We start from the raw sequence: 51,814 nt of genomic DNA on the forward strand, positions 1-51,814 counted from the left end.
TGCTTTCGGTACACGGAAGCAGCTTTTTGTTTTATCTTTATAAGCGAATGACAAAAGTGCAGTCCGTTAATTTAGGCAAGACTTTTGGTAATCCTTTGGAATAGAAATTAAGACCCATGAGTTTTTTTAAAAAAATATTTTCTTCAGAAAAAAAAGAAACCCTAGACAAAGGTTTAGAAAAATCTAAATCATCGTTTTTAGGAAAATTAAGTAAAGCCGTCGCTGGAAAATCGAAAGTTGACGATGAAGTCCTCGATAATTTAGAGGAAATTCTAGTAAGTAGCGATGTTGGCGTAAATACAACCTTAAGAATAATCGAGCGGATTGAAGCACGTGTTGCTAAAGATAAATATTTAGGAACCGATGAATTAAATAAAATTCTACGTGAAGAAATTGCGGGACTTTTAAGCGAAACCAATTCTGGGGAAGAAACAGAATTCTCTGTTCCAATTAATAAAAAGCCCTATGTTTTAATGGTTGTTGGCGTTAATGGTGTTGGAAAAACAACCACCATTGGAAAGCTTGCTTATCAGTTTAAAAAGAAAGGACTCAAAGTTGTTCTAGGAGCAGCAGATACCTTTAGAGCAGCAGCTATAGATCAACTTCAGGTTTGGGCTGATCGCGTAGAAGTGCCAATGGTGCGTCAAGACATGGGTTCTGATCCGGCTTCTGTAGCGTTTGATGCGTTACAATCTGGCGTAAACCAAAATGCAGATGTTATTATTATTGATACAGCAGGACGCTTACATAATAAAGTGAATTTAATGAACGAGCTGACTAAAGTAAAACGCGTTATGCAAAAGGTTGTTGGCGATGCGCCACACGATGTGCTTTTAGTTTTAGATGGCTCTACAGGACAAAATGCTTTTGAACAAGCCAAGCAATTTACAGCTGCCACTGAAGTAACTTCGTTAGCCGTTACTAAATTAGATGGAACCGCTAAAGGTGGTGTGGTTATAGGAATATCAGATCAATTTAAAATTCCTGTTAAATATATAGGCGTAGGTGAAGGAATTGAGGATTTGCAAGTATTTAATAAGTATGAGTTTGTGGATAGTTTCTTTAAATAAGTCATTCAAGCTATAAAAAATTATTAAAAGACTTCAATTCAATTGAGGTCTTTTTGTTTATAAACATATTGTATCTTTGCAGCCTGAAATTTAGTTATGAGAACAAAGACACTTAAAAAAAATAGAATCAATGTAGTTACACTTGGCTGTAGTAAAAATGTCTACGATAGTGAGGTTTTAATGGGCCAACTTAAAGCCAGCGGTAAAGAGGTTGTACATGAAGAGGAAGGTAATGTTGTTGTAATTAATACCTGCGGTTTTATTAATAATGCCAAAGAAGAAAGTGTGAATACTATTTTAGAATTCATGCAGAAAAAAGAAGCTGGTGAAGTAGATAAAGTCTTTGTTACCGGTTGTTTAAGCGAGCGTTACAAACCGGACTTACAAAAGGAGATTCCGAATGTAGATCAGTATTTCGGAACAACCGAATTACCAGGATTACTAAAAGCATTGGGTGCCGATTATAAACATGAGTTAATTGGTGAGCGTTTAACAACCACACCTAAAAATTATGCCTATTTAAAAATTGCTGAAGGTTGCGACCGTCCGTGTAGTTTTTGTGCTATCCCTTTAATGCGTGGAAAACATAAGAGTACACCTATTGAAGATTTAGTAACCGAAGCTGAAAAATTAGCAGCCAATGGCGTTAAGGAATTAATTTTAATTGCTCAAGATTTAACATACTACGGACTGGATTTATATAAAAAACGAAATTTAGCCGAATTGCTGGAAGCCCTTGTTAAGGTTGAAGGTATTGAGTGGATTCGTTTGCATTACGCCTTTCCAACAGGTTTTCCAATGGATGTGTTGGATGTTATGAAACGGGAGCCTAAAGTGTGTAACTATCTAGATATTCCATTACAACATATTTCTGATGAAATTTTAAAGAGTATGCGTCGTGGAACTACTAATGAAAAAACCACAAAACTTCTTAAAGAATTCAGAAAAGCCGTTCCAGAAATGACAATCAGGACAACGTTAATTGTTGGTTATCCTGGTGAAACAGAAGCCCATTTTCAGGAATTGAAAGCTTGGGTTAAAGCTATGCGTTTTGAACGTTTGGGTTGTTTTACATATAGTCATGAAGAAAACACGCATGCCTTCAATTTAGTGGATGATGTCCCAGATGAAGTCAAGCAAGAACGTGCTAATGAGATTATGGAAATCCAATCGCAAATTTCATGGGAACTAAACCAGTCTAAAATTGGTGAAATTTTCAAGGTTGTTATTGATAGAAAAGAAGGCGAATACTTTGTTGGTCGGACCGAATTTGATTCGCCAGATGTTGATAATGAAGTTTTAATAGATGCATCAAAAACCTACTTAAAAACAGGAGAATTTACAATGGTAAAAATTACGGATGCAGCGGATTTTGATCTGTATGCTGAAGTTATACCAACTTAAGGCTATTAACGCTTAAAGGAGTATTTTACCCTTCAGATTTATCTAATTGCTTCTGAATTTTTTCAATGGCAGATTCTATGGATTTTTCGGGTTCTATTATGTTATACTGCCCCCAAAATTCTGAATCCAAAAATCCTGTAGCTTCATCAATTAAAATGCTTGATGGCCTTAAAATGCTAGCCTTATTTTTGGGTCTTGCGTATTTATCATTTGCAAAATTCCAGTTTGTTATAGCCATTTCACTATTTAAAGTGTATACATTATTAAATAAACGTCCTTTCCAGTTCACCTTAAAAGTCAGTAAAATATTACTGTAGCTGTAATACCATTTGCCATTAGTGTTTCTATAATTCACGCGATAATTTGCTTCAGTTGGATATACTTTTACACGATTAGGTTTCCGTTTGACAAATAATTCGCTAGCCATATCTCGATTTTCTACATTTAAACTATAAATGGCACTTGTAAGCGCTAAATTTTTAGATTCAATAAAAAGCTTACCATAGTAAAGCGGTATTTGTAGTTCAGGCTTTTGTTTAAAATTAATAACATAAACAAGTTGATCATCTATTACTGTAGATGCGTCAAAAGAAAAATTGTAATTTGCTATGTTGTCTCTGTTAAAGATATATTCAGGATATTTCATAATGTCTACATACAAATTGTTAAACGGGCCACCTTGAAGCTTCAAGGCTAGTGTATCTAATTTGGAGTAGTTAGTAGTTTTTCTAACCTTTATAATTTCAACGGCATCTTGTCTGATGGATGTGTTTGGCTGTTTATAAATAGAAACTACAGCTTCCGATAGAGAGGCGTTTTGGCGCCTCTTTTTTATTGTTTCACGATAGAAACCTGTCATTTCTAAACCAGATTCTATATAATTAGTTGCTTTTCGCTCCAGCATCAAACGCACTAAAATTTCTGCACTTTTAGGTCTCGATAGATTAATTTCATCCAAAGGTGTAAACGATGGGTCTAGAGCTATGGTACTATTTTCAATAATTGTAGAAATCGGTACTTCCTTTTCAGCATAGCCTAAATAAGAAATGGTAATCGAACGGTTTGTAAAATCTAATGGTAATTTTAAAATATAATTACCTTCTGTGTTGGAAATCGTGGCAATATTAGATCCGGAAACTAACAAGTCAGCAAATATTAAAGGGTCATTTGTTTTATTATCAATAACTTTTCCAGTTATCTCAATTAAAGAGTCTTTTTCTACCTGCGAAAATCCTGAATTAAAGGTTGTCAGTATGAGGAAAATTCCTAAATAATATTTTAAAAATAATTGCAGTTTCATAGCTTATTGAATATGTCATAAAAGTTACTGAAAAAACATGAATTCAACTATTATTTTAAATAGTTTGTAAATGATAAATTAAGGACTAACCAGAAAATGAATTTAATTTTTACAAATAAATTCAAATTTTAAGCTTTTCTAAAAAAAAGTCAGATGCTACGGATAAAGTTAGCCATGTATGGTTTCCGATTTTCCATAATTCTGAATTACTTCAGCTTCAAAATCAATAAGTTCTTTCCAGCGTTTATCAACATCCACTTCTTGGCCGTATTTTCTGGCAAGACCAATAAATAAGGTGTAATGTCCAGCTTCGCTTATCATTAATTCATGATAAAATTTTGCCAATTCCGGATCCTGAATGTTTTGCGAAAGAATCTTAAATCGTTCACAACTTCTGGCTTCTATCATCGCAGAAAAAAGGAGCCTATCTACCATGGATTGTATGCGACTTCCACCTTTATTCATAAATTTATAAAGTTCGTTTACGTAACTATCCTTACGTTCACGACCCAGTTTGTAACCCCGTTTTTTTATAATATTGTGTACCATTTCAAAATGCTCTAATTCCTCTTTGGCTAATGCCAATAAGTCAGTAACTAGGTCTGTGTATTCTGAATTCAGTGTAATAATTGTTATAGCGTTTGTGGCTGCTTTTTGTTCACACCAAGCGTGATCTGTTAATATTTCTTCTAAATTGGATTCGGCTATATTTACCCATCGTGGATCTGTTGCTAACTTTAAACCTAACATAATGACATTTTTGACAAAGATAAGCATTCTTTGTAGCGCTTGGCGGCATATATTTTAAGTTATTTTTAAGACTAGAAAACGTATCTTTGCTTTTTTAAAAATAGCAACACTTAACTATGCCATCCCACTGTATTCCGTTTAGAAACACCAACTATTTTTCGCCTTTAATTTGTGATTATTTAGATGAAAAACCCACGTTAAAGCCCTTTTATAATAGGTTTCCAAAACTGAATAGTTTTCAAGAACAAATGGTTGAAAAAAAGGCGTCTTTCAGTAAAAAGACGCGAGAAGTATTAGTTGCTAGTTTAATTGAACAATACAAATACACCAAGACATCTCAACTAACACAAAAAAATATTGATGCTTTACAGTCTGAAAACACTTTTACGGTTACAACCGGACATCAGTTAAACATTTTTACAGGGCCTCTTTATTTTTTCTATAAAATTATTTCAACTATAAACTTATGCGATGAATTAAAAGCAGCAAATCCAAATCATCAGTTTGTACCAATTTATTGGATGGCAACCGAAGATCATGATTTTGAAGAAATTAATTACTTTAATTTCGATGGAAAAAAAGTGTCCTGGGATAGGAAAGCTTCAGGGCCTGTTGGCGAATTGGATCTAGAGGGCTTTAAACACGTTTTTGAAGTGTTTTCCAAACAACTTCCAAAAAGTAAAAACGCTGATAAGTTAATTCAACTTTTTAAGGATAGTTATTTAGCAAACAATAGCCTAACTCAAGCTACACGTAATTTGGTGAATGCGCTATTTAAAGCTTACGGATTGGTTATCATAGATGGAAATGATAAAAACTTGAAGACCGAATTCATTCCATATATAAAAGAAGAGTTTCTTAATCAATCTTCATATAAAGAGGTGTCAAAAACCAATAAGGAATTAAATGCATTACCTGAAAATTATAAAATTCAGGTCAATCCGCGAGAAATAAATCTCTTCTATATTAAATCTGGGTTGCGTGAACGCATAGTAGAAATTGATGGTGTTTTTCAAGTATTGGAAACGGATATTTCATGGAACAAAAATCAGTTAATAGCAGAAGTAGAAAACTATCCCGAACGTTTTAGTCCTAATGTTATTTTAAGACCTTTGTTTCAAGAAGTGGTGTTGCCAAACCTTTGCTATATAGGTGGTGGTGGCGAATTAGCATATTGGTTTCAACTAAAATCTAATTTTGAAGCGCAAAATGTAACATTCCCTATATTGCTATTACGAAATTCAGTTTTGTTAATAACCACCAAACAACAAGAGAAATTAGAAAAACTGAATTTGGAAACTAAAGATTTGTTTTTAAAACAGTCTGATTTGTTAACGAAAGTCACGAAAGACATTTCGAAAATAGAAATCGATTTTTCGCAACAAAAGGAGCACCTTAAAAAGCAGTTTGAAGATTTATATAAACTAGCAGAGCAAACTGATAAATCCTTCAAAGGTGCCGTTTCTGCTCAAGAAACAAAACAAATAAACGGTTTGGAGCATTTGGAAAAGCGTTTGTTAAAAGCGCAAAAGCGGAAGCAATCAGATGTGTTACAGCGTGTTAAAATAATTCAAGACTGTTTATTTCCAAATCAAAGTTTGCAAGAGCGTCAAGCTAACTTTTCTACCTTTTATTTAGAGTTTGGAGACCAATTAATTCAGCAGTTAATGGTAAATTTGCAACCGTTGAAAAACGAGTTTATAATATTAAATTTAGAGTAACTCATGCATAAAATTGATATGGAGCTTATTGAAATGACACTAGATGTCATGAAATATGCTATTGGTAGAATATCCGCTACAGAACACCAAATAGGAAAACCCAAAAAAGCCGAAGAATTAAAAGCAATTGTAGGCGAAACTGTTACAGCAAAGGGTGTAGGAGGTGAGTATGCGTTTAATTTATGGAAAGAGCATTTGTCTAAAGCCAACGTACCTGTAGACCATCCAAGGAATTTAGCATTTGTACCAGCTTCTCCAACGCGAGCAGCTATTATGTTCGATTTGGTAACCTCTGCATCCAGTATACATGGAGCGTATTGGATGGAAGGTGCAGGTGGTATTTTCTGTGAAAATGAAGCCATGTCTTGGATTGTTTCCTTAACAGGTTTACCAGCAGGCGCATTTGGTGTATTTACAAGCGGAGGAACGGCAGCAAATTTATCAGCAATTGTCACGGCTCGTGAGTTTTGGCGACGTGATGATACCTATAAGCGTGAAAAAGGTTTAATTATTACCTCTATAGGAGCGCATTCATCAATAAAAGCCATGGCTAAAGTAGCAGATGTGGATATTTTATTGGTAGATACTGAAGAACGCTTAACAGGAAGTGATTTACGCAACACCATTGAAGGTTTAAACTTCCACCAACGCAAGCGTTTATTTGCTGTAGTTGCAACTGGCGGCACAACCAATGCAGGAATTATTGACGATTTAGAGGGTATAGCGGATATTTGTGAGCAAGAAAATCTGTGGTTTCATGTGGATGCTGCTTATGGTGGTGGTGCTCTTGCGGCCGATTCGGTTAGACATTTGTTTAATGGTATAGAACGTGCTGATAGTATCACGATTGACCCACATAAATGGATGTTTTCACCTTATGATTGTGGTGCCGTTATTTATAAAGAACCAGAATTAGCAAAAGAAGCCCATTCGCAACAAGGATCTTATTTAGATATTTTTAAAGATGAAGGTGCTCATGGATTTAATCCAACAGATTACCAAATACAATTAACCCGTCGTGTTCGTGGATTGCCATTGTGGTTTTCTTTAGCTACACACGGAACAGATCGTTATAAACAGTCCGTAGAACGTGGTTTAGAATTAGCGCAATTAGCAGGCAAAATGATTGAAGAAAATCCAAATGTGGAGTTGGTAAGAGAACCAAGTTTGTCTTGTGTATTATATAGACGCATTGGTTGGAAACCCGAAGATTACACCAATTGGACTTACGAAAATCACAAAAAAGGCTTTGCATTAGTAACACCAACCAAATGGAAAAATGGTGATACTTTTGAAACAGTTTCTCGCTTTTGTTTTATTAATCCAGACACAACAGAAAATGATATTCAAATGATTTTGGAATCCATGAATTAATTATCCAAAAAAGTTTACCTCATAAATAGCTATTCAAAAATCAATTGTTATTTTTACACATGCAACACAACAACGTATTAATATTAGATTTCGGTTCGCAATACACTCAGCTAATTGCGCGTCGCGTTAGGGAACTCAACATTTATTGTGAGATTCATCCGTATAACAAAATTCCAAATAATTTAGAAACCTATAAAGCGGTTATACTTTCGGGAAGTCCAAATTCTGTGAGAGGGGGAGCCGTTTTGCATCCCGAATTAAAACATATTCGCGGTGAAAAACCGTTATTAGCTGTTTGCTATGGTGCACAATATTTAGCACATTTTTCAGGAGGTGAAGTTGCTCCTTCTAATACACGTGAATACGGTCGTGCTAATTTATCGTTTATAAAAGAAAAGGAAGATTTCTTCCATAACATTTATACAGGTAGTCAAGTTTGGATGAGTCATAGTGACACAATTAAAACTCTTCCAGACAATGGTGTGCTATTGGCAAGTACGGAGGATGTTGAAAATGCCGCCTATAAAATTGAAGGCGAACAAACCTATGCTATTCAATTTCACCCAGAAGTGTATCATTCTAAAGACGGTAAACAATTACTAGAAAACTTTTTGGTACATATTGCTAAAGTAGAACAAGACTGGACACCACAGTCGTTTGTGGAAGAAACCGTAGAAGCACTTCAGAAGAAATTAGGAAATGATCGGGTTGTATTAGGACTTTCAGGTGGAGTGGATTCATCGGTAGCAGCTATGTTATTGCATAAAGCAATTGGAAAAAACCTCTATTGCATATTTGTAAATAATGGTCTTTTACGAAAAAATGAGTTTCAAGATGTATTAGATCAATACAAGGATATGGGACTTAATGTAAAAGGCGTAGATGCTTCGGCACGTTTTTTGGATGCACTAGCAGGATTGAGTGACCCAGAAGAAAAGCGTAAAGCTATTGGTCGAGTCTTTATTGAAGTTTTTGATGATGAAGCGCATGAAATTTCGGATGTGAAATGGTTAGCTCAAGGTACTATTTATCCAGATGTTATTGAGAGTGTTTCGGTATCGGGTGGGCCTAGTGCTACTATTAAAAGTCACCACAATGTAGGTGGTTTGCCAGATTTTATGAAACTTAAAATCGTAGAACCTTTAAAAGCGTTGTTTAAAGATGAAGTGCGTCGTGTAGGTGCTTCTATGGATATGGATAAAAATCTATTAGGACGTCATCCATTTCCAGGGCCAGGATTGGCCATTCGTATTTTAGGTGATATTACAGCTGAAAAAGTACGGATTTTGCAAGAAGTTGATGCTGTTTTTATAGGTAACTTAAAAAAATGGAATCTGTATGATAATGTTTGGCAAGCTGGTGCCATTTTACTGCCTGTAAATAGTGTTGGTGTTATGGGTGATGAGCGTACTTATGAAAAATGTGTTGCTTTAAGAGCTGTGGAAAGCACGGATGGTATGACAGCCGATTGGGTAAATTTACCGTATGAGTTTTTACAAAAAACATCCAACGAGATAATAAATAAAGTAAAAGGCGTTAATAGAGTAGTATATGACATTAGTTCTAAACCACCAGCAACCATTGAGTGGGAATAAATAAAAATTACTTCTAGTGATTTTTAAGGAACTAAAAAAATGTATCGATAAGTTGGGAGTTTGACACGTGTTAGGCAAACTTTACAGTTAAATCTTTTTAGACTATTAAGTATTTAAAAAGAATAAAACGGATAACGTTGCTTTTGCAAACGTGAACCAGAACGTATATAGATTATGAAGAAACTATTTTGCATTTTAAGCATCTTACTAGTGTTTGGCTGTGGATCCACATCGCAAGCACAAAATTATAAAACACACAAGGTAAAAGCTGGTGAAACAATAGAGGTTATTGCTAAACAATATCAATTAACACCTTTTGATATTTATGCTTTAAACCCAGACGCTAAAAAAGAGTTAAAAACAAATGCCGTTTTAATTATTCCTAATAAAAAAATTGATCAATCTGCTCCTCATGCTGCAATTGAAAAGGAGTTAACAGGTTTTAAAACACATAAAGTAAAACGTAAGGAAACATTGTATAGTCTATCCAAAGAATATAATGTTGAACAGGACGAAATAAAAAAACATAATACTTTCCTCTATGCCAATAATCTGCGTAAAGGTGATGAAATAAAGATACCCCTTTACAAAAAGGTTTTTACAGTTTCTCAACCTGAAGAATTACAAAAAACATATACCGTTTTACCTAAAGAAGGTAAATGGCGCATTGCCTATAAATTTGGGATAACTGTAGCTGAATTAGAAGCTTTAAATCCTGGAATGAATTCCGTTTTACAAGAAGGTGAAGTTATAAATGTACCCAACATAACGGATACAGAAGAAAAACCTGTAGACAACCAATACTCCTATTATGAGGTGTTACCTAAAGAGGGTTTTTACCGATTGAAAGTCAAACTAGGTTTGGAACAAAGTGAGTTAGAAGCTTTAAATCCGGAATTAATTGAAAGTGGATTAAAAGTAGGTATGATTTTAAAAGTACCTTATAATGCCAACGTTGAAGATGAAAACACCAAACTTGAAATTATAGATTTAACCAATTCCATATCCAGTTATAAAGAGAAACATATAGCATTTATGTTGCCTTTTAAATTAAATAGAGTAAACGTGGATTCAGTTGTGGATACCAAAGAACAAATAAAGAAAGATCCGTTTTTAGATATGTCACTTGATTTTTATTCAGGTGTGGTTGTGGCATTAGATTCGTTGAAAAAATTAGGCGTTAATTTAAAAGTAGATGTTTATGATACTAGAAATATGGCAAGTGAAGTTTCTTCAATTTTAAACACCAATAGTTTTAATGATGTCCAAGCGGTTATTGGCCCATTTATGCCAGATCATATTAAACGAGTGGCAGCAGATTTACAAAGTGAAAACATACCAGTTGTTTCACCATTGACAAAAAATTTAGAAATATCTGAAAATATTTTTCAATCACGACCTTCAGAGGATCTCTTGAAAGATAAAATCATTAATTATGTAAAAAATGATAGCACGATTAATCAAATTATCATAATAGCAGATCAAAGTCATATCAAGATTTCTAACGATTTAAAAACACATTTTCCAACCGCTTCTCAAATCTACTCTCAAAAAGATAAAAAGGAAAAAGATGCTTATTTTATTTATGATACCGATATCATATCTAAATTGAAGCCAGGAAAAAATATTGTGTTTTTAGAAACATCAAATCCAGGATTTGTATCTAATGTTTCTAGTAAATTGAATTCTTTAATATCAAAGGATCGCCAGATTATTTTAGCTACAACCGAAATGGGTGACGCTTTTGAAGATGATGAGGTTTCTAATTATCACCTTTCTAATTTGCAATTAACTTTTGCAGCCATTGCAAAAACTTACAATGAAGATGATAATAATAGTTTTGCCATTGATTATGAAAAGCGGTATGGTGTTACTCCAAATAAAATAGCTGTTCGTGGTTTTGATGTGACTATGGATGTTGTTCTACGATTGGTAAACTATGAGAACCTTTATGAGTCAGTAAACCAAGCGCCATTAACAGAATATGTTGAAAATAAATTTGCCTACAAAAAGAAGTTATTTGGCGGTTATTACAACGATACAGTTTATTTGGTGAAGTATGAAGATTTGAAAATTGTTGAGGTAAAACAGTAAAAATATGACAGCAACCGTAACCTATATAGGTGACTTACGCACAGAGAATACTCATGTGCAATCAGGAAATTCTTTTATAACCGATGCGCCTGTTGATAACAATGGAAAAGGTGCCGCATTCTCACCAACCGATACTGTTGCCACGGCATTAGCAAACTGTATGTTAACTGTTATGGGAATTAAAGCGCAAGATATGGGGTATAATATGGAAGGAACTACAGCCCAAGTCACCAAAACGATGGCTTCTAATCCACGACGTATTTCAAAAATTAATGTCGTTTTAAGTTTTCCACAATTAGCAAGTATCAAAACCCGTAAGATTCTAGAGCATACAGCAAATACCTGTCCTGTTCATTATAGTTTACACCCAGATATTGAAAAAGTAGTAACCTTTAACTGGAAATAAGCCATTTTAAACATTAGTGTATGGAACCAGATAAAGCATTTCTTATAAAACTCGCACATACTAAAATGCCTTATGGTAAATACAAGGACCGTTACTTAATTGATTTACCCGAATATTATGTGGTTTGGTATCATAATAAAGGATTCCCAAAAGGAAAATTAGGTGAGATGCTGCAATCCGTTTATGAGCTAAAATTAAATGGACTAGAAGAACTAATACATACTATAAAACGTAATTTTCCAAAGCGGTAGTGTTCACTGTTCAGTTGCAGCTGAAATATTCAGTTTCATAAACTTACTTACACTTTTTTATCTTTGCGTCTTTAGTTTTTCCGAGATTTATAAATATTTCAATCCTGGGTAAATCTTAATAGCAACCAACTTCCTAAATCCATGATTCTACGACAAATAGTACAACAAGGAATTCCCTTCAATTTCATTTCAAAATAAAAATAATAAACACCTAAACTATTAAACTTAATATTGTAAATTTGCAGGCGTTTAACAGCGCAACATGACAACGACAACAAAATACATATTTGTAACAGGAGGTGTTACATCTTCCCTAGGTAAAGGTATTATAGCTGCCTCTTTGGCAAAGCTCTTACAAGCACAAGGATACCGTACAACCATTCAGAAATTAGATCCCTATATTAACGTAGATCCAGGAACATTAAATCCCTATGAGCACGGTGAATGTTACGTAACCGATGATGGTGCAGAAACCGATTTAGATTTAGGCCACTACGAACGATTTTTAAATGTTCCTACCAGTCAAGCAAATAACGTAACTACGGGTCGTATTTATCAAAGTGTTATTGATAAAGAGCGTCGTGGCGAATTTTTAGGGAAAACGGTTCAAGTTATTCCACACATTACGGATGAAATTAAAGAGCGCGTTCAAAAACTTGGTAATTCAGGTGATTATGATATTGTTATAACCGAGATTGGTGGTACTGTAGGTGATATTGAGTCCTTGCCCTACATTGAAGCTGTTCGTCAATTGCGTTGGGATTTGGGTGATAATAATGGTTTAGTGATTCACTTAACACTGGTGCCTTATCTTTCTGCAGCTGGCGAATTAAAAACAAAACCAACTCAACATAGTGTTAAAACTCTTATGGAAAGTGGTGTAATGGCAGATATTCTTGTTTGCCGTACAGAGCATGAGCTGCCAATGGATTTGCGTAAAAAATTGGCGTTGTTTTGCAATGTTCGCGAAGAAGCTGTCATCCAATCTATAGATGCATCTACTATTTACGATGTTCCTAATTTAATGTTGAAGCAAGGTTTAGATACTGTGGTACTTAAAAAATTAGGACTGCAAAGTCATCAACCAAATTTAACCCGTTGGAATGAATTTTTAAAGCGACATAAAAATCCAAAAACAGAAGTCACCATCGGTTTAATTGGTAAATATGTAGAGTTACAAGATTCTTATAAGTCCATTTTGGAAGCCTTTATTCATGCTGGTGCCGAAAATGAAGTCAAAGTACATGTAGAACCTATACATTCAGAATATTTAAATGCCGATAATATTCATGCTAAATTATCACACCTCAATGGTATTTTAGTAGCGCCTGGTTTTGGCGAGCGTGGTATTGAAGGAAAGATTGATGCTGTAAAATATGTACGTGAAAACAAGATGCCATTTTTTGGAATTTGTTTAGGGATGCAAATGGCCGTTATTGAATTTGCTAGAAATGTACTGAATTTAAAAGATGCTAATTCTACGGAAATGGATGCAAAAACAGCCAATCCAGTCATTGGTCTAATGGAATCGCAAAAAGATATTACCGAAAAAGGCGGTACCATGCGTTTGGGTTCTTGGTCATGTAATTTGAAACCGAATAGCATTGCCCATAAGGTTTACAAATCTAATACTATTGAAGAGCGCCATAGACACCGTTTTGAATTTAACAATACCTATAAAGATCAAATTGAAGCGTCTGGCATGATTGCTACAGGTATCAACCCAGAAACAAACTTGGTTGAAATTGTAGAAGTTTCTGATCATCCTTGGTTTGTAGGTGTGCAATACCATCCAGAATATAAGAGTACGGTTGCTAATCCGCATCCACTTTTTGTGGCTTTTGTTAAAGCAGCACTAAAACATAAAAATAAAAATAAGCGTGCCACTATGGCATAAACATAATTTTGGATAGTTTTTTGTAATTAGCAAGAAACTATTTATTTGATAATTTTATAAGTGTCCTTTTTTTACAATTAATCAGTAAATCTTAATAAGAAGCTGTTGTTAGTTTAAAAGGGACAAGTAAGTAACATATGGAACAAAAGAAATTTGACCTAAATTCAGTAATAGGTTTCGTCCTAATTTTCGGAATACTTGTGTACATGATGTACACCAATCAGCCAACACCCGAGGAGTTAGCCGAACAAGAACGAGCAAAACAAGAACAAGTTGAAGCTGAAAAACAAGCCGAAAATCAAAAAGAAACGGCTATTACCACTGCAGAGGATTTTTCCGCATTAAATGCACAAGATTCAACACAATTAGTTGCTTTACAGAATAAATTAGGTGCTTTTGCCTATTCTGCCAGTTTACCATCGGCCACTACCAAGGAAACAGAAATTAAAACAGATGTTTTAGATTTAAAATTCAGTAATAAAGGTGGTTATTTATCTGAAGTGAAATTGAAAAAGTTTGTCGATTTTGATTCCATTCCAATTTACCTAATAAAAGATGGCAATACCGATTTTAATATCAATTTCGGTACGTCTGATAGTCGTATTCTGAACACAAAGGATTTATATTTTGAGCCTACAGTAACTAAAAATGGTGAAAACACGATCGTTTCTATGAAGCTTAAAGTGTCTGCAAACCAATTTTTAGAGTATCGCTATGAAATTCAACCTAATAATTATATGGTTGATTTTACAATTCGTTCTCAAGGTTTAAGTAATGTCATCAATAGCTCGCAACCTATTAATTTAAATTGGGCGTTAAAAACGTACCGTCATGATAAAAGCATTAGTTATGAAAACCGTTATACCCGATTAACATACCAATATGAAGGTGATAAAATAGACAAATTAAGTCCTACTGGTGAAGATGAAGAAACAGAAGCCGATGTTAATTGGTTGTCTTACAGACAGCATTTCTTTAGTAGTATTTTAACGTCTAAAATTCCATTAAAATCGGTTCAGCTTAATTCTACCGACTTGGTAGAAAATGAAGAAATTGATACTGTGTTTACAAAGACATTTCAATCTAAATTTACTTTAGAACCATCTGCTGGCGAATTAAATCAAGATTTAGGGTTTTATTTCGGTCCAACTGATAATAAAGTTTTACAGAAATACGACATTGGTTTAGAAGATAGTATTCCGTTTGGATGGGGGATTTTTGGTTGGATAAACCGTTATGTATTTGTTCCGTTATTTGCATTTTTAGCTGGATTTTTGCCATATGGTATTGCTATTATTGTCATGACTGTTTTAATTAAAATGTTATTGTCTTTTGTGCAATACAAACAGTTTTTATCACAGGCAAAATTAAAAGTTTTAAAGCCAGAATTGGACGCGATTCGTGAAAAGTATAAGGATAATAAAATGAAAGCCCAGCAGGAAACTATGGCTTTACAAAACAAAGCAGGCGCTAGCCCGTTGAGTGGTTGTTTACCAGCTTTAATACAGTTGCCAGTTTTCTATGCTTTATTCCAATTTTTTCCATCTGCTTTCGATTTAAGACAGAAAAGTTTCCTTTGGGCAGACGATTTATCGTCTTATGATATCATTGCCAATTTGCCGTTTACAATACCATTCTATGGCGATCATGTAAGTTTGTTTCCAATATTGGCTTCAATAGCTATTTTCTTTTATATGAAAATGACTACAGGACAGCAAATGGCATCACAGCCTACTCAAGAAGGCATGCCAGATATGGGTAAACTTATGAAATATATGATTTACTTATCGCCATTAATGATGTTATTCTTCTTTAATAATTACGCGTCTGGTTTAAGTTTGTATTACTTTATTTCAAACCTTATAAGTATCGGAATTATGTTAGTCATAAAAAACTATATTTTAGACGAAGACAAGATTCATGCTCAAATTCAGATAAATAAGAAGAAACCTAAAAAGCAAAATAAGTTTCAGAAAAAAATGGCTGATATGATGGAGCAAGCCGAACAACAGAAGCAAGCGCAAGAAAGGCGTAAGAAAAAATAGTTTATATAAGCTGCCTTAATAGGCAGCTTTTTTGATATAACAAATTCTATATTTTTTCGTTTAGACAATTAATAGATTATAATATTTATGAAGCAGACACTTTTAGTTTTAGCACTATTGGTTGGTTTTAGCAGTTTTGCACAAACATTAAATCAATTTGATGCCGATGGGAAACGCCACGGTAAGTGGAAAAAGAACTTTGATGGCACCGATGTTATCCGTTATGAAGGTACATTTGAGCATGGTAAAGAAATAGGTGTGTTTAAATTCTATAAAAACATAAAAGGAGAAGCAATATTAACTGCCACTCGCGAATTTAACTCTAATAATAATACTGCTAAAGTTACTTTCTATGGAAGCAATGGAATTGTTATTAGTGAAGGGATGATGCAGAACAAATTATATATTGGAGACTGGAAGTATTACCATAGTAACGGAACTCAACTCATGACTTTTGAGAACTATAGCTCTAAAGGTCTGCTAGAAGGTGAAAAGCTTGTTTATTATTTAAGTGGACAAATTGCAGAAAATGCACGTTATGAAAATGGAAAACGCCATGGTAAAACTATTAATTATGCAGAAAATGGCACTGTAATTAAAGAGCAGCATTACCAGATAGGTGATTTGCATGGAATAGCCAAGTTTTTTGACGAATCAGGGACGTTGTTAGTTGAAGGTTTGTACAAAAACAATCAAAAACATGGCCTTTGGAAGTACTATGAAAATGGTGTTTTGAAAGAAGAAAAAGACTTTACACCAAAAAGTAATAATCCGTATAAAAAGTCTAATTAAAGCCTAATCCCGTAAAAATTAAAAAGCTCCTTAAAGTTTTAAGGAGCTTTACTTATTTAGGCATGCATTTGTAATTTTTAGCTATTAATCAATCAAAATGGGGAATACCTAAACATAAGCGCTACAATATATATATTTAAAGGAGGATATCAAACAACGATTGTATTTTATTTTAAAGTTTTAATATAATTTTTATTAAAAAAATAAAGGCTACTGTTTTTACACAATAACCTTTATTCTCTTTCATAGCAATTTTAATTTAACGACTCTTCAAATAAGACGTTTATTTTATTGACTCTTTTTTCTATTATAAAGGTGGTAAAACAACCTTATCGATAGCATGAATTACGCCATTGGAAGCTTGAACATCAACAGCAATTATGTTGCTAACTCTGCCGTTTGCATCTGTTAAGGTTGCACCACCAGTTATATTTGCTGTAATGTCTCCACCTAATGTGCTTACAGTCATATTATCCATTAATGCTGTTGATCTTACGTTTGCTCCGGCAACTGCGTGCATGTCTAATGTAGCTTTTAAAGTTGCTTCAGGGATATCACCTAAAGATGCTACATTTAATTCTGTTAGTAAATCGCCAAACGCGTCGTTTGTTGGTGCGAATACTGTAAAAGGCGCTGGAGCTGTTCCGTTTGGTGTAGAAAGTGTTCCTACGTAGTCAAAAGTTAAATCGTCTCTTGTTAATGCTGCTACTAAAGTTTCAAAAGTAGGATCAGCCAATGCGAAATCTACTACAGTTGGTAATCCAATTACAGCATCTACTGCGTGGATAACTCCATTTGTACCAACAACGTCAGCTTCCGCCACACTAGATATACCATTAAATGTTACACCATCTGAAGTATTGAAATATAAACTCATTGCGTTATCTCCAGCACCTGTTGCACTAGTTGTTGTATATCCTGAACCCATATTTACTAAATCTGTAGAAAAAGTGGCTCCTGCTAACACGTGATTTAAAAGTACCTGAGATAATACATCTGTAGGTACATCACCAAGACCAGAAAAACCATTATCCGCTAAAAAGTCTGAAAATGCCATATCTACAGGTGCTAATACTGTATACGGTCCATTACCTTGTAAAACGGAAACTAAATCTCCATCTGCGGCTCCTAAAGCAGCTACTAAATTACTAAAGCTTGAATTAGCTAAAGCGTGGTCTACAACATCAGGTAATCCGATAACACCATCAACAATATGAATTATTCCATTAGAGGCAGCTACATCTGCTGTAGAAACAGAAGCTACATTATTAAATCGAACATCATTGTTTGCTGTATTAAAATACAGGCTCATACTTGCACCGCCAGCACCTGTTGCGTTGGTAGAGGCATAACCACTACCTTGACTCACTAAAGCAGTCGAAGGAACTGACCCAGAAATCACGTGATTTAATAATACTTGCGATAAGACATCAGTTGGAACGTCATCTAAAGATGCGAAACCATTATCTGATAAAAAAGCAGCAAAAGCATCGTTGTCTGGTGCTAAAACTGTAAACGGTCCAGAACCTTGTAGTACTGAAACTAAATCGCCATCGGCAGCTTGAAGAGCAGCTACTAAAGAACTTAATTCAGGGTTTGCCAACGCTAAATCAACAATGTTATTTTGTTGTGGCGTGGGTGTAATTGGGTTGTTGTCGTCATCACTACTACATGATGCGATTAAGAATACTGCTAATAAACTAGCAGAAAATCTTTTTAAAGCTGTTAATGTTTTCATTTTATTTGATTTTTTATGTTTGTTTATCAAACATACAAAAACATTAAACAAAACACCAAATTTGTTTACTAATTTTAACAAAAAATTAAACAAAAATTATAAAAACCTTTAAATCAATCAGTTTTTGAGTTGCCATATATTGAACGAATTCTGTTATCTTTGCACCAAATTATGGAAAATAAAAAACGTGTTATAGTCGGTTTATCTGGAGGTGTAGATTCCAGTGTTGCAGCGTATCTTTTAAAGGAGCAAGGCTTTGAGGTTATTGGTTTGTTTATGAAAAACTGGCATGATGACTCTGTAACAATTTCAGATGAATGTCCGTGGTTAGATGACAGCAATGATGCTATGTTAGTTGCTGATAAATTAGGAATTCCTTTTCAGACAGTTGATTTAAGTGAAGCCTATAAGGAACGTATAGTTGATTACATGTTCAAAGAATATGAAAGCGGTAGGACACCAAATCCTGACGTGCTATGCAACCGAGAGATTAAATTCGATGTTTTTATGAAAATAGCATTAGACTTGGGAGCCGATTATGTAGCTACAGGTCACTATTGTCGTAAAACATCATTTAATAAAAATGGTCAAACTATTCATCAATTATTAGCTGGTGTTGACATAAATAAAGATCAATCTTATTTTTTATGTCAATTATCTCAAGCGCAATTGGCAAAATCGCTATTTCCTATTGGCGAACTAACAAAACCGCAAGTTCGCGATATAGCCTCAAAACTGGATTTAATTACGGCCGATAAAAAAGACTCACAAGGCTTGTGTTTTATAGGAAAGGTTCGACTACCAGAGTTTCTTCAGCAAAAATTAAAACCTAAAGAAGGGGTTATTGTTGAAATTCCAAATACATATAGAGGTTACAATAATGAAATTCCAATATTCAATTCCAAACAGTCGGAACTAGACTATTTAACCAAAAAGGCCAATTACAGTGTGTCGGACGGTAAAATAGTAGGTAAACATCAAGGCGCCCATTTTTATACTAAAGGACAGCGAAAAGGCTTGGCTGTTGGCGGTACTGTTGAACCACTTTTTGTAATTGATACCGACGTAGAAGCCAATGTTATTTATACAGGTCAAGGTAAAATGCATCCTGGATTATACAAATCGGCACTGTTTATCACAAACGAAGATTTGCACTGGGTTCGTGAAGATTTAGCCTTGTTAGTTGGTGATACTTTAGATGTTCTAGCACGTATTCGTTATCGGCAACCATTAGAAAAAGCAACACTTTACCGTGTGGAATCTGGGTTGTTTATCGAGTTTTCAAATCCGCAATCAGCCATTGCTGAAGGGCAATTTGCAGCTTGGTATTTAGGAGAAGAACTTATTGGTTCGGGTGTTATATCTTAATTTACGGATTAGTAAAACAATCTATTTTAATAAACTTCATTTTAAATTTTAGCATATTATGTCTAACAGAATTACCAAACTTTTTAATATTCAATATCCAATTATTCAAGCTGGAATGATTTGGAATTCAGGTTGGCGTTTAGCTTCAGCATCTAGTAACGCTGGTATTTTAGGCTTAATAGGAGCTGGAAGTATGTATCCTGACGTGTTGCGTGAGCATATTCAGAAATGTAAAAAAGCAACCAGTAAATCTTTTGGTGTTAACGTTCCCATGTTGTATCCAAATGTGGAAGAAATCATGAATATTATTGTAGAAGAAGGTGTAAAAATTGTTTTCACTTCTGCAGGAAATCCTAAAACGTGGACAAGCTGGTTGCAAGAACGTGGCATTACGGTTGTCCATGTGGTGAGTAGTGTCAAGTTTGCCCTCAAAGCGCAAGAAGCAGGTGTGGATGCCGTTGTTGCCGAAGGTTTTGAGGCAGGTGGACATAATGGTCGTGATGAAACCACAACATTAACATTAATTCCTATGGTAAAAGAACAGTTGTCCATTCCATTAATTGCGGCTGGAGGCATAGCCACTGGAAAAGCCATGTTAGCCACCATGATTTTAGGAGCCGATGCAGTTCAAGTTGGAAGTCGCTTTGTGGCGAGTGAAGAAAGTTCAGCGCATCAAGCTTTTAAACAAGTTGTTGTGGATGCAAAAGAAGGTGCTACTCAATTAACGTTAAAAGAATTGGCACCAGTTCGTTTAATAAAAAACAAGTTTTTTAATGATATTCAGGAGCTTTATAAATCTGCTCCTACACCAGAACAATTAAAAGAACTATTAGGGCGTGCACGTGCTAAACGTGGTATGTTTGAAGGTGATTTGGAAGATGGTGAATTAGAAATTGGTCAAATAGCAGGACTTATCCACGATATAAAACCTGTAGCAGAACTAGTTAATACTATAATGACCGAGTTTGAGGATGCCAAAAGATATGTAGGATCACTTTAATAATTGTACAATTAAATTTTAATAAAAGTTTATATAGTTTAGGCAAAACCTAAATACTACTTTTGCCAAATGGTACTCAGCAATTACACAAAAGAATTTAAATATAACTGGCAATTGGCAGCTCCTGTCATGCTGGGTATGTTAGGGCATACCTTTGTGGGTTTTGTTGACAATATTATGGTTGGGCAATTGGGAACTGCCGAATTAGCTGCTGTGTCTTTAGGTAATAGTTTTATGTTTATAGCCATGTCTTTAGGAATTGGTTTTTCTACCGCTATAACACCACTTATAGCAGAAGCCGATGCAGAAGGAAATTTTACCAAGGGTAAATCAGCTTTTAAGCATGGTTTATTTTTGTGCTCGTCTTTAGGGTTGTTTTTATTTATCCTGCTCTTATTTGCAAAACCTTTAATGTATGTAATGAAACAACCTTTAGAGGTTGTGGAGCTGGCTATTCCTTATTTAGAATGGGTGGCATTTTCATTAGTACCTTTAATTGTTTTTCAAGCGTTTAAGCAATTTAGTGATGGTTTATCCATGACACGATATCCCATGTATGCAACTATAGTAGCTAATGTTGTAAATGTCGTTTTAAACTATGTTCTTATTTTTGGAAAATTTGGTTTTCCCGAGTTTGGAATAGTTGGTGCTGCATATGGAACTTTAATTTCACGCATTGTGATGGTTGTTTTTCTTTGGTGGATTCTTAAAGGCCATAAAAAATCGAGAAATTATGTTACAAATATTAAAATATTTGTTTTAGATAAATTAGAGCTTCAAAAAGTCATTAACTTGGGGTCGCCTAGTGCTATGCAAATGTTTTTTGAAGTCGCCATTTTTACAGCTGCCATTTGGTTAAGTGGTTTGTTAGGTAAAAACGCGCAAGCAGCCAACCAAATTGCCTTAAACTTATCATCAATGACATTCATGGTGGCAACAGGTTTAAGTGTTGCCTCTATGATTCGCGTCGGGAACCAAAAAGGATTAAAGAATTACTTTGAATTACGCAGAATTGCCTTTTCTATTTTTTTGTTAGGAACCATTTTGGCTGTCGCTTTTGGGTTGTTGTTCTTTGTTTTTCATGAGCAACTGCCAAAATTATATTTAGATAATTCGGATGTTTTAAACGCAGTTGATAATGCTGAAGTAATGCGTATTGCGGCCAATTTATTAATTGCAGCTGCTATTTTTCAAATTAGTGATAGTATTCAAGTGGTTATGCTGGGTGCTTTACGTGGCTTACAGGATGTTAAAATACCAACCATTATTACCTTTATTTCATACTGGATTGTTGGGTTTCCAATTAGTATTTATTTTGGAAGTGCCGAACGGTATGCTAGTTTTGGAATTTGGCTGGGCTTACTGGCTGGATTAACCGTTGCTGCTATTTTATTATTTATCCGATTTAACTATCTTACCAAACGTTTAATTTTATCTAACAAGTAACTTCTTATATGGACTTCCCAAAATTTTTATTAGGCGATAACACCGATTTTCCCGAAGCAATTTTTGTTATTCATACCGAGTTTCCAAGATTCATAATTAATTTAGAAAATGACGATGTTGAATGGTTAGAAGATTTTGATCAACATGACCAAAAAGAATTGGAAATAGAGGCAGAAAGCCTCATACAACAAGCCAATGATTTTTACGATCGTGAAATAGAACGCTACGAAGATTAATTATGTTAGAACAATTAGTACAACTTGATATTGAGCTTTTTCTTTATTTAAATAATTTAGGGTCTACATCTTGGGATGCATTTTGGATGTTTTATACCACCAAGTTCTATTGGATACCTTTCTATGCCGTTTTATTATTTTTAATTTTCAGAACACGGACGCCGAAACTATTTTTAATAACCATCGTGGTGATTGCTTTAATGGTTTTATTTACAGATCAAATGACCAATGTATTTAAAAAGGTTTTGGTCATGCGCTTGAGACCTTGTCATGACCCTACTTTAGAAGGTTTAATGCGTTTGGTTAAGCCTAATTGTGGCGGACAATACGGGTTTTTCTCTGGTCATGCTTCCAATTCTATGGCAGTTGCTGTTTTTAGTGGTTTATTGCTTCGCTTTAAGTATAAATATTTTATATTTTTCATGCTGCTCTGGTCAGCAGCTATGGGTTATAGCCGTATTTATATTGGTGTACATTTTCCTTTAGATGTTGTTTGCGGTATGGCGTTTGGAGCGTTATCAGGTTTTCTATTTTACAAACTAGATATTTATTTGCAACACCGCTTTCGTGTCCGTTAATTTTTTTTGGTGAGTAAGTAGTAAGTGGCTACAAGTCTATCTTTATACTGACGGGATTCTTTAAAAGCGGTATTTAAATTGAACCTATCTATTTCTTTAATGGTGTAGTTCTCTTGAAGTATTTTAGAATCTTCAGGGCTCACACCAATAGCTAATAATCCAAAATTTGTTTCTTTAGGCAAGCTAATTGACCCATCTTCATTTTTAATTTGAGGAATTTTTTGTCCGTATTCCCAAATCATTTCAGGTGCAATATAATTAAACTGATAGAGCTTTAACCGATTGGAAATTTCAGAATTAATAGGATGGTAATCGGGACTGTTTAAAGCCTCTTTAAGCGGTAAGGCTGTTAAAATTAGACTTGCATAAAGCCCAACCGTACAGATAATTACCAGGCGTATGTTTTTTTGTTTTAAGAATTTTAAAATTAAAATTCCCATAGAAAAAACCAGTACTGTAGCAATGATAAAATAGAACCAATAACCAGCAAGGTTATCCTTAAGGAAAACAAATGCTAAAACAGGAAAAACAACTCCAATAATTCCTATGAGTCCAAAGTTGAAATAGACAGGTATGGTTTCACGTTTATTTTTTAAGTTTTTAAATTCACGTATTAAATAATCTAAATAAAAACTACAATTAATAGCCAGCGGAATTAGTACAGGCATTAAATATCTTGATTTTTTTTCAGGAATTAGTGATAATAAAATGACCGCAAATAGCGTCCATAAGAAACTAAATTTATACGCTTTCCGATTTCGCACACGTGTTTTTAAATACGGATATAATAAACTTATAAAAGCAGGAATAGTCCACAAACCACTTTGAGTAAAGAAGCTCCAATAGTAATAAAACGGTCGCACATTATAGCTGCTCCAGTTTCCTGTTTCTTTTTCAGCTATAGCTAAAAAAGTTGCAGGATCTTCCAATCTCACATATAAATACCACCAACCTCCTATGGCAAGCGCTAAAATTATTAGAAGTATGGTTGGAATGACTTTCGATTTAAATCGTTTGTATTTAAATGAAAATCCATATGCTAAAACAAAGGGAAGCAGTAAGGCATAGAAGCTTACAGGGCCTTTACTTAAAATAGAGAAACCAATAAAGAAACTTGCTAAAAGAGCTGATTTCCATTGGGTTTTTTCTGCTTCAAAAAAACAAAATAGGTAATAAATAGCCACAGACATAAAACCGTGAGTAAAAATATCCCAAGGTGCTTCTATCATAATTCCAATAACATAGAAAGAGGTGCTAACCGTAATAGCAGCTAGCAAACCAAAAGATTGACTATGGGTAATTTTTCGAGATAATTTAAAAACAAAAATGGCTATCAGCATTATAAATAGTACCGCAGGTAAACGCATTGCAAACACACTTTTTACTCCAAAAACGAGAGCTGAAATAGCGGTAAGCCACGTAGGTAGAGGAGGTTTTTCATAACGTGCTTCACCATTCATGGTAGTAAGCAGCCAGTTGTTATCGGTTATCATTTCCCGAGCTGTAATAAAATTACGTGCTTCCATAATAGTCACGTTCATAACATCTAAATTTGGAAGCAAAACAAGAGCAACTCCAAAGCAAATAAATAAAACGGGATATTTTTTAAGAAGTGGAAGCATAGGATCTGATTAAAATTAAATTTCTAATATAGATAATAGCACCCAGAATATGACCTGTAAATAAAACTGGGTCTTTTCTGAAAACAGCATAAGTTAAAATCAGTATAGAACCTATTAAACTTAATAACCAAAAACCAAATGGTAAAGCGGATTCTTTTTGTTTTTCGGAGTATAACCACTGATAAATAAAACGTAATGTGAAAACTATTTGTGATACAATTCCAAGTGTTAATAGCCAAAAAGGGATGGCTTCATTTTTAAAAAGTTTAACCACATCAATCGTATTATTATTAAAGTAGTAAATAGCTATAAATGTAGGCATCAGTAGTAAAAACCACTGCATGAATTTAGGATATTTTTGCCATTGGTTTTGTAATTGTAAATTCCGGATATAGATAAAATAGGTCAGTCCTTGGCCAAGCATGATAGCAAAATCATCTCGTAGATATCCATAAATAAAAAGCAAAAATGAAGCAAATAAGCTCAAAGTCCAAAATATAGTTGGTGTAATTACACGTTTTTGTTTTTCAGAATGTAACCACTGGACAATAAGTCGGGATGAGAACAAAATTTGTGCTAAAAATCCAATGCTATATATGAGCCAATTACTCATTAACTATGTTTTTCAACCGTATAATTAATGTACTTTTTCTTCATCCAAAGGTAAGCAAAACAGTCCATCAATGGCCCTATTAACCGATTCCAAACACCAAACTTGGCCTCTCCTGCAACTCGGGGAAAATGTTTAACGGGTACTTGAATAATTTTTCCGTTTTGCAATAAAATCATAGCAGGAAGAAAGCGATGTAAACCTTCAAACATGGGAATGCGTTTGGCATAAACTGTTTTAATAACTTTTAACGGACAGCCGGTGTCATCCATGCCATCTTTAGTAAATGCTCGACGAATACCATTGGCTATTGTAGAGGACATGTTTTTTACAAAACTATCTTTCCTGTTTGCGCGGACACCCGTAACCAAATCATAGTCCTTAATATGTTCTAAAAGCACATTGAAATCTTTTGGATCTGTTTGTAAATCAGAATCAATATAACCCACTAATTCAGTATCTGCATAATCAAAACCAGCTTTTATGGCCGCACTTAAACCACGATTTTCCTTAAAACTAATATATTGAAACTCTGGATGCCTATTTGCTATGGCTTCAATATGTTGCTGACTACTGTCTTTAGAACCATCATTTACAAAAAGAATTTTTGTTTTTTTGCTAGCTATTTTAATGTATTCTAATAATTCCTTCTCTACACGTGGTAAATTGTCTTCTTCATTATAAACAGGAACTATAATTGTAAATTGGTAATCCATAAAATTAAAGTTGTACTACAAATGTATTCTTTTTTATAGAATTCCAATCTTACAGAAAAAAAATGTTTCTTTGTAATAGAATTAAGATTTATGAAGATACTAGTTACTGGTGCAGTGGGTTTTATAGGCTCACATACAGCCGAACGCTTAAAAGATATGGGACATGATGTAATAGGTGTGGATAATTTTTCGCCTTATTACAGCAAATCCTTAAAAAAATTAAACGAAACAGCGCTAATTAACAAAGGTATTCGTGTTTTGAAATTGGATTTACGTTCTGATAATTTGAACGACAATTTACCAAAGGATATTGATTTCATCTTTCATTTTGCTGCTCAACCTGGTATTTCTTCCACATCAACTTTTGAAGACTATTTCACCAATAATATTATTGCAACCAAGAATGTAATTGATTATGCTTTACAATTAAACGATTTAAAGTTATTTGTAAATATAGGCACTTCTTCCATTTACGGCTTGCAAGCAACTTTTCCAGAAGATGTGGCGCCAAAACCAGCTTCACACTATGGTGTTACTAAATTGGCGGCTGAACAATTGGTACTTCAAAAATCGCGTGAAAAGCAAATGAAATCTTGCTCGTTACGGTTGTATTCTGTTTTTGGACCTCGTGAACGTCCTGAAAAAATGTATACTAAACTCATTGCCTGTGGCTTTAATAATGAAGCATTTCCGTTATACGAAGGCAGCTCAACACATTTACGCAGTTTTACCTATGTAGATGATATTGTAGATGGTGTGGTAAGTGTTATGGACTTTGTTGATGCTGTTGATGGCGAAATTATTAATCTTGGAACCGAAGTAGAGCATACCACACAAGAGGGTATTGATGCTGTAGCGCAAGTGATGGATATGGAAATTGCCATTAATCACGTATCGGCTAGAGCTGGCGATCAATTACGTACGAAAGCCATTATTGATAAAGCCAGACGTTTAATAAATTACAATCCTCAAACCACCTTGTTAGAAGGTGTTGAGAAGCAAGTAGCTTGGTATAAAGCCAATTTTCTATAAGTCAGTTTTTAAGTGTAATAGGTAGTCAGCAGCTGCAAAAGGTGTTGTTTTTTGTGCTTCAATTAATCCTAATTGAAGTTTTAATGCTTTTTTAATAACATCGTTATTGAAGAAATCAGCATGTAAATGGTCTTTTATTGTTTCAATTAGCCAAAATTTATTCTGTTCCTGGCGTCTTTTTTCAAAATATCCATTGCTCTGTGTCTGATTTACGTAAGTATTTATAGTTTCCCAAACGGTATCAATTCCTTCATTGTGTAAGGCACTACATAATACAACTTTTGGCTGCCAAGCGGAATCTTTTTCAGGATATAAATGCAAGGCACGATTAAACTCTACTTTAGCTATTTTAGCTGCTTTTAAATTGTCACCATCGGCTTTATTAATAGCGATAGAATCTGCCATTTCTATAATACCACGTTTAATACCTTGTAATTCATCACCAGCACCTGCAAGTTTTAGTAATAGAAAAAAATCTACCATACTATGAACAGCTGTTTCACTTTGTCCAACACCAACGGTTTCAATTAAAATAGTATCAAAACCTGCCGCTTCACATAGAATAATAGTTTCACGCGTTTTGCGCGCAACACCACCTAAAGATTCTCCAGAAGGAGAGGGCCTGATATAGACATTCGTGTCTTTCACCAAATCTTCCATTCGGGTTTTATCTCCTAAAATACTGCCTTTGGTAATTGAGCTACTTGGATCAATAGCTAAAACGGCAATCTTTTTACCTGATTTAGATAAAAAGGTCCCAAAGGATTCAATAAACGTGCTTTTTCCCACACCGGGAACACCTGTAATCCCAATTCTTATTGATTTATTGGCATGCGGTAAGCAGCCTTTTATAATGTCGTGGGCTTGAAGGGAATGTGTTTTATTGGTGCTTTCAATTAAGGTAATGGCGCGACTTAAAGCAGTCATGTTACCTTCTAAAATACGATCAATGAGTTGTTGGGTCGTTGGTTTTGTTTCACGACGATTTTTTATGGCAGCAATAATATTCTGGTTAATGGTTTCGGGTTGCGAAACACCAGCCTGTTCTTGCAATGCTTTTTTATGTGTTGTTTTTTTAGTCAAAAGTTTCTATTGGTACAGCTATTTTGGTTTGATCCCAAGCCATGGTTAGAGATAGATGATCCAACGCATTGTCAAATCCAATTGTAAATTGTTCTACCGTAATGCCAGTGTCTTCTACTGGAACAGATACCGTTATGACATCAAATTCGGGTTCACGCATGGGTTTCATTTCGGTGTCAACACCCCAAGCATATTGCTTTGAATTAAACATCACTTGCCAAGTGGAATCATTAGGAATGGTCCATAAGGTGTATTTTCCAGCTGGAAGCGAATCGTTGTTTATTTGCAAGGGCTTGTTAGTCTTAAATGTTGTTGCTTCATTTGCGCCTGTTCTCCACACTTGCTGGTAAGGCACCAATCCGCCAAATATTTCTCGACCGCGTTTTGACGGACGGTTATAAACAATATCTAATTGCAAATCATTTTTTGAAAACGATACAGTATCTATTGGACTTTTTCGAGGCGCAAGTAAACTACCATCAACAAAAAAGGAGTATAAAAATAAACTGATGGCAACTAGAAATAAGCCTCCTAAAAACCATTTAAAAAATCTATTCATAAAGGACTAATATTAACGATATAAAGATACTTTAAATGTTATTTTTATTAAAGCGCTATCACATATTTTTAAGAGTTATTTTTTATAACTGAAAAAAAAATAGGCATTTTTTGCAACACATTATTTTTTTTGTCGTCCTTAAGATGAACTAAACCATTAAAACCAAAAAGTAAGGCATGTTTCAACCCGATATAATTGAAAAATGCAAAGCAAACAACCGTCAAGCACAAATGCAGTTATACAACCAGTACTGCCAAGGTATGTATATTGTTGCTAAACGTTATGTAAAGCATGATGCGGAAGCTGAAGATGTTGTTCAGGATGCGTTTATTAAAGCGTTTTCTAAACTGGATCAATACCAAGCGGAAGTTACTTTTGGTGCTTGGTTAAAACGAATTGTTATAAACACGAGTATTGATTTGTTAAAAACACGAAAACACCAGCTGGTGGAACTTGAAACTGTGCATTTAAATGTTGTAGAATCGGAGGATAACAATTGGTTGGTTGAAGATGCTGTGGGAATTTTGGATATTAAAGCGGCTATTTCAAGTTTAGCTGAAAAGTATCGATTGGTTCTCACGCTTTATTTATTAGAAGGTTATGATCATCAGGAAATTTCGCAAATTCTAAATATCACCGAAGTTTCCTCAAGAACGCAACTTTATAGGGGGAAATTACAATTACAAGAATTATTAAAACTAAAAAAAGATGGCACGCGATATTAGAGATTTACTCAAAGAAGACGATTTGGAAATAATGCCTAAAATGCCTTCTGGACATGAAGACCGGTTTCTGCAAAAACTGAATACAGCTTTACCAAAACAGAAGACACGTAACGTATTTTGGATGCAAATTGCAGCCAGTATTGTAATCGTCTTTGCATTGGGTTTTGGCACATACGCTTATTTTAATCAGCCTGTTAAAACCACTACAGTTGTTGATGTTGCTCCAGAAGAAACACCGTTTAAAACATTGGGTGATATTTCTCCAGATTTTAAGAAAGTGGAGGATTACTATTTGGCAAATATTAATTTAGAATTGTCAAAAGTAACGTTGACTTCAGATAACAAAGAACTCATAGATGGTTATATTTTACGTTTAGATGCTTTAAATGCCGAGTATAAGCGCTTGTCCATGGAATTAACAGAACAAGGTCCAAATGAATTAACAGTTAGTGCTTTAATAACAAATTTAAAGTTTCGCTTAAATCTCATGTATCGCCTAAAAGAACAATTACAAAGTTTAAGAAATTCTGATACACTTCAGAAAAAAAACAACGCATAAAAATATGATACTTATGAAACACCTAAAATTATTGCTTCTCTGCTTACTATTTGTAGGCAGTATGAATGCCCAACAGCGAATGGATAAAATTTCGCAATCTTTACATGTTAACGACGATGTAACAATTGATTTAAATGCTAGTTATACTAACATTATTATAGACACGTGGAATAAAGATATTATAGAAGTTGACGCCTACATTGAAAGTGATGCGTTATCAAAAGACGCACTAAAAAAACAACTGGATGCCTGGAAAGTCCGGGTGGAGGGCTCAAAAGATTTTATCACCATAAATTCTAATTCTGAAGGTGAAAGTTGGTCTGAAAGCATGGTTCTTTTTGATACAAAATCATTGGATCTCGCCATGCAGAATTTGGAAATTGAATTGGCTGACATGCCCATCATGCCAATGGTAGATGGTTTAATGGAGTCATTAGATTTAGCAAAAATGCCAAAAATGCCAAAAATGCCAAAATTGCCTGATTTACCAGAAGGTATGAACACGACTAATTTTGATTTTGAACGCTATAAAAATGAAGGCGAAGCCTATATGCAAAAATGGAGTCGTGAATACAGTGCAAAATATGGTGAAGCCTATGCGAAAAAAATGGAAAATTGGGCAAAACATGTAGATACTGAAGCCTTTGAAAAGTATGAAAAGGAGATGGAAGCTTGGGGTGAAACATTTGGAAAGCAGTTTGGAGATACCTTTGGTAAGGATATGGAAGCATGGGGTGAAGCCTTTGGGGAAAAATTTGGAAAAAGTATGGAAGCCTGGGGAGAGGAGTTTGGGAAAAACATGGAAGCTTGGGGTGAGCAATTTGGAAAGGAAATGGAAGAACGAGCTAAACGAATGGAAGAGAATCAAGAAAAACACGAAAGTCAGCGTCAAGAGAATGAAGCCAAATATCAAGCACTTTTTAATTCAGACATGGGAAAGAATATGACTATTAAAAAGACGCTTAAAATAAAAATTCCTAAAAATTCTAAACTAAAATTGAATGTGCGACACGGTGAAATGAAATTCACCTCTGTTATTCATAATTTAAAAGCAGAATTAAATCATACTAAGTTTTTAGCAAGTAGCATTGATGGTGAGCACACCACCATCAATGCATCTTATTCCTCTCTTTTAATTAAGGATTGGAAAATGGGAAACTTGGAACTTAATTTTGTGGAAGACGCTACCATTCAAAATATTAACGGTCTTGTGTTAAATTCAAATTCGTCTAATATTCATATTGATAAGCTTTCAGGGAATGCTATTATTAATGGGAGTTTTGGTGATTTGGCTATTCATAATATAACGGACAATTTCAATACCATAAACATTACATTAGATAATAGTAATGCCAATTTAAAATTACCAATAGCAGATTATAAATTACAATATCATGGCAAGAATTCACAGTTCAAACATCCTAAAAACACGAAAGGTCAGTTTGTAACAATGTTTAACTCTGGTAGTATTTCCAATAATAGAACTATTGTTGTAAATGCAAAATATAGTCATGTAAATATGAATTAGTTTTCTATTTTTGAGTTTTATATACTATAAACTCAATGACTTTTTCTTCTTTTTTACGTGGCATAAGTTCCCAGCCACTTTTTGTTTTAGATAACGATATTCCTTTATCTCAATATGTGTCTATAGATTTGTCTGAAACCAATACCCAATTACATTCGTTTAATGTATCTTCATCTGAAGATTGGAGTGTTTTTATAAATGACTATTGTAATCAAAAACAGGCGAAAGTTGCTTTTGGTGGTTATAATGAAAAGCGAAACATTTACAAGCGCAGCAATTATTTCAATCAACAAAATGCAGATACAGAACGTAATATTCATTTAGGTTTAGATTTATGGATTGCAGCAGGAACCACTGTTTATGCACCGCTGGAAGGCGTTATACACAGTTTTGCTATAAATGCCAATTATGGTGATTATGGGCCAACATTAGTTTTAAAGCATCAGGTTCATGATGTTATTTTTTACACTCTTTACGGTCATTTAAGTTTAGATTCTCTTGCTGATAAAAAGGTAGGTCAGCCTATTCAACAAGGAGAACCAATTGCTACACTTGGTACCGCTGAAGTAAATGGCGATTATGCTCCTCATTTACATTTTCAAATAATTCGTGATATGGAAGGTTATAACGGTGATTATCCAGGTGTTTGTAATACAAAAAATCTGGACAAATTTCTACAAAACTGTCCAGATCCAAATGTGTTATTAAAATTAAGTTAATTATTTAATAATTAGTTTTTTAACTGTTTGTGCTAAATCTGTTTGTACTTTAAGAATGTAAGTGCCAGATTGAAATTGATTGACATTAATTTCGGAATGTGTTGTTTTAAGTATCAAGCTTCCTTGCAGTGTGTATATTTCAATTGCATTAATAGAATGTGCGGTTTTAATATGTAATATATTAGATACAGGATTTGGGTAGATACTAATATCCCTATTGGAAATATAGGTATCCATATCTAATGTTTGGAAACTGACAGCACTTGCAAGCGGATTATTTTGTGAATACAAGTTTTGTGCTGCAATATTAATATAATTTTCAATAAAAATGGTATCAAAAACCGGGTCTCCATTCTCTACAAAACGTATTTCTCCACTGGATGGGTTTGGATCTGCAATCACATCAAATAAAACAAGCTCAAAAGGCCCTGAACCATTTAATAAAATACTAAATTGACCTGCTTCGTCACGTCCTAAAAAATAGGCGTCACCAAATGCACCTGGTCCCATTGAAATAGAGGCCCATTCAGAGGCTGGAATGTTGGAGTTACCTGTAACAAAATTCCCAATAGTTAATCCAGTTGGAACATAAAATCCAGCTCCCATATCATCTGTACTATTATTAGTAACCGATTCACTAGGAGTGGCCAAAAGCGCCATCTGATAATTATTTGTGTTTGGATTAATGCCTACAAAAGATACACTAAACTCATAGGTTACCTGTGCCGTTAAACCAATACTTGATAGTAATAATAGTGTTGTTATATATAATTTTCTCATGATTTATTGTATTGAATTAATTTGGCATTTGTTCTGAAATAGGATAGTAATTTGATGCAGGATTGTTAACATGGTTAATAATGATGTTTTTTAATAATCCTTTGTCGTTTTCGGGTCCTAAATAGCGCACAACACCATCTAAATTTATATCTCCAGTATTATAGGTTGCAAATGGATAATAGTTGCTGTTGGTAGTATTGCCAGAAGCATTGGATATAATCGTTTTTAAACTGGCAGAATCATTATTAGGACCAAGATAGCGCGACTGATTATTTCCGTTAATGTCACCACCATATAATCCTAAAACACCGGCAGGCATGCCAAAGTTTGTTTGCGCTTCTAATCCAAATGTGGTTGTTGAGCCATCTGTAAAATTAATAACAGTTGGTGTATTAGAAAGTGCTACTACGGTACCTGTCATAATACCTAAATGGTTTCTGTGGTCAACCACCACAAAATAATCTCCTGATTCTTGCTCAAAGTGTATTGGTGAAACGCCATCAGCATCTACAACATCACCATCACGTTGTAATAATGCCGATTTAGCATCTACAATTATGGTATTTGTTACGGCATCTCGTAATTCAATCCATATCCAATCTACAATAGCATTGTTACCCGTTATTAAAAACACTGAAGGATTGCAAACTAATCCATCTGTATAAGGACTTGTGGTTGGAATTAAATCTGCAACTCTTAAATCATCTCGCATGAGGCTTTCCTCACCCGTATTAGGGTTTATAGCTGCACCTTGTAAATAGGCTTTTGGAGATACTAAAATGGGCTCTAAAACCGTAACCGTTTGGTTGCAACTTGATGAGGTGTTATTGGATGCGTCTGTAGCAGTCCATGTAATGATAGTGTCTCCTATTGGAAAGGGATCTGACAACAATAATGCGTCAGACCTTACACCAGAATAGGTTATGGTATTACTACAATTATCGGTTGCTGTTGGTTCGGTTATTAAGACTGTTGTTTCGGTTGCACCACTCGCTAAAATTTCGGTTATCGTATCTGGGCATGATATCATGGGCGCTTCTGTATCATCTAAAATTGTCCAAGTAAAACTCTGCTGAACATCTATACTTCCTGGTTTACTTAAGGTAACGGTTACAGTATACACGCCATCATTATTTGGTCCGCCAGAAACAGCCGATTCATCAACAATTCCAAAAATTAACCCATTGGTTGGTTCTATATCCGTTCCAGCAGGTTGACCAGATATGGAATACGTTAAGTTATCTAATGGATTTCCGCCAGAACCTTCGGCTTGAAAGTCTGATATTTCCAACTCACAACTGGTTCTATCTGCTATTGGTTGTAATTGTAATTCGGGGTAGGCAATTCCTAAAATTTCAATACCATTGATAAGTGGGTTTTCAATGTTTTCAAAAAAGCGAATTTCTAAAACACCATCAGTAACCGTTACATTATTTTGAACCAATCCAGCTTGACGGTGACCAAATTCAGCTGAAATATCAAAATTATCTAATAAACGTTCCTCTTCAATATTCACACTAAACACACGTTCACCTGGGTCTGACGTACCATTATATAAATTAGCAAAATAAAGATTAACTATATAGTCGCCATTTGGTACTGCTATGGAAAAAATCATCGGATAAGCAGGGTCGCTATTACTACGTTGAATATGCATAACATCATAATAGGTACTTGCGTCAATATAACTAGGAATCGATGCATCTCGATTAGCATAGAAAACTTCGGTAGACGAATAAGATGAGCCAGAAGAAACAGTGTAGGAGTCGCCTGTTGTTGTCGTGTTATCTTCCCAATCTGGACCTCCATCTGATGCTAAAACAAGAGGACCTCCTGCATTAATACGAACTAAAGGTGTGTATATATCAGTTAATTCACCAGTTAATGACATGGAAACATTTGAGTTGACTCCGGAATGTACAACTTCCATGTTAGCAGACTTAACACCTAGGATATTATCAGAAATAAAGTCGATAGGAATTTTTACAGACGAACCTGGATTAATGGTAAATGGGACTAAAACATCCGATGCAAATAAAGCAGCATCAGTTCCTGTGAAATTTAATGCGGTTACGGTAATCACATCATCTGTTGGTCCACCCTCATTATTTAAAACAATGTATTTGGTACGTTGGGAATTATTTACAGGTGTGACACCAAAATCTAAATTAGTAGGGTTAATGGAAACCACCCCATTTTGATTTTCATAGGCTTCGATAAAATCCCAAGTAGCAGTAAATGGGTTGGGTGTTGCTGCCGATCTAGAAGTTGATATAATACCAACTGCCATACCTTGTGCATCTAATGGATCTAAAAAATTAGAGGGTAATGCTATGGCTGGTCCTAACAAACTTAAGGTTCCACCATTGTCGGTGGAGTAGAAGGGTTGTGCCAATCCGGTTGCAGGCTCTATAGAAATGTATAAATCTATCGATCCTGAATTGATTATGTTTGGAATATCATAAGTTGTGTTTAAAGTTACAACACCATTGGACTCTATAACGAGCTGTAAACCATGAAGGGCATCATTATTAAGCGTTCCATTCATAAAAACAAATTTCAAGTAGTTATCTTGATCTCCAGTACCAATCTGCATTCCATAAGATTGAAAATCTACAGGGTTATTTTGACTTCCGTTGGACCCGAAATAAGGAGATTCAATTTTGGAATGTACTGTAAATGGGTTTGAATTACTATCTACATTAATTCCAAACTGAAAACCATAATCTTGATTGTTTAAATTCTCAAAAGCATCACCTTCAGAAACAGCATCTACTGTTGCTTTTCCAGCTGCACCACCGAATGACATTTCTTGTTCATTAAATTGGTCTAAATAATCTGTGTTTCCTGAAGGGTCTAACATCAGTCCAGTAAAACCTAAACCAAACAAACCCGTTCCTGGATTGTTATTCCAAAAAGGGTAATCAATTGGTAGATTTGTGGTGGTACCATTATTGGCATCCAAAGCAAATGCATCATTAACATCTAGGATTAAATCATTATCATCATCAGGATCATTTAAATCGGAAATATTATCATTATCGTTATCTTTAGGTTTACTACTTTGAGAGCAGATATTGGTTCCATTATCAATTTCATCTTGATTGGTATAACCGTCGCCATCATTATCCGCTAAGGGGTCATAACCTGCATCACCTGGTTGTAGGCAAATTAAATCCGATGGTTCAAATACCGTAATACTATTAGCGCCGTATGTTACGGCCCAAACGGTACCTGGAAAAATAGCTTCGTCGCCTAAAGCAATAACATCCAACGGAATGCTTCCAAAACCGTTAAAAGGAACCTCTTGTTCTAAAACCATATCACCAGCAGCATTTAATATATACCGATTGATATCACCATTAAATGACGCGGTTAAAATATTGCCTTGCATGACACCACCAAAGTTGGTAGCTGTATATTCAACAAGCCCATTTGTTGAAGCCGCTTTAACATCTAAAATGTTATTTTTAGGACTGTTGATAGGTTCATCCATGAGGTATTCCCCTTGTTCCGGATTATCCGGGAAGTTAGCTATTGAAAAAGAGGTGTTAAAATAGCCTTCTGAACCTACTAATAAATCGGCAACTTGATGGGTTTCCGTAGCGACCCATGACCCACTAATTTTCTCATAGGCAATGACATTAGCACGTGAAGGAAATGCACGAATGGGATTAGGGTGACCACCATAATAAGTGCCATTCGCATCATTGGTGGTTCCAATAAAATGAAGTGGGTCCTCTGAAAATTCGCTGCCACTCTCATTCATTTCATTAGATATGTAATGTAAATTTGAGTCGTATGTAATGGTGCTTTCATCACCTAAATATGTGTTAGTTGCTATATCATAAATTCTAGGAACGCCTCCCCAAAGTGCATTTGGACCATTGTCTGATGTATAGATTCGGTTATTTTCGGTGACTAAAATATCATAAGCATTTCTATATCCAGGTGAAAATATTTGGACAGGGCCTCCAGCTTCTGTAAATGCTTGATTTAAGCTGTTATGTCCACCAAAAGGATCGCCAATATCAATAAAGGCATCATACATAGGATGTCCTGGCGGATACGGAAAGTCTGGATGTGTGTTATCAATATCAATTCGAGTAGGGTCGTTAAGCGTTGGTAAATCATATACATAGTCTGTGTTGCTTCTCGGGTCCGTATACACTGGCATCCCTTCCAACTGTGTTAAGTTTACGATAAGTATCGCTGCAGATAGGAAAAATTCGGGTGTTCCAGCAAAATTATTGCTTGGAGCCCCTTTATTGGTTTGTCCACCTTGAGCTACCAGTAAAAAGGTTTCGCCATCTTTTTCGAACATATCCATGCCATTGATGGCATGATTTTCTTCACAACGCGGCAACCCTCTCACTAAATCTGTTTTTTCCCAGACACCATTTATTTTTTCAAGTTTAGATATCATACTCGAATTGGTATCTAGATTGCTATCATTACCACCGGAACCGCCACCTAATAGGTAATCGGATGAGGTAACATATATAATGGGATTTAATGCTGTTCCGGCTGTTAGAATGCCAGTTACAAGGCGTTGCTGGCTTGGGTTGAATTCTCCTAAATCGTTATGATTAGGGATTCCAGTACGAATTTGAGTGATTTCTTCACTGGCAACAACAGTATATTGACCATTTCCTGAACTCGCATTATCGCGCTCAATGGTATAGGCCCAAATTAGGCCATTTTGTTGAGAAACATATAACCGGTTGTCTGGGCCAAAATCTAATGAAGTCGGGTTTAAAACACCTTCATTAATTAAGCCTGTTGAACCAAAACTAATGGTTTGAGAATAGCTATTAAGACTTAATAGCATTGTACTTAATGCGATTGTAAAAACAAGAAACCGCATTGGTTTGTTAAAATTAATCAGAAACATCATATTATTTTTTTCGTTTTCGTGCTATTAATCGAAAAAAATTAATTGAGAAATACCGTAGTAAAAATAGTTATAAGGCTTTAGTTTTTAAGAATAAACGGTGAGTTTTCGTTGAAGCATAATAAATATCCGTTATGTGAACCACAAACAAAAAAAATCCGAAGACATTCTTCGGATTTTTCTTATACTCTGCATCTAATTAGCTGTTAGTCATTTACTAATACCCAATCACCTTTGGCTATTAATGGTTCAGCTTGTTTAAATTTTACTGTTTTGTTCTCACCACTCATAACATGTTTAATTGTTACTTTATCATTACGTCCAATTTTTGGACTATCGCGAACAATTGTTTCTACCACTTCAGGTTGACGCTGCGTGTTTCCAGCTGCTCGATTTTGTGCCGAACGTTCATCTAAATTTTGAATTTCTTCTTTTTCAGTTTTAAGATTTTCTTTTTTATTAGATTGACGCGCTTCTTGAATAGCATTGGTTGTTTCTTGCGGTAATTCTCCTTTAAATAAAAATGAAATTACATCTTTATTAACTTTATCTATCATGCCTTTGAATAACTCAAATGCTTCAAACTTGTAAATTAGCAAAGGATCTTTCTGCTCATGTACCGCTAATTGAACGGATTGTTTCAACTCATCCATTTTACGTAAATGCGTTTTCCACGAATCATCAACAATGGCTAATGTGATGTTTTTTTCAAAGTCATTTACCAATTGTTTTCCATTGGTTTCATAAGCTTTTTCAAGGTCTGTGACTACCTGAATGCTTTTTACACCATCGGTAAATGGTACCACAATACGCTTAAATTTATCACGCTGCGTTTCGTACACATTTTTAATAACAGGAAATGCTAATTCGGCATTGCGTTCCATTTTAGACCGGTAATGTTCAAAAGCTGCTTTGTAAATTTTACCTGCTAAATCTTGGACGCTTAATTTTCCAAATTCAGCTTCGGTAACTGGTGAGCTCATGGAGAAGAATCGAATCATTTCAAACTCCAGATTCTTATAATCGTTAGCGGCTTTATTCGTTTCTGCAATACCTTCAGAGGTATCATAAATCATGTTTGCTAAATCCACACGTAAACGCTCACCATGTAAGGCGTGGTGACGACGTTTGTAAACCACTTCACGCTGGGAATTCATCACATCATCATATTCTAACAAACGCTTACGCACACCGAAGTTATTTTCCTCTACTTTTTTCTGTGCACGCTCAATAGATTTTGAAATCATAGCGTGCTGAATCACTTCGCCTTCTTCCAATCCCATTCTATCCATCATTTTGGCAATTCGTTCACTACCAAAAAGACGCATTAAATTATCTTCCAATGATACATAAAATTGTGAGCTTCCAGGGTCTCCTTGACGACCAGCACGACCACGTAACTGACGGTCCACACGACGTGAATCATGACGTTCTGTACCCACAATGGCTAAACCACCTGCTTTTTTAACGGCTTCACTTAATTTAATATCCGTACCACGACCAGCCATGTTGGTTGCAATAGTAACCTGTCCTGGCTGTCCAGCTTCAGCGACAATATCGGCTTCTTTTTTATGAAGCTTCGCGTTTAATACGTTATGCGGCACTTTTCTAATAGAAAGCATTTTACCTAACAACTCACTAATTTCTACATTGGTCGTACCAATAAGCACTGGACGACCCGCTTGTGATAGTTTGGTTACTTCATCAATTACGGCATTGTATTTTTCACGTTTGGTTTTGTATACCAAATCCTCACGGTCATCACGTGCAATTGGTTTGTTGGTTGGAATTTCAACCACATCTAATTTGTAAATTTCCCAGAATTCACCTGCTTCAGTAACGGCTGTACCTGTCATACCGGACAGTTTGCGGTACATTCTGAAATAGTTTTGAAGGGTTACCGTAGCGAATGTTTGTGTAGCATCTTCAATTTTTACATTTTCTTTCGCTTCAATGGCTTGATGTAAGCCATCGCTATAACGACGCCCATCCATAATACGACCCGTTTGCTCGTCTACAATCATCACCTTGTTGTCCATAACGACATATTGGTTGTCTTTTTCAAACAAGGCATATGCTTTTAGCAATTGGTTTAAGGTGTGAATTCGTTCGGATTTAATTCCGTAATCTCTAAATAAATCTTCTTTTAAATTAGCTTCTTCTTCAGATGATAAACCTTGGTTTTCAATTTTAGCAATTTCAACACCTATTTCAGGCATGACGAAGAAATTTGGATCATCCTCACCCGATAGGAATTCAATTCCTTTATCGGTTAGTTCAATCTGATTATTTTTTTCTTCAATCACATAGTACAATTCCGCGTCAATTTTTGGCATTTCGCGGTTGTTGTCTTGCATGTAAAAATTTTCAGTTTTTTGAAGGAGTTGTTTGATACCTTCTTCACTTAAAAATTTAATTAAAGCTTTGTTTTTAGGAATACCTCTATGAGCACGTAATAGTTGAAAGCCACCTTCTTTGGTGTCGCCTTCAGCAATGAGTTTTTTGGCTTCTGCTAAAACACCTGTTAAGTATTTACGTTGAACAGAAACGATACTATCTACTTTTGGTTTTAATTCTGTAAATTCATGACGATCACCTTGCGGAATCGGTCCTGAAATAATTAATGGTGTACGTGCGTCATCAATTAATACGGAATCCACCTCATCCACAATGGCATAATGGTGTGGGCGTTGGACCAAATCGTCTGGTGCATGTGCCATATTATCACGTAGGTAATCGAAGCCAAACTCGTTATTGGTTCCGTAGGTAATATCTGCTAAATAGGCTTTTTTACGAGCTGCCGAATTGGGTTGGTGGTAATCTATACAATCTACACGCATACCGTGGAATTCAAATATAGGCGCCATCCACGCGCTATCTCGTTTTGCTAAATAGTCATTAACGGTTACCAGGTGCACGCCCTTTCCTGCTAGCGCATTTAAATATACGGGAAGCGTAGCTACTAATGTTTTACCTTCACCAGTTTGCATTTCGGCAATTTTACCTTGGTGCATAGCAATACCACCAATTAACTGCACGTCATAATGAATCATGTCCCAGGTAATTGGTTTTCCTGCAGCATCCCAAGAATTTGACCAAACGGCTTGATTATCTTCAAGGGTAACATACTCTTTTTCACCAGAAATTTCTCGGTCGAAGGTATTTGCTGTTACCGAAATAGTTGTGTTATGCACAAAACGTTTTGCTGTTTCTTTTACAACAGCAAAGGCTTCTGGAAGTATGTCATTCAATACCTCTTCGGTTACCGTGTAAATGGTGTCCTTTATTTTGTCAATTTCCAAATAGATATCTTCTCGTTGATCGATATCCTCTGTTTCATTGGCTTTTTTAAGCAGGTCTTCAATTTCGGCATTGAGCGGTTTTCTAGCCTCTGCTATTTTTTCTTTAAAGTAGCTGGTTTTAGCGCGCAAATCATCATGAGATAATTTCTCAAGAGCTGCTTCGAATGTTTTAATTTTTTCAACTAGAGGCATGATGGCTTTTACGTCTTGTTTCGACTTGTCGCCAACAAATACCTTAAGGACTGAATTTAAAAAACTCATTTGTTAGGTGTTTATGGTTGTATTAGCATTGCTACTAATAATAAATATATGTTTTGTTCTTTTGCGTTACAAAAAAACGTTTTTTGTTCGAGTATTTTGTGTATTACTGCATAAAAAAAAGCCTCTGGACGAGACTTTTTTAAATTTTAATAGTATTAATATTCATCCTCATTCCAGAGGTAATCTTCGTCTGTTGGATAATCCGGCCAGATTTCTTGAATAGACTCGTATGAGTCGCCTTCATCTTCAATAGATTGTAAATTTTCAACTACTTCTAATGGCGCTCCCGTTCTAATTGAATAATCAATAAGTTCGTCTTTAGTCGCTGGCCAAGGCGCATCACTTAAATAAGATGCTAATTCTAATGTCCAATACATTTGTAATTCGTTTTAATTTTTTGCAAAAATAAATTTTTAGTTTAAATACACAAGAAAAAAATCAATTAATTACACATTAATTATAAGAACGTACCTTTTCTGATTTATATGAAATCCAATTAAAGGCTAATACTGTGTTGTTTTGAAATGGTTACTGCTTTTCAGGAATCCACTTCACTTCATTTGCGTTTAAGTCAAAGGACAACTTTCGTGCCAATACAAAAAGATAGTCAGATAGGCGATTTAAATAGGTTAATGCCAAGGGGTCAATAGGTTCTAAATCGTTTAGGGCAGATGCTAAACGTTCGGCTCTACGGCACACACAGCGTGCTATGTGACAGAATGACACGGTTTGATGACCACCTGGTAATACAAAATGTGTCATGGGTGGTAAAGCCGTGTTCATGTTGTCTATTTCTTGTTCTAAACGCTCAATATTGGCATCTGAAATTTTAGGGATATTTAAACGTTCCTTTCCGTTTTTTAATACTGCTTTTTCAGGATCAGTGGCTAAAATAGCACCAACCGTAAATAAGCGGTCTTGAATATGCATGAGTAATTCTTTGTAATGGGTATCGATGTTTTGATCGCGAATAAGTCCTAAGTGTGAATTAAGTTCGTCTACAGTTCCGTAGCTATCAATGCGAATATGATGTTTCGGGACTCTGGTTCCACCGAATAACGCTGTGGTTCCTTTGTCGCCTGTTTTTGTATAAATTTTCATAGCTATTTTTTCTTATTCAAAGTTAATGGTTCTCTGGGATTAGGCAAAGGATTCTTTTGTGTTTTTGGGGTTCCGGGTTCTTGCCTTTGGCAGGCAGGTGTGGTTCTGGGTTTAAAGTTAAAAGTGAAAAATGACTAATTAAAAGTTCTTAAGTTATTGGGTTCATTAGGAAATAGGGATTAGGAGTTAGGAGTTAGGAAGTAGGAAATAGGGATTAGGGATTAGGGATTAGGAATTAGGAATTAGGGATTAGGGATTAGTGATTAGGTGTGTGTTGATTGCATATTGAGTGAATGAGTAGTAATGGGAAGGGGTAAAGTTAAAAGTTATTGATTATTTAGTTATTTTGATATTAAGAATCCATTAAGCTGAAGAAAAAAGAAATGAGATGCGAGTGAAAAGGTTCGTGTAAATTGAACACTGCAACTAAACCCGGATGGTAAAATGTTCTTTGCCTTGTTCTTTTCTGAAAAACACAAAACCCCAGAAAAAGGTGTCAATGGTGGCTGTTACTTTTGGGTGTTGTTTTATTATTTCCCAAGCTTCTGTCATGCCTTTAGACCAGTATATGTCATCAAAAATGAAAATAGTATCGTTGTGGGCTGCTGGCAGGAGGGTTTCAAAATAATTTAGTGTGGCTTGCTTTGTGTGGTTGCCGTCAAAAAAGATACAGTCCCAAGACTGTTGGTTTCCATTTTTAAGGTGTTTGCTAAAATCACCCGTTAGAAATTGGATGTTTTTATAGTTTGTTAATGCTCCTTGTGTGAATTTTGACAAATTTGAGCAGCCTTCTATAGTCGTGATTTGTGTTTTAGTGTGTCCTAAATGCATGGCTTGTGTGGCAATACCTAATGAGGTGCCTAGCTCTAAAATATGCTTGGGTTTAAAATATTGGGTTAAGCGATACCCTAATTGAGCTCGTTTTAAAGGTGTTCCAGCTGTTCTAGCCAATTCCGAAATGCGTCTCTCTGTTTTGTTGGTTTTTTTAGAACCTGAACCCAAATCGGTTATGAGGATGGTTTCTTTATTTTTGAGTAATGCGTTTCTATAAGCTTTTAATTCTTGATAATCCGTGTAATTGGTTTTATTGTAAAAACATTTTGTAATAACATCAAAGATAAATGGCGAGTGGACACCATGCTGATTGGTTGATTTTAATAGGAACTGTATGTATTTTTTTTGTTGGTACACGTGTTCAGTGTTCGGTATTCAGATTGCCGTATTGAGTGTTCAGTTATAATTTAGAGTAATTGGCACCTAGATTCATTCTTCCAGCTTGGAACTTAACTCAAACCAGCGCATTTCTTTTTCGTCAATTTCATCGAGAATCTTTTGTAATTTCTCTGACAGGGCATTAATTTGTTCAGGTGTTAATTCTGGGTTTAAGAATTCTTTTTCTATTTCTGCTTTATCGTACTCCAAGCTGTTTATTTTACTTTCAATGTTTTTATACTCTTTTTGTTCGTTGTAAGATAGTTTCGTGTTTGCATCTTTTTTCCAGTTTTTCTTCTCTTTTTTGTCGTCTTCTTTTGTTTCTGGTTCTTGGCTATCTTCGTAAGCTCTAAAATCAGAATAGTTGCCTGGGAAGTCTTCAACGAGGCCTTCACCACGGAATACCAACAGGTGGTCTACAATTTTATCCATAAAATAGCGGTCATGCGATACCACCATCAGGCAGCCTGGAAAATCTAATAAAAAACTTTCTAAAACGTTTAGGGTAACAATATCTAAGTCGTTTGTAGGCTCATCTAAAATTAAGAAATTTGGATTTTGAATTAATACGGTGCACAAGTAGAGGCGTTTACGTTCGCCACCACTTAATTTTTCAACAAAATCGTATTGTTTTTTTCTACTAAACAGGAAGCGTTCTAATAACTGTCCAGCACTAATTTGGTTTCCTTTTTTTAGAGGAATATACTCGCCGTACTCTTTAATAACATCTATAACCTTTTGTTCTGGTTTGATGGTGATACCTGCTTGGGTATAATAACCAAATTTTACGGTTTCACCGATTACTACTTTCCCAGCATCTGGTTGTTGTCGTTGGGTGATTATATTTAAAAAAGTTGATTTACCCGTTCCATTTTTACCAATAATACCAATTCGTTCGCCTTTTTTAAAGGTGTATTCAAACTGGTTGAGAATGGTTTTGTCTTTAAAACTTTTGCTCACTTTATGAAGCTCTAGTATTTTACTACCTAAACGCTCCATGTTCAGTTCTAATTGGATTTGATGATCTTGTCTGCGTTGGTTAGCTCGGTGTTTGATATCGTGAAAATCGTCTATTCGCGATTTGGATTTGGTGGTACGTGCTTTTGGTTGTCTACGCATCCAGTCCAATTCTTTTTTAAAGAGCTGTTTGGCTTTTCCTGTTTCGGTTGCTTCGTTTTCAATTCGCGCCTCGCGCTTTTCTAAATAATACGAATAATTTCCTTTGTAGGTATACAGTTGTCCATGATCTAATTCAATAATTTCATTACAAACACGTTCTAGAAAATACCGGTCGTGTGTTACCATAAACAGGGTAATTTGCTCTTTAGCAAAGAAATCCTCGAGCCACTCAATCATTTCTAAATCCAAATGATTGGTTGGTTCATCCAGGATTAATAAATCTGGTTTTTTAAGCAGTGCATTTGCTAAAGCCAGTCGCTTTTTTTGGCCACCCGATAGAGCGCTTACTTTTTGGTTGAGGTTATCCAGTTTTAGTTGAAATAGAACTTGCTTGTATTGGGTTTCAAAATCCCAAGCCTGATGGATTTCCATTTGTTCAAACGCTTTCTGATAGGCCTCCGCATCGTTGGGGTTTTCTAAAGCTTTTTCATAGCCTTTAATAACCTCTAAAATGGGGTTGGAGGTGTCAAAAATGGCTTCTTCCACTGTGAGGTTTGGATTGAGGTCTGGATCTTGAGACAATACAGCAACTGTAATATCTTTGCGGTAGATAATTTGTCCCGAATCGGCTGTGTCTTTTCCAGACAACATATTTAAAATAGAGGTTTTACCCGTTCCATTTTTAGCTACAAAGGCAATTTTCTGATCTTTATGGATGCTAAAGGACAGGTTTTCAAATAGCGTTAATTCGCCATAAGATTTCGATATGTTTTCAACAGTTAGGTAGTTCAACGTCTATTTTTTTGCAAAGAACGTAAATAATTCAAAATTTATACGATAAGTTTTGATATTCCTACTGAAAAGCTATATTTGTGAAGAAACTTGCACCCTCATCATGAAGCATTTATATGTTGTTTTACTTGGTTTAATTGCCTTGCTGTCTGTGTCTTGTATACCCAATAAAGAATTGGTGTATTTGCAAAATATGGAACGGGCAACCGATACCACTCAAGTGATTACTGAAAAGCAAAAACCCTATCGTGTACAGATAAATGATATTTTGAACATCCGTGTGAAAGCCTTGGATCAGCGAAATATACAAATGTTTAATCCTACTGGCGAAAAAGATCTGAATGCTTCTGGTGATGAGCGCGCTTTTTTTGACGGGTTTACAGTTGATATGCATGGGAACATTCGGATTCCCATTTTAGGCGAGGTGAATGTATTGGGTTTTACAACCGAAGAAATTGAAAGCATGCTTGAAACCAAGTTGTTAGAAGAGGAGTTGAAGGAAACGTCTAATATTTTCGTTACGGTGAAACTGACTGGTTTGCGTTTTACGGTTACTGGAGAAGTGGGTAGTACTGGTACACAGACTTTATATCAACCGCGTGTTAATATTTTTGAAGCGTTGGCCAATGCTGGTGATGTTTTGGTAACTGGCGACCGCAAGGATGTGACCATTATTAGGCAGTATCCGCAAGGGCAGCAAATACACCATTTAAATTTATTGGATATTCAGGTTATGGAATCGCCTTACTATTATATCCAAATGAATGATATTATTTATGTAAAACCATTGAAGCAGAAAACGTGGGGAACCGGTATCACAGGCATCCAAACCTTGGGTACCATTATAACGGCTTTATCATTGGTGACTACCACTTTATTACTTATAGACAGGCTTTAAATTATGGCAGAATACGATTATGAAGATGTGGATTCAGGTGAAGGCGGTAGTATAAACTTCGACTTTAAAGGGTATTTATTTAAAGTATTAAATCTGTGGAAGTTTGTGCTAGCTTGTATTGGCGTGGCCTTAATTATTGCCTACTTTATTAATGTTCGGAAACAGAATGTTTACAAGCTGGAATCGCTTATTTCTGTTGAAAACGATCAGAATCCTTTTTTTACGGCCAACACCAGTATTTCTTTTAATTGGGGCGGTGTATCTGGTAAAATGGGTAAAACCATTACCACTTTACAAACGCGTACCCACAACGAAAAAGTAGTTGATTCCTTAAAAGCGTACATGAATTATTTTAAGGAAGGGAAATATCGAAAAATAGATATTTATAAGGACGCTCCCTTTATTTTTGAACCGGATTTGAGTCAGCCGCAACTGTTAAGTCGTTATATTGGGATTCGGTTTTTATCGGATTCCACCTTTGAGGTTTTTACAGAATTTGAATCAGAATCTGGTTCAGGACAACGGTATGATACCAAAGCACGCATGCCTGTTTCGCTTCCTATTGGGCCGTTTCAGAAAACATTTCAGGTAGGCGCCGTTATTAATTTACCTTTTTTTCATGGTGTTTTGCAGCTGCGTCCCGATCGGGTTGTTAAACCAGGTCAGGAATTTTTTATGCAGTTTCGAAATTTTGATGGTGTTGTTTATGGCTACCAAAAGGGTATTGGTGTTAGTCCTTTTAGTAATGCCTCTGCTTCGGTATTGCGATTAAGTTTGGCCGGAACTAATAAGTCGAAAATCGTGGATTACTTAAATACCACGGCCGTTATATTAAGTGAAACCGAGTTGGAACGCAAAAACTTATATGCTACCAATACCATTAAATTTATTGACAGTAGTTTGCGTGCTGTTAATATTAATTTGAAAGATTTTGCCAATGAAATGAATACCTTTAGAAAGCAAAATAAGGTATTTGATGTTTCTACTGAAATGGCGGATATATCTAGTAAACTTAAAGATTTAGAAATACAGAAAGAGGCTGAAACTAGCAAACTAAATTATTTAGATGCTTTAGAAAATTACCTTCGCACGAAAACCGATTATACCAGTATTGCTGCACCATCGTCTGTTGGTATTGAAGAAAGTAATATCCAGAGTAGTGTGTCTAAAATAACGGCTTTAGCTATTGAGCGTCAGAGTTATGAGTACAGTACGCGCGAGGGGTCGGCTATTTTTAAAGATTTAGACCGACAAATTGATGCTGAAAAAAATGTGCTTTTAGAAACCATAGCTGCCACGAAAAGCACCATTCGGATTCTTATGAATAGCTTGAATAACAACATCGCTAATTTGGAAGCCAAATTAAGTGGTTTGCCCGAGGACCAGCAGGAGTTTTTAAAAATTCAGCGAAAACTAGATATTAGTCAGGAAGCCTACAATGTTTATATGGATAAGCGCAGTGAAGCGGCTATTGTGAAAGCCGCTAATATTTCTGATATTAGTATTATTGACGAGGCGAAAGATATTGGTGGCGGTTTAATAGGTCCTAATAAATCCTTAAACTACATGATGGGATTGATGCTTGGGTTTTTTGTTCCGATGTTTCTCATTTTCGTTATTTTCTTACTAGATCATACCATCCATGGGTCGGATGAGGTGGAACGTTTGTCGAAAATTCCAATTTTAGGATTAATTGGTAAGTATCGTTATCATAATAATTTAGTGGTTTATGAAAAACCGAAATCGGCTGTAGCTGAATCCTTTCGGTCTATTCGTTCCAGTTTGCAGTTTATCCTTAACAAAAACCCCAAAGCCGGTGGCCGAACCATTATGATTACGTCGTCTGTTAGTGGTGAAGGAAAAACCTTTTGCTCTATTAATATTGCCACGGTTTATGCGTTAAGTGGGAAGAAAACCATATTATTAGGGTTGGACTTACGGAAGCCCAAGATTTTTGACGATTTTAATTTGACTAATGATACTGGGATGGTGAATTATTTTATTGGCGAATCGGATTTTCCATCGGTTATCAATCACACCCACATTGCTAATTTGGATGTGGTTCCTGCAGGACCTATCCCACCAAACCCATCCGAATTATTGATGAGTACAAACATGGAAACATTAATCGCTGAACTGCGTCAAACCTACGACATTATTGTTCTGGATACACCGCCTTTAGGACTTGTTACCGATGCTTTGGAATTGGTGAAATATGCAGACACGTCTATTTTTATGGTGCGTTTGGACTATACTAAAAAGGGTATGTTGCAACTTATAAATGCCAAATATCGAGGCGGTGAAATTAAGAATATCAATTTTGTATTAAACTTCTACAAGCATAAAACCAATCATAACTACGGTTATGGTTATGGCTATGGTTACGGTTATGGCTATGGCGTATATGGGAATGCTTACCATGACGATGCTAAAAAAGGAATTATGGGACGCATAAAACAGTTTTTAAAACGGATATGATGCGGCTTGTTAGTTGTTAGTTGTGGCGTTTTGGCGGCACAGTGTCCCAAAGATGCAGTTTAGCAAGGTGGGAGGGGTTTTTGAAAATTGAAATTCCAAGAACCAAATTTTAACCGTTTGATTAGGATGCACGTTACAGAGTTAATTAAAGAATAAATCAATGAAGAAACATCAGATTACTATTGTGGGATTGGGTTATGTAGGCTTGCCTTTGGCGGTTGAATTTGCCAAGAAATATGCCGTAACAGGCTTTGATATTTACAATAAGCGTGTGGCTGAATTACGAAGCGGTAAGGATAGGACCTTGGAGGTTACCGAGCCCGAACTTCAAGCGGTATTAACCGATACATTGGGTGACAGGGGTTTGTATATTACCGATTCAGTAGAGGCTTTAGCCGATTCAAATATCTATATCATTACGGTTCCTACACCAACCGATTCTTTAAATAAGCCTGTGTTTACGCCTTTAATTAAGGCGAGTGAAAGTATTGGTAAGGTTTTAAAGAAGGGTGATATTGTTATTTATGAATCTACTGTATATCCGGGTGTTACCGAAGATATTTGTGTGCCTATTTTGGCTTCGGTTTCTGGACTCACCTTTAATACCGATTTTTATGCTGGTTATTCACCCGAGCGTATTAATCCTGGTGATAAAAAACATACGGTGACCAAAATTTTAAAAGTCACGTCTGGTTCTACCCCTGAAATAGCTACGGTTGTTGATGATTTATACCGATCTATTATTACGGCAGGGACGCATAAAGCTCCTTCTATAAAAGTAGCCGAAGCCGCTAAAGTTATTGAAAACTCGCAACGTGATATTAACATTGCCTTTGTGAATGAGTTATCAAAAATATTTCGCCTATTAGATATTGATACCAAAGCGGTTTTAGAAGCGGCTGGTACAAAATGGAATTTTATTAAGTTTTCACCAGGTTTAGTTGGCGGGCACTGTATTGGTGTTGATCCGTATTATCTGGCCCAAAAAGCCATTGAAAGTGGTTACAATCCAGAGATTATTTTAGCTGGCCGTAAAATGAATGACAGTATGGGTAGTTATGTAGCTACGGAAACGGTGAAAATGATGATTAAAAAAGGCGCTACCATTAAAGGGTCTCGCGTGCTGGTTTTGGGAATCACCTTTAAAGAAAACTGTCCAGATATTCGGAATTCGCGTGTGATTGATATTATTCGTGAGTTTGAAACCTATGATGTAAGCGTTGATGTATTTGACCCTTGGGCTTCGGCAGAAGAGGTGCACCATGAATACGGTTTGGATTTAATTTGTGACGCTGCAGATTTACAAACCAATTATGAGGGGATTGTCTTGGCTGTGTCTCATAACGAATTTTTAGGGTTGGATGTCATGGCTTTAAAAGGAGACCATGGCGTTGTGTTTGATGTGAAGTCGTTATTACCGAATTCACAATCGGATGCGCGCTTGTAGTTAAACGTTGCGTAGTGACGTTGTTTAGATTATAACTCACAGAGGGGGCTTGTTACCAAGGTGGCTTTGGTTTTGGGCTGAATGGTGATGAGGTTGCCGCGTTGCTCCTTTGTTGCCCCTTGCAATGACCATAAATAACATAAAATTATAATACCATGTACGACAATGCTTTTCACGATCAAGATTTATCACAGTTCCACTTTTTAGTTACAGGAGGTGGTGGCTTTATTGGGAGTAATATAGTTGGTTATCTTATTCAGCATCAGGCTAAAACGGTTCGTGTTTTAGATGATTTTTCGAATGGGTATCGGGAGAATTTGACCGAATTTATGGACTTGCCTAATTTTGAATTGCTGGAGGGTGATATTCGTGATTTGGACACCTGTAAAACCGCTATGGCTGGTATGGATTATGTCAGTCACCAAGCCGCATTAGGTTCGGTGCCCCGTTCTATTCATGATCCTGCTTTAACGAATGCCGTAAATATTTCTGGTTTTCTAAATATGTGTATAGCCTTAAAGGAGTCGCCAACTGTTAAGCGCATGGTTTATGCGGCTTCGAGCTCCACCTATGGCGATAGTCCTAGCTTACCCAAGGTAGAGGCTGTAATTGGAAAGCCGTTATCGCCTTATGCGGTGACGAAGTATGTGAATGAGTTGTATGCTGCTGTTTTTGGCAACACCTATGGTACGGATATTATTGGCTTACGGTATTTTAATGTATTTGGCCCTAAGCAAAGTCCGAATGGGGCTTATGCGGCTGTCATTCCGTTGTTTATGCAGGCCTTAAAAGATGGAAACCCACCCACTATAAATGGCGATGGTGAGCAAACCCGCGATTTCACCTTTGTAGCGAATGCTGTTCAAGCTAATATTCGAGGTTTTTTTGCACCCGAATCCGCTAAAAATGAAGTCTTTAATGTGGCATGTGGCGAGCGTATTAGTATTAATTATTTATGGGACTCCTTACAAGAGGCTGCTCATTCTGATTTAAAGCCTATTTACGGGCCACCACGTCAAGGGGATGTTCGCGATTCTTTAGCAGATATTTCTAAAGCGGAACGTTTGTTAGGGTACCAGCCAGAAGTGTCCGTAGGGAATGGGTTGCAACTGACCTGGGATTATTTTAATCGTTAAGTTGATTGGCTTTGTTAGTTCAACGGTGTCTTTGCTATGCTCTGCATGATACGCGCTTTTAATGACATGATGCCCCTGAATGGCTAGATGTTTTAATATGCGTAAAGCTGGTTACCCGAAGGAAACCCAACGTTTTATTTTATTGTTATAGACTATTTTGTTCATTTTTTTCATTG

At 35.5% G+C, this 51,814-nt stretch carries 40 protein-coding genes; 25 read left to right on the top strand and 15 right to left on the bottom strand.

Annotated features, from left to right (window positions below; all coding sequences use genetic code 11):
* The first annotated feature begins 116 nt into the window (after positions 1-116).
* Positions 117-1,070 carry a signal recognition particle-docking protein FtsY gene (gene ftsY / locus BM239_RS13970; RefSeq protein ID WP_092209700.1) on the top strand — a complete coding sequence of 318 codons (954 nt, stop codon included), beginning with the start codon at positions 117-119 and terminating at the stop codon, positions 1,068-1,070.
* Positions 1,071-1,166: 96 nt separating this feature from the next.
* Entirely contained in the window at positions 1,167-2,474 is a 1,308-nt protein-coding gene (gene rimO, locus BM239_RS13975; RefSeq protein WP_092209702.1) for a 30S ribosomal protein S12 methylthiotransferase RimO, read from the top strand.
* A gap of 25 nt (positions 2,475-2,499) precedes the next feature.
* Here rimO and BM239_RS13980 read toward each other — a convergent pair whose 3' ends face one another.
* Positions 2,500-3,774 carry a carboxypeptidase-like regulatory domain-containing protein gene (locus BM239_RS13980; RefSeq protein WP_092209704.1) on the bottom strand — a complete coding sequence of 425 codons (1,275 nt, stop codon included), beginning with the start codon at positions 3,772-3,774 and terminating at the stop codon, positions 2,500-2,502.
* 168 nt (positions 3,775-3,942) lie between these two features.
* A complete protein-coding gene (miaE, locus tag BM239_RS13985) occupies positions 3,943-4,524 on the bottom strand; it encodes a MiaE family protein (RefSeq protein WP_092209706.1) in 582 nt (193 codons plus the stop codon).
* Between the two features lie 116 nt (positions 4,525-4,640).
* Here miaE and bshC point away from each other — a divergent pair, with 116 nt between their 5' ends.
* The 9 genes from bshC to BM239_RS14030 all read left to right on the top strand — a co-directional run bounded on the left by bshC (position 4,641) and on the right by BM239_RS14030 (position 16,699).
* Complete coding sequence (bshC, locus tag BM239_RS13990) at positions 4,641-6,245, top strand: bacillithiol biosynthesis cysteine-adding enzyme BshC (protein WP_092209708.1); 1,605 nt, start codon at positions 4,641-4,643, stop codon at positions 6,243-6,245.
* A gap of 3 nt (positions 6,246-6,248) precedes the next feature.
* Positions 6,249-7,619 (top strand): pyridoxal phosphate-dependent decarboxylase family protein, encoded by a 1,371-nt coding sequence (locus BM239_RS13995; protein ID WP_092209710.1) that lies wholly within the window; start codon positions 6,249-6,251, stop codon positions 7,617-7,619.
* A gap of 59 nt (positions 7,620-7,678) precedes the next feature.
* Positions 7,679-9,214, top strand: a complete 1,536-nt coding sequence (gene guaA / locus BM239_RS14000; RefSeq protein ID WP_092209712.1) for a glutamine-hydrolyzing GMP synthase — start codon at positions 7,679-7,681, stop codon at positions 9,212-9,214.
* Positions 9,215-9,388: 174 nt separating this feature from the next.
* A complete protein-coding gene (locus tag BM239_RS14005) occupies positions 9,389-11,308 on the top strand; it encodes a PBP1 and LysM peptidoglycan-binding domain-containing protein (protein ID WP_092209714.1) in 1,920 nt (639 codons plus the stop codon).
* A 4-nt stretch (positions 11,309-11,312) separates the two neighbouring features.
* Complete coding sequence (locus BM239_RS14010) at positions 11,313-11,714, top strand: OsmC family protein (protein WP_092209716.1); 402 nt, start codon at positions 11,313-11,315, stop codon at positions 11,712-11,714.
* 20 nt (positions 11,715-11,734) lie between these two features.
* Positions 11,735-11,965 (top strand): DUF3820 family protein, encoded by a 231-nt coding sequence (locus BM239_RS14015; protein WP_092209718.1) that lies wholly within the window; start codon positions 11,735-11,737, stop codon positions 11,963-11,965.
* Between the two features lie 262 nt (positions 11,966-12,227).
* The gene (locus BM239_RS14020) at positions 12,228-13,862 is read left to right on the top strand and encodes a CTP synthase (protein ID WP_092209720.1); all 1,635 of its coding nucleotides are present in this window, start codon (positions 12,228-12,230) and stop codon (positions 13,860-13,862) included.
* Between the two features lie 137 nt (positions 13,863-13,999).
* Positions 14,000-15,907, top strand: coding sequence for a membrane protein insertase YidC (gene yidC, locus BM239_RS14025; RefSeq protein ID WP_092209722.1), 1,908 nt, complete (start codon positions 14,000-14,002; stop codon positions 15,905-15,907).
* Positions 15,908-15,994: 87 nt separating this feature from the next.
* Positions 15,995-16,699 (top strand): toxin-antitoxin system YwqK family antitoxin, encoded by a 705-nt coding sequence (locus BM239_RS14030; RefSeq protein ID WP_092209724.1) that lies wholly within the window; start codon positions 15,995-15,997, stop codon positions 16,697-16,699.
* A gap of 307 nt (positions 16,700-17,006) precedes the next feature.
* Here the strand turns inward: BM239_RS14030 and BM239_RS14035 are convergent, their stop codons facing one another.
* On the bottom strand, positions 17,007-18,437 hold the full coding sequence (locus tag BM239_RS14035) for a fasciclin domain-containing protein (protein ID WP_177209053.1): 1,431 nt from the start codon (positions 18,435-18,437) through the stop codon (positions 17,007-17,009).
* Between the two features lie 171 nt (positions 18,438-18,608).
* Here BM239_RS14035 and mnmA point away from each other — a divergent pair, with 171 nt between their 5' ends.
* From mnmA to BM239_RS14060, 5 genes are all read left to right on the top strand, one after another.
* Positions 18,609-19,805: a tRNA 2-thiouridine(34) synthase MnmA gene (gene mnmA / locus BM239_RS14040; protein ID WP_092209726.1), complete on the top strand. Its 1,197-nt coding sequence runs from the start codon at positions 18,609-18,611 to the stop codon at positions 19,803-19,805.
* Between the two features lie 58 nt (positions 19,806-19,863).
* Positions 19,864-20,805: an NAD(P)H-dependent flavin oxidoreductase gene (locus BM239_RS14045; protein WP_092209729.1), complete on the top strand. Its 942-nt coding sequence runs from the start codon at positions 19,864-19,866 to the stop codon at positions 20,803-20,805.
* A 69-nt stretch (positions 20,806-20,874) separates the two neighbouring features.
* Positions 20,875-22,251 (top strand): MATE family efflux transporter, encoded by a 1,377-nt coding sequence (locus BM239_RS14050; RefSeq protein ID WP_092209731.1) that lies wholly within the window; start codon positions 20,875-20,877, stop codon positions 22,249-22,251.
* A gap of 8 nt (positions 22,252-22,259) precedes the next feature.
* On the top strand, positions 22,260-22,487 hold the full coding sequence (locus BM239_RS14055; protein WP_092209733.1) for a hypothetical protein: 228 nt from the start codon (positions 22,260-22,262) through the stop codon (positions 22,485-22,487).
* 2 nt (positions 22,488-22,489) lie between these two features.
* The gene (locus BM239_RS14060; protein WP_092209735.1) at positions 22,490-23,065 is read left to right on the top strand and encodes a phosphatase PAP2 family protein; all 576 of its coding nucleotides are present in this window, start codon (positions 22,490-22,492) and stop codon (positions 23,063-23,065) included.
* Here the strand turns inward: BM239_RS14060 and BM239_RS14065 are convergent.
* From BM239_RS14065 to BM239_RS14075, 3 genes are read right to left on the bottom strand one after another with little or no spacing between them, the layout of a single operon-like run.
* Positions 23,062-24,687 (bottom strand): ArnT family glycosyltransferase, encoded by a 1,626-nt coding sequence (locus tag BM239_RS14065; protein ID WP_092209738.1) that lies wholly within the window; start codon positions 24,685-24,687, stop codon positions 23,062-23,064. The two genes, BM239_RS14060 and BM239_RS14065, sit on opposite strands and share 4 nt — an antisense overlap.
* A complete protein-coding gene (locus tag BM239_RS14070) occupies positions 24,671-25,300 on the bottom strand; it encodes a lipid-A-disaccharide synthase N-terminal domain-containing protein (RefSeq protein WP_092209740.1) in 630 nt (209 codons plus the stop codon). The genes BM239_RS14065 and BM239_RS14070 overlap by 17 nt, the downstream gene beginning before the upstream one ends.
* Entirely contained in the window at positions 25,300-26,013 is a 714-nt protein-coding gene (locus BM239_RS14075; RefSeq protein WP_092209742.1) for a glycosyltransferase family 2 protein, read from the bottom strand. Before BM239_RS14075 ends, BM239_RS14070 begins: the two co-directional genes overlap by 1 nt.
* 90 nt (positions 26,014-26,103) lie before the next feature.
* Here BM239_RS14075 and BM239_RS14080 point away from each other — a divergent pair, with 90 nt between their 5' ends.
* Positions 26,104-27,045, top strand: a complete 942-nt coding sequence (locus BM239_RS14080; RefSeq protein WP_092209745.1) for an NAD-dependent epimerase/dehydratase family protein — start codon at positions 26,104-26,106, stop codon at positions 27,043-27,045.
* Here the strand turns inward: BM239_RS14080 and meaB are convergent.
* Entirely contained in the window at positions 27,040-28,128 is a 1,089-nt protein-coding gene (gene meaB / locus BM239_RS14085) for a methylmalonyl Co-A mutase-associated GTPase MeaB (protein ID WP_092209747.1), read from the bottom strand. The genes BM239_RS14080 and meaB overlap by 6 nt on opposite strands.
* Entirely contained in the window at positions 28,121-28,687 is a 567-nt protein-coding gene (locus BM239_RS14090) for a DUF2911 domain-containing protein (protein ID WP_092209749.1), read from the bottom strand. Before BM239_RS14090 ends, meaB begins: the two co-directional genes overlap by 8 nt.
* Positions 28,688-28,863: 176 nt before the next feature.
* Here BM239_RS14090 and BM239_RS14095 point away from each other — a divergent pair, with 176 nt between their 5' ends.
* The 4 genes from BM239_RS14095 to BM239_RS14110 are packed head-to-tail and all read left to right on the top strand — an operon-like array spanning position 28,864 to position 32,218.
* Entirely contained in the window at positions 28,864-29,412 is a 549-nt protein-coding gene (locus tag BM239_RS14095) for an RNA polymerase sigma factor (protein ID WP_092209751.1), read from the top strand.
* The gene (locus BM239_RS14100) at positions 29,396-29,971 is read left to right on the top strand and encodes a hypothetical protein (RefSeq protein ID WP_092209753.1); all 576 of its coding nucleotides are present in this window, start codon (positions 29,396-29,398) and stop codon (positions 29,969-29,971) included. Before BM239_RS14095 ends, BM239_RS14100 begins: the two co-directional genes overlap by 17 nt.
* Before the next feature lie 13 nt (positions 29,972-29,984).
* Positions 29,985-31,499, top strand: a complete 1,515-nt coding sequence (locus tag BM239_RS14105; protein ID WP_143094933.1) for a hypothetical protein — start codon at positions 29,985-29,987, stop codon at positions 31,497-31,499.
* Positions 31,500-31,534: 35 nt separating this feature from the next.
* A complete protein-coding gene (locus BM239_RS14110) occupies positions 31,535-32,218 on the top strand; it encodes a peptidoglycan DD-metalloendopeptidase family protein (protein ID WP_092209757.1) in 684 nt (227 codons plus the stop codon).
* Here the strand turns inward: BM239_RS14110 and BM239_RS14115 are convergent, their stop codons facing one another.
* The 7 genes from BM239_RS14115 to BM239_RS14145 form a co-directional block, all read right to left on the bottom strand.
* On the bottom strand, positions 32,219-32,998 hold the full coding sequence (locus tag BM239_RS14115; RefSeq protein ID WP_092209759.1) for a T9SS type A sorting domain-containing protein: 780 nt from the start codon (positions 32,996-32,998) through the stop codon (positions 32,219-32,221).
* Between the two features lie 16 nt (positions 32,999-33,014).
* Entirely contained in the window at positions 33,015-37,865 is a 4,851-nt protein-coding gene (locus BM239_RS14120; protein ID WP_177209054.1) for a malectin domain-containing carbohydrate-binding protein, read from the bottom strand.
* Between the two features lie 233 nt (positions 37,866-38,098).
* Positions 38,099-41,455 carry a preprotein translocase subunit SecA gene (gene secA / locus BM239_RS14125; RefSeq protein ID WP_092209764.1) on the bottom strand — a complete coding sequence of 1,119 codons (3,357 nt, stop codon included), beginning with the start codon at positions 41,453-41,455 and terminating at the stop codon, positions 38,099-38,101.
* Positions 41,456-41,610: 155 nt separating this feature from the next.
* On the bottom strand, positions 41,611-41,832 hold the full coding sequence (locus tag BM239_RS14130; RefSeq protein ID WP_008637498.1) for a DUF2795 domain-containing protein: 222 nt from the start codon (positions 41,830-41,832) through the stop codon (positions 41,611-41,613).
* A gap of 151 nt (positions 41,833-41,983) precedes the next feature.
* Positions 41,984-42,556, bottom strand: coding sequence for a cob(I)yrinic acid a,c-diamide adenosyltransferase (locus BM239_RS14135; protein WP_092209766.1), 573 nt, complete (start codon positions 42,554-42,556; stop codon positions 41,984-41,986).
* A 426-nt stretch (positions 42,557-42,982) separates the two neighbouring features.
* Entirely contained in the window at positions 42,983-43,747 is a 765-nt protein-coding gene (locus tag BM239_RS14140) for an O-methyltransferase (RefSeq protein WP_092209768.1), read from the bottom strand.
* A gap of 72 nt (positions 43,748-43,819) precedes the next feature.
* Positions 43,820-45,679: an ABC-F family ATP-binding cassette domain-containing protein gene (locus tag BM239_RS14145; RefSeq protein WP_092209770.1), complete on the bottom strand. Its 1,860-nt coding sequence runs from the start codon at positions 45,677-45,679 to the stop codon at positions 43,820-43,822.
* A gap of 103 nt (positions 45,680-45,782) precedes the next feature.
* Between BM239_RS14145 and BM239_RS14150 the strand changes: the two genes are divergently transcribed.
* From BM239_RS14150 to BM239_RS14165, 4 genes are all read left to right on the top strand, one after another.
* Positions 45,783-46,577 carry a polysaccharide biosynthesis/export family protein gene (locus BM239_RS14150; protein ID WP_092209772.1) on the top strand — a complete coding sequence of 265 codons (795 nt, stop codon included), beginning with the start codon at positions 45,783-45,785 and terminating at the stop codon, positions 46,575-46,577.
* 3 nt (positions 46,578-46,580) lie between these two features.
* Positions 46,581-49,055: a polysaccharide biosynthesis tyrosine autokinase gene (locus BM239_RS14155; RefSeq protein ID WP_092209774.1), complete on the top strand. Its 2,475-nt coding sequence runs from the start codon at positions 46,581-46,583 to the stop codon at positions 49,053-49,055.
* Positions 49,056-49,215: 160 nt separating this feature from the next.
* A complete protein-coding gene (locus BM239_RS14160; protein ID WP_092209776.1) occupies positions 49,216-50,502 on the top strand; it encodes a nucleotide sugar dehydrogenase in 1,287 nt (428 codons plus the stop codon).
* A gap of 155 nt (positions 50,503-50,657) precedes the next feature.
* Positions 50,658-51,638, top strand: a complete 981-nt coding sequence (locus tag BM239_RS14165; RefSeq protein WP_092209778.1) for an SDR family oxidoreductase — start codon at positions 50,658-50,660, stop codon at positions 51,636-51,638.
* Positions 51,639-51,814: the final 176 nt, after the last annotated feature.

The sequence above is a fragment of the Algorimicrobium echini genome (genome assembly GCF_900115185.1).
Classification (GTDB): domain Bacteria; phylum Bacteroidota; class Bacteroidia; order Flavobacteriales; family Flavobacteriaceae; genus Algorimicrobium; species Algorimicrobium echini.

What these genes read in the sequence shown, in the direction of transcription:
- BM239_RS14045 (WP_092209729.1), top strand. Translation starts at nt 19,864, where the DNA reads ATGTCTAACAGAATTACCAAACTTTTTAATATTCAATATCCAATTATT.
- BM239_RS14135 (WP_092209766.1), bottom strand. Translation starts at nt 42,556, where the DNA reads ATGAAAATTTATACAAAAACAGGCGACAAAGGAACCACAGCGTTATTC.
- miaE (WP_092209706.1), bottom strand. Translation starts at nt 4,524, where the DNA reads ATGTTAGGTTTAAAGTTAGCAACAGATCCACGATGGGTAAATATAGCC.
- BM239_RS14090 (WP_092209749.1), bottom strand. Translation starts at nt 28,687, where the DNA reads ATGAATAGATTTTTTAAATGGTTTTTAGGAGGCTTATTTCTAGTTGCC.
- guaA (WP_092209712.1), top strand. Translation starts at nt 7,679, where the DNA reads ATGCAACACAACAACGTATTAATATTAGATTTCGGTTCGCAATACACT.
- BM239_RS14050 (WP_092209731.1), top strand. Translation starts at nt 20,875, where the DNA reads ATGGTACTCAGCAATTACACAAAAGAATTTAAATATAACTGGCAATTG.
- BM239_RS14055 (WP_092209733.1), top strand. Translation starts at nt 22,260, where the DNA reads ATGGACTTCCCAAAATTTTTATTAGGCGATAACACCGATTTTCCCGAA.
- yidC (WP_092209722.1), top strand. Translation starts at nt 14,000, where the DNA reads ATGGAACAAAAGAAATTTGACCTAAATTCAGTAATAGGTTTCGTCCTA.
- BM239_RS14130 (WP_008637498.1), bottom strand. Translation starts at nt 41,832, where the DNA reads ATGTATTGGACATTAGAATTAGCATCTTATTTAAGTGATGCGCCTTGG.
- rimO (WP_092209702.1), top strand. Translation starts at nt 1,167, where the DNA reads ATGAGAACAAAGACACTTAAAAAAAATAGAATCAATGTAGTTACACTT.
- BM239_RS13980 (WP_092209704.1), bottom strand. Translation starts at nt 3,774, where the DNA reads ATGAAACTGCAATTATTTTTAAAATATTATTTAGGAATTTTCCTCATA.
- mnmA (WP_092209726.1), top strand. Translation starts at nt 18,609, where the DNA reads ATGGAAAATAAAAAACGTGTTATAGTCGGTTTATCTGGAGGTGTAGAT.
- BM239_RS14015 (WP_092209718.1), top strand. Translation starts at nt 11,735, where the DNA reads ATGGAACCAGATAAAGCATTTCTTATAAAACTCGCACATACTAAAATG.
- BM239_RS14110 (WP_092209757.1), top strand. Translation starts at nt 31,535, where the DNA reads ATGACTTTTTCTTCTTTTTTACGTGGCATAAGTTCCCAGCCACTTTTT.
- secA (WP_092209764.1), bottom strand. Translation starts at nt 41,455, where the DNA reads ATGAGTTTTTTAAATTCAGTCCTTAAGGTATTTGTTGGCGACAAGTCG.
- ftsY (WP_092209700.1), top strand. Translation starts at nt 117, where the DNA reads ATGAGTTTTTTTAAAAAAATATTTTCTTCAGAAAAAAAAGAAACCCTA.
- BM239_RS14060 (WP_092209735.1), top strand. Translation starts at nt 22,490, where the DNA reads ATGTTAGAACAATTAGTACAACTTGATATTGAGCTTTTTCTTTATTTA.
- BM239_RS14010 (WP_092209716.1), top strand. Translation starts at nt 11,313, where the DNA reads ATGACAGCAACCGTAACCTATATAGGTGACTTACGCACAGAGAATACT.
- BM239_RS14080 (WP_092209745.1), top strand. Translation starts at nt 26,104, where the DNA reads ATGAAGATACTAGTTACTGGTGCAGTGGGTTTTATAGGCTCACATACA.
- BM239_RS14150 (WP_092209772.1), top strand. Translation starts at nt 45,783, where the DNA reads ATGAAGCATTTATATGTTGTTTTACTTGGTTTAATTGCCTTGCTGTCT.
- BM239_RS14115 (WP_092209759.1), bottom strand. Translation starts at nt 32,998, where the DNA reads ATGAGAAAATTATATATAACAACACTATTATTACTATCAAGTATTGGT.
- BM239_RS14065 (WP_092209738.1), bottom strand. Translation starts at nt 24,687, where the DNA reads ATGCTTCCACTTCTTAAAAAATATCCCGTTTTATTTATTTGCTTTGGA.
- BM239_RS14070 (WP_092209740.1), bottom strand. Translation starts at nt 25,300, where the DNA reads ATGAGTAATTGGCTCATATATAGCATTGGATTTTTAGCACAAATTTTG.
- BM239_RS14105 (WP_143094933.1), top strand. Translation starts at nt 29,985, where the DNA reads ATGAAACACCTAAAATTATTGCTTCTCTGCTTACTATTTGTAGGCAGT.
- BM239_RS14155 (WP_092209774.1), top strand. Translation starts at nt 46,581, where the DNA reads ATGGCAGAATACGATTATGAAGATGTGGATTCAGGTGAAGGCGGTAGT.
- BM239_RS14035 (WP_177209053.1), bottom strand. Translation starts at nt 18,437, where the DNA reads ATGAAAACATTAACAGCTTTAAAAAGATTTTCTGCTAGTTTATTAGCA.
- BM239_RS14030 (WP_092209724.1), top strand. Translation starts at nt 15,995, where the DNA reads ATGAAGCAGACACTTTTAGTTTTAGCACTATTGGTTGGTTTTAGCAGT.
- BM239_RS14005 (WP_092209714.1), top strand. Translation starts at nt 9,389, where the DNA reads ATGAAGAAACTATTTTGCATTTTAAGCATCTTACTAGTGTTTGGCTGT.
- BM239_RS14160 (WP_092209776.1), top strand. Translation starts at nt 49,216, where the DNA reads ATGAAGAAACATCAGATTACTATTGTGGGATTGGGTTATGTAGGCTTG.
- BM239_RS14120 (WP_177209054.1), bottom strand. Translation starts at nt 37,865, where the DNA reads ATGCGGTTTCTTGTTTTTACAATCGCATTAAGTACAATGCTATTAAGT.
- bshC (WP_092209708.1), top strand. Translation starts at nt 4,641, where the DNA reads ATGCCATCCCACTGTATTCCGTTTAGAAACACCAACTATTTTTCGCCT.
- BM239_RS13995 (WP_092209710.1), top strand. Translation starts at nt 6,249, where the DNA reads ATGCATAAAATTGATATGGAGCTTATTGAAATGACACTAGATGTCATG.
- BM239_RS14020 (WP_092209720.1), top strand. Translation starts at nt 12,228, where the DNA reads ATGACAACGACAACAAAATACATATTTGTAACAGGAGGTGTTACATCT.
- BM239_RS14100 (WP_092209753.1), top strand. Translation starts at nt 29,396, where the DNA reads ATGGCACGCGATATTAGAGATTTACTCAAAGAAGACGATTTGGAAATA.
- BM239_RS14095 (WP_092209751.1), top strand. Translation starts at nt 28,864, where the DNA reads ATGTTTCAACCCGATATAATTGAAAAATGCAAAGCAAACAACCGTCAA.
- BM239_RS14075 (WP_092209742.1), bottom strand. Translation starts at nt 26,013, where the DNA reads ATGGATTACCAATTTACAATTATAGTTCCTGTTTATAATGAAGAAGAC.
- BM239_RS14165 (WP_092209778.1), top strand. Translation starts at nt 50,658, where the DNA reads ATGTACGACAATGCTTTTCACGATCAAGATTTATCACAGTTCCACTTT.